The organism is Rickettsia endosymbiont of Thecocarcelia acutangulata (assembly GCF_964263195.1).
In the GTDB taxonomy this organism is placed as follows: Bacteria; Pseudomonadota; Alphaproteobacteria; order Rickettsiales; family Rickettsiaceae; genus Rickettsia; species Rickettsia felis.
In genome coordinates this window covers 633,529-690,579 of record NZ_OZ181652.1, presented here as the reverse complement: position 1 = coordinate 690,579, position 57,051 = coordinate 633,529, and the positions used below count along the sequence as shown (strand labels likewise).

Sequence of the window (57,051 nt, the reverse complement as noted above, 5' to 3'; positions counted from 1 at the left end):
CCCAAAGTTTGCACATTATGAATTCGGTCAAATAATTTTATTAATGCCGTATTGTATCTTTTCTCTTTAATTAGTAAGTTTAGGCTTTCTCCGCTACTTATCTTCCCGTAAGATTTAATTCTAGTTAGACCTTCTACGTGTTTTGCTACTTCCGATCTAAAAATTTCGGTAATTGCTTCTTCAGTTAATTCGATGTCTTCAATAGTATCATGAAGTAAAGCAGCTTGTAGCATAATAACGTTATAAAGCTTAGGTGCTTCTTCAGCTACAAATTCAGCAAGCATAATTGCTACCTCAATCGGGTGCGAATAATAAGGATCGCCTAATTGACGCATTTGAGAACCGTGATATTTACGTGCATAATAGATACCTTTTTTGATTTCGAGGATATCTATAGGATTTTCTACTTTAGTATTTAAATATTCGAGTTTATCGAGTAATTTTTTACTATAAACACAAATTTCAAACTTTTCTTTCCAAGAGCTTATATCTTCCATAAAAGTTATTTCTTATTTCATTATAATTTATGGGCTATTAATTAAAAAATTTTAATAATAAATAGCTGCAGATTAAAAATTATTGTTATATAATTTTAAATATTAATCCTAAAGTCAAAATGTAACTATGTCAAACCGTAATAGTTTAGAAGTACAAGAGTATGCACAATCTAGCTCTTTAAATAATACTAATCTAACTGCATCACAGGGTGAGTTAATACTAACTGTTGCAAATTTATTGTTCAAAGAGTCGAATATTAATAATAATAATAATCAGAATATACCAAGAGATAATAATATATCTTATGAGAATAATATTAATAATATTACCGAGTCTGAAAATCAGGATACAAGTTGCGGTATATGTAAATGTCTTGGAGTTATAGCTACTGTTTGCTGTAATGTATATGTATTTTTATTTGAATAGATATTACACTAAAAAAATATGAGCAAGGCTTAAGAAAGTTAGGAAACCTAGAGCATCGGTTATGGTTGTTAGAAATACGCCGGAGCCTGCAGCGGGATCTATATCAAAATAATGCAGTATTATAGGAATAGCAGAGCCGAATAATCCGGCTACTAAAAAATTTAAAATAACTGCAATAGCAAAAATAACGCTAAGATTTAAGTTAAGCAACATCACGAAGCTAAGTCCTGCTCCGATAATTGCAAGTACAAAACCGTTAAAAGCCGATACTGCTATTTCTTTTAATATAACTTTATTGACATTATTATAATGAATATCTTTATTAGCAAGGGCTCTAACCGTAACGGTCATGGCCTGTGTTCCGGCATTTCCGCCCATTGAAGCTACAATAGGCATAGTGGCTGCAAGCGTTACAAGTTTTGCAATAGTGTCGTTAAAATGGTTAATGATAAGTGAGGTCATGCAGGCAGTGATTAGATTAACAAAGAGCCAAGGAAAACGATGTTTAATGGTATAAAATACATTGAAGAAAGTATCTTGAGTGTGTACCCCGCTTAATGATAATATATCTTTTCCGGCTTGTTCTTCGATAATATAAATTATATTATCGATTGATACGCTACCTACTAACTTACCGCTTTTATTTACTACCGGTACAATAGTTAAAGCATATTGTCTAAAAATGAAGCTTAGTTCATTTAAGTCGGTAAAAGCATCTGCAAGCTTAAAATCTTTGCTCATCAAATCTTTTATTAATTCATTTTTTTTGCCTTTAATTAGTGTGCTAAGAGAAATAATACCGATAGGGCGTAATTTATTATCTGTAACGATTGCCGCATAAAAGTCATTCTTTACGTTTTTGATAAAATTTAATGATTCTTCTACTGTCCAATTTTCTTGAAGATTAATAAAATCTCGCTCAATTACTCTACCTACCGTATTTTCAGGATATGTACAACCTACGGTAATTTGGTGTTTTTTTTCTTTAGTAAGATTACTTAAAATAAGGTCTTTTATATCATCGTCTAGATCGATTACTACTTCAATAGCATCTTCTATAACTAGCTTATTGATTAATTCTGCAGATTTTTTTATGCCTAAAGTTTCTATTATTAAAGGCTTACTATAAGCATTTAACGATACTAACGTTTCAGGCTTAATTTCATCCTGTAATAAAGGAATAATTATTTTATATGTTTTATTGTTAAGATTATCTAAGAAATCAGCTAAATCGGCATAATGAAGCTCGGTCAGCCTGCTTGCAGCAGCATCATAATTATGATCTTCAATCAAATCATTAATTTGATCAAAAATCTCGGCAAATTGATCATGATGATCAGGTAAGATGCTTTTAAATATATTGAAATTAGGCATGGCCTATTTACCTAATAGTTTATTATAGACTTATTATAATTATTTAAAGCTGGTTAGCTAGGCTTGGCAATTTGCTAATCAATATAAATCACAGAGTACAAATAAGCAATAGTTTTTATTTCAACTCCTTTTCATTTATCAGGAGTATGCAATTAGCACAAACATTTGCTAACAAGAAGAACTTAGGAGTAAATATAAAATCTGAAGTATTAAAATAGAAAAAATTTGACTTTGTGAAAAACCGGCGAATGGTGCGGTCGAGAAGACTTGAACTTCCAATCTTTTTACAGAACAGCACCCTCAATGCTGTGCGTCTACCAATTTCGCCACGACCGCTTAAGTTTTACTCTATAGCAGATTATGAGTAAAATATCAATAGAGTTGTTGTTTATCCGTCATTGCGAGCGACTAAAAGGAGCGTGGCAATCTCAGGACTTTAGCACGAGATTGCTTCGTCAAAACTTATAGTTTTTCCTTGCAATGACGATAAAGCTATTTAAGGCAAACTCACTACAAAACTAGGCATAATCGATTGTTTAATAGCAGCTTTCGTTAAACTATCTAGTTTTTCATCAATATTATCAAAATTAATATGATATTCTCTAGAATTTCCGGTTAATACTAGGGCAGAATCTATACCGAGGCGATTTGCTGCAAGTATATCGGTGTAAAAAGTGTCACCAATCATTAACATACGATTCTTAGGAGTATTATGACATTCTTTTAAAATCTTGCTATATATATCTTCATATGGCTTACCGCTATAAATTACTTTTCCGCCAAGCTGCTTTATTTTTTCGGCATAATAACCGCTACAATATCTATAAATACCGTGTTGATTTATTCCAAGGTCAGGATTAGCACAAATATTAACCATTTTACGTTGTATAACAATTTTAAATAACTCATCGAATTCGTTTAAATCTAAATTTTCGTTTTCGTCTCTGTAAATAGTCATTAAGAAAATATTAGCTTTGTTAATATCATCGGTGATAGGACATTGAATTCCGTTTATTATATCATTTTCTAAATGTCCTAGGTGATATATTACCGGTTTTTCAATACCGAATCGTTCTTTGCTTTCTAGGATCATTTGCACAGCTATTTCACCTGAGCTAATAATCATTTCAGGTAGCACGTTTACTCCCCAAGATTTAATTGTTTGATGCAGCGAAAAAATATTTTGCGGAGCATTAGTAACAAAATATACTTTTTTCCGTTTAATAATTTTATTAATATTTTCTACGACGCCCGGGTAAGTATGTCCTCCTTCGATTATTACACCCCAAAGATCAAATAAAAACACGTCATAATCATCAATTACGTCGAAAATATTTTTTAACTTTAATGTATTCATTTGTTATCTCATTACATATATTACAAAATATATAGACGAAGTTTAATTTGGAAAAGAGCAAGGAGTCTATAAGGCGAGGAGCACAGCGTATACTTAATACGTGAGCACCGCAGTACTTGCAGGACGACGTAGCCAATTTTTCAAATTAAACGAGTATATAAAGAGTATATAAACTTTACTATTCTAATAAGTTACGTTATAGTTATTTTTATTGTTTCTAGCAACAAATAAATATTGTGTCGGATTATGTCGGAAATTGAAGAAAAATTTAATGAATCATCATATGGTGCTGATTCTATAAAGGTTTTAAAAGGTCTTGAAGCCGTAAGGAAAAGACCGGGAATGTATATTGGGGATGTTGGAGATGGATCGGGTCTACATCATATGATTTATGAGGTAGTCGACAATGCTATCGATGAATCGCTCGCCGGTTATTGTGATTTAGTCCGAGTAACGTTAAATAAAAACGGTTCGGTAACCGTGTCCGATAACGGGCGAGGTATACCTGTCGAAATTCATGAAGAGGAAGGGATATCAGCAGCTGAAGTTATTATGACGCAACTTCACGCCGGCGGTAAGTTTGATCAGAACTCTTACAAGGTTTCAGGCGGTTTACACGGTGTCGGCGTATCGGTTGTGAATGCTCTTTCAGAGTGGCTTGAATTACGTATTTGGCGTAATAATAAGGAATATTTGATTAGATTTAATAATGGTATAACAGAAGCTCCGCTTGCGGTTGTAAATGAAGATATTAATAAAAAAGGTACGGAAGTTACTTTTTTTCCGTCTGTAGAAACATTTACTAATATAGAATTTGATTTCGGCACTATAGAGCATCGTCTTCGTGAACTTGCTTTTTTAAATTCAGGTGTAAAAATTTTACTCGTCGATAATCGCTTTGAAGAAGTTAAAGAAGTAGAGTTTTATTATACAGGCGGTATAGAAGCTTATGTAAAATATATAGACAGAGCGAAGCACGCTATCCATCCATGTATAGTAGTTAATACGGAGAATGCTGACTCGGGTATAAGTCTTGAGCTTGCGATGCACTGGAACGATTCTTATCATGAGAATATTTTATGCTTTACTAATAATATTAGGCAGCGTGACGGCGGCACTCATCTTAGTGCTTTCAAATCAGCAATAACACGTGTTATTACCTCTTACCTTGATACTACGGGTCTTAATAAAAAATCTAAAAATGACTTTAGCGGTGAGGATACTAGAGAAGGCTTATGTTGCGTACTTTCCGTTAAAGTTCCTGATCCTAAATTTTCCTCTCAAACAAAAGATAAGCTAGTAAGCTCCGAAGTACGACCAGTTGTTGAAAATGCCGTTTATACAAAGGTTCTTGAGTGGTTTGAAGAGCATCCGGCGGAATCAAAGGCAATTATAGCTAAGATTATGGAAGCAGCTAATGCTCGTGAAGCTGCTAGAAAAGCGAGGGAGCTAACTCGAAGAAAATCAGCCTTAGAAGTCTCGAACTTACCCGGTAAGCTTGCCGATTGCCATGCAAAAGATCCGGCAATTTCAGAATTGTTTATTGTTGAGGGAGACTCTGCGGGCGGTACTGCAAAGCAGGGTAGGGATAGTAAAATTCAGGCTATATTGCCTCTGCGTGGTAAAATTTTGAACGTTGAGCGAGCAAGGTTTGACAAAATGCTCGGTTCGGATCAAATCGGTACGTTAATTACAGCTCTTGGAATTAGTGTTGAGCGAGAATTTTCTTTAGAAAAGCTTAGATACCATAAAGTTATTATTATGACCGATGCTGATGTTGATGGTTCGCACATTAGAACTTTATTACTCACGTTTTTCTATCGTCATATGCCTGAGCTAATAAATAAAGGTTATCTATATATAGCCCAGCCACCGCTTTATAAGGTAAAGAAAGGAGCAGCCGAGCTTTATTTAAAGAATGAGCAAGCTTTGCAGGATTATTTGATAAAATCAACTATCAATGATGCAACCTTAACTCTAGACGGTAAAGAACAGTTAGTAGGCGATAATTTAGAAGAGCTAATTAATAAAGTAGTTAAGTTTAATAGTTTGCTTGATCATGCTAGCAAAAAATTTAATCGCTCAATTACTGAAATTCTTGCAATTAATGACTTACTTAATAACAAAATATTTGAAGCTGAAAGTGATTTAAGACTTGAAAAAGCTTTAGATGTTTTAAATAGCTTAGAGGAGTCGCCTGATAAAACTAATTGGGAAATTTTAAAACATGAAAATAAAATAGAGTTCTTCCGTTTTAGTAGGGGTTTAAAAGAAAGTAAAATATTGTTGAAAGAGCAGTTAGAATCATTTGAGTTTATACAAATATCAAAGCTTGCTTTAACAATTTTTGATATATTCAGTAAGCAATTAAAGCTTATAGTGAAAAGTCAGGAATTCGGTATTTTAACAGCAAGCCAGTTGTTAAATGCTATTATAGAATGCGGAAAAAGAGGTATAAGTATTCAGCGTTTTAAGGGTCTTGGTGAGATGAATTCCGACCAATTATGGGAAACTACTCTTGACCCTGCAAAAAGGACTTTGCTTCAGGTAAGAGTTGCGGAAGTCGATGAAGCGGAGGGCATTTTCTCTACTTTAATGGGTGACGTTGTTGAACCTCGTAGATTATTTATCCAAGCTAATGCGTTAAATGTTGTGAATTTGGATGTGTAGTATAATCGGTGTCATCACGTGGCTTGTCCCACTAGTGTACGAATGTTCAGGATGTCATTCCTGCGAAAGCAGGAATCCATAAAATGAAACTAAAAAACAAAAAATGTATTGGGTATATATATTATGCTCTAATAAGCATGGTACTTTATATATTGGTATTACTAACAATATAATACGTCATGCTTATGAACATAAGCAAAAAATAATAAAAGGTTTTACCTCAAAATATAATATTATAAAGCTTGTTTATACAGAAGAATTTACTGACATTCAAGAAGCACTTACAAGAGAGAAAAACTTGAAAAGGTGGAAACGTAGTTGGAAAATAGAACTGATAGAAAAAGCTAACCCTGAATGGAAAGATTTAATTGAATAGTTCTATGGATTCCTGCTTTCGCAGGAATGACATCCTGAACGTTCGTACATTAGAGGGGCAAGCCACGGGGTGACCCTAGAAACATTTTTATAAAACATATGCAAAAATTAATTATTTGCGGCGGTAAACCTCTTAAAGGTAGTATTAATATTAGCGGTGCTAAAAATGCCGTGCTACCTATTATGGCGGCGTCTATTCTTACCGATAAACTGCATATTACTAATGTTCCAAAGTTAACGGATGTTAGTACTATGAAAGATTTGCTAAGAAGTCACGGGGCAGATATTGAAATATTAGAACATCAAGATGAATTTGAACTTATAATTAATACCGGAAATATAAATAACTTTACTGCAGATTATGAAATAGTCCGTAAAATGAGAGCATCGATTTGGGTGCTTGGTCCTTTGCTTACCAAATACGGTAAAGCAAAAGTATCGCTTCCGGGTGGTTGTGCTATTGGAGCAAGGCAAGTAGATTTGCATATTGCCGTATTAAAAGCTATGGGAGCTACGATTGAAATAGAAGACGGTTATATTAATGCTTCAAATAAAGGACGCTTAAAAGGTACTCATTTTGTTTTTGATAAAGTTTCCGTAGGTGCTACGATTAATGCAATACTTGCAGCTGTTTTAGCAGAGGGGGAAACCGTGCTTTTTAATTGCGGGCAAGAGCCGGAAATAGTTGATTTATGTAATTGCCTTATCAAAATGGGAGCCGATATTGCAGGTGTCGGCACTAGCGAAATAACAATTAAAGGTAAGGATTCTTTAAATAAAGAGAGCTATAAAGTACTTTCTGATCGTATTGAAGCTGGTACTTATATGTTTGCGGCAGCTATTACTAAAGGTGATGTAAAAATTTTTGGGATTGATTACCATATTATAGAAAATATAGCTTTAAAACTTATTGAAACGGGTATAAAAGTTGTGCAGATCAATAACGGAGTGCAAGTAACTTATGAAGGGAAGTTAAATTCAGTTGATTTAGAAACTAATCCCTATCCCGGCTTTGCTACTGATTTACAAGCACAATTTATGAGCCTTATGACGCTTAGTAGCGGTGTTTCAATGATCACCGAGAATATTTTTGAAAATCGTTTCATGCATGTCCCTGAATTATGTAGAATGGGAGCAGATATAGTAGTACGAGGTAATAAAGCGGTAGTTCGAGGTGTAGAAATGTTAAAAGGAGCAGAAGTTATGGCAAGTGATCTTAGAGCTTCAGTATCGCTAATACTCGCAGGGCTCAGTACTAATAGCAAAACCGTATTACACCGAATATATCACTTGGATCGTGGCTTTCAAGATTTAGAAAAAAAATTAAGTAATTGCGGTGCGGATATAAAAAGAGTATAATATACTCGATGAACTTCAAAAATTGGCTACGTCGTTCTACAAGAGCTTCGGTAATCACGTATTAAGTATAAGCTCCGTTCCTCGCCTTGTGAACTCCTTGCTCTTTTTGAAGTTGATCTTCGTATACTCAGTTCCTATTTATTTGTAGTATACTATTTTTAACGGAGAAAATTATGGCAAGAATTACAGCAGAAGATTGTAATAAAATTATACCGGATAGGTTTCGGCTTGTTGTACTAGCAACAAGATATGCTAAATTATTAAATTATAAAGTAGAAACTAATCAAATCAAAAAAGAAAAGCGTGATAAACCTCCTGTTATCTCATTACGTAGAATTGCTGCCGGAAAAGTATCGGTAGAACAGTTAGAACAAGACCTAATAAACAGTCTGCGTACAAAAACTATGATAGAGCCAATTGTTAATCAGGATGAATCAGAAGATATAGAAGAAAAATTTGAGTATTTACCTGAGGTTTGTATAACGGAAGATTACTCTGATTTAGATGATCAAATTTTTATTGATGAGACCGGTGATGATTTTGAAGATAAGTAAATGTTTATCGGTGTCGGTACTGATATAGTACAAATTCCTAGAATCGAAAAAATATTACATTTATATCCGGAACTTTTTGCTAAAAAAATTCTAACTTCAAAAGAGTTGGCACAGTTTAGTTTATTGGACAAAACAGGTCATGCTGTATTTTTAGCAAAGCGTTTTGCTGCTAAAGAAGCTGTAAGTAAAGCCTTTGGAGTCGGTATAGGTCAAGGTATAAATTTAAAAGATATTACTATACTAAATGATAATTTGGGCAAACCTATAGTAGAAATTAATTCAAACTATACAAAAAAACTCCCACCTTTTAATATTCACCTTTCTCTTTCTGATGATTATCCTGTATGCGTAGCATTTGCTGTAGTCGAGGGGGAGTTATAGTGTCATTCCCGCATGGATACCGAGTCGTCATTGCCGAGGGGGAGCCGTAGGCGACGCGGCAATCTCAGGAAGTAATTTAAAGCTCCTGAGATTGCTTCGTCGAAACTTACAGTTTCTTCTTGCAATGACGGTTTTGATATCCATGCAGACGCCTACGACGAAATATAAATTACGATCCGGCTTTGCTGTCTGCTTTAGGTAACATGATTTTTAAATCGGCTTTAGCTTCTAAATCAGAAATATATTTCTTTAGTACTTCTGCAGCTAATATATTATCAATAGTTACTTTTGCTTCTTCTTTTGTTGGAATAGGCACGGGTTTTTTCTCAAGCACTTTGATAATATGCCAACCGAAATCGGTTTTTACAGGAGTTGAAACTTCATTTACTTTTAAAGCAAAAGCTTTCTTCTCAAATTCCGGTACTAACTGTCCAGGTTGATTTAATAGAATGTAACCTATAACTCCGCCGTTTGAAGCTGAAGCTTTATCAAGAGAGGATTCTTCTGCAAGCTTAGTGAAATTTCCGCCTTTGCTTAATTTGGTCTTTATATCGTTAGCTTCTTTTTGGGATTTAACTAAAATATGAGCAACTTTTATTTGCTCTTTACCTTTAAGATTACCGACATATTTATTATATTCGTCATCAAACATCTTATCTGTAATATTAGATTTTATATAATTTGCCAATAATTCTTGTTGAGCTAATTGATTTTTTGCATTTTCAAGTTTTTCTTGAAATTCTTTAGAAGAAGTAATATTTGACTTAGCAACTTCTTCTTTTAACAAAAGATTATTAACATAAATTTTTATTAATTTTTCCTGATCTTGCAGTGGAAAATCATCAAAATTTTTGATTGTTTCACCTGATTGAAGATTAAGCTGAGGCTTAAATTCTTTCATAATTTGCGATTCTTTTACTTCACCGCCTTTATAGGTAGCAACTACTTTGTCTTTATCGGCAAAAGCAATACCGGAAAGCATGCTAACTGATAAAAATATAACAGATAATTTTTTCATTTATGACTCATAATTGTGTTAAATATAAGCTTAAATTTTATAAAAATAATATATAACCGTCAACAGCTATTTGAGAATATTTTATTTATTAATAATAATTTACAAAAATTATGTAGTAAATTTATATAGCACTATTAACAAAAATCGCCTATATAAAATAACATAGTACTAGACACTTCTTTATTCGATGTCATTCCTGCGTGGATCAATTTTATCTCTGTCATCCCGTGGCCCCGCCACGGGATTCAGTTAAAAATACTAAAATTATTAGTATTTTTTATTATTTTTATGGACCTAGTTAGCAAGCGAACTAGGTAACACAATAGATTCCCGCCTACGCGGGAATGACATAGATTCAGTACTATAAATTTTAAATACAAAATAATTATTTTAGGACTTTAATGCTTTCTATTTTAAAAAAACTTTTTGGTACTGCAAATGATCGTACTGTAAAAAAACTATTTTCTGAAATTACAAAAATTAACTCGCTTGAGCCTGCTATACAAAAATTATCAGATGAGGAGTTAAAGAATAAAACTGTAGAGTTTAAAGAAAAGCTTAAAAACGGAGCTACTTTAGACGATATAGTATATGAGGCGTTTGCGGTAGTTAGGGAAGCAGCTAGAAGAGTTTGCGGTATGCGTCATTTTGACGTTCAGCTTATAGGCGGTCTTATATTACACCGAGGCATGATTACCGAAATGCGTACCGGTGAGGGTAAGACCTTAGTTGCAACACTTCCTGCTTACTTAAATGCTTTAACCGGAAAAGGCGTACATGTTGTCACCGTGAATGATTATTTGGTAAGCCGTGATTCTGCTTCCATGGGTAAAATTTATAACTTTTTAGGCTTATCGGTTGGATGTATTGTTGGCGGTATGCCTGATGAGGTAAAACGAGCTGCCTATAATGCCGATATTACTCATGCAACAAATAATGAACTCGGTTTCGATTATTTAAGAGATAATATGAAGTATAGCTTGCAGGAACGAGTACTTCGTCCTTTTAATTTTGCTATTATCGATGAGGTTGATTCGATTTTGATAGATGAAGCAAGAACTCCGCTAGTTATCTCAGGTCCGGTTAATGATAATTCGGAATTATACGGTAAAATTGATAAAATTGTACGCCTGCTTAATACAAGTGATTTTGAAAAAGACGAAAAATTAAAAACTATCAATTTAACGGAAACCGGTATTACACATATAGAATCACTTTTAAGTAAAGAACATCTTATAAAGCCTGATTCCGGTTTATATGATTTTGAAAATTTAACTTTTGTGCATTATGTTAATCAAGCCTTAAGAGCTCATAATATGTTTACTATTGATGTAGATTATTTGGTGCGTGAAGGTAAAGTAATGATTATCGATGAATTTACCGGTCGTGTAATGGAGGGGCGTAGATATTCGGAAGGGTTACATCAAGCATTAGAAGCAAAAGAAAATGTGAAAATTCAAAATGAAAACCAAACCTTAGCATCTATTACTTTCCAAAATTATTTTCGTAATTATCCTAAATTATCAGGTATGACCGGTACGGCTATGACTGAAGCACCTGAATTAAAAGACATATATAATCTCGATGTGGTCGCAGTCCCAACCCATAATAAAGTTACAAGGCTTGACCTTGATGATGAGATTTACGGTAGTAAAAAAGAAAAATATGATGCTATCTTAAAGCTAATTAAGGATTGTTACGATCGTGGTCAGCCTATACTTGTCGGTACGATAAGCATAGAAAAGTCAGAAGAGCTTTCAAGCGTTTTAAATAAAGAAAAAATCCCTCATAAAGTTTTAAATGCCAAATTTCATGAGCAGGAAGCTTTTATTATTGCTCAAGCAGGTAGGTTTAAGGCAGTAACGATTGCAACCAATATGGCAGGGCGAGGTACTGATATTATGCTTGGCGGTAATCCTGAAATGTTAATAGAACAGCTGGATAAAGAACATAATTATGAAGTTAAAATAGCTGAAATAAAAGCTCAAATTGCCGAAGAAAAGAAGCAGGTTATTGAAGCGGGCGGTTTATTTGTGATAGGTACGGAAAGGCATGAAAGCCGTAGGATAGATAATCAGCTAAGAGGAAGATCGGGTAGACAAGGTGATCCAGGCAAAACTAAATTTTTCCTATCTCTTGATGATGATTTAATGCGTATTTTTGCATCAGATCGTATATCAGGAGTTCTTAGAACACTTGGATTGAAAGACGGAGAGGCTATCCACCATCCGATGATTAGTCGTTCACTTGAGAAAGCTCAGCAAAAAGTGGAAGGACATAACTACGAGATGCGTAAAAATTTATTACGTTTTGATGATGTAATGAATGACCAACGTAAGATAATATACGAGCAACGTACTGAAATTATTAACTCTAAAGATAGTCACGGTTTCTTAAATAGTACTACTGAGGAACTCGCTAAAAAGATAGTATTAACTTTTATGCCGGTAGGCTCTTATAGAGAAGATTGGGATATAGAAAATTTAAGCGTAGAATTGCATCGTGTCTTTTCTATGAAATTTGATCATAATTTAGTCAGTAAAAATGACGTAACGGAAGAAGAAATCACGAAAATCGTTATACAAACGGCTCATGATATATATAAGGCAAAAGAAGAAGCCTATAGTAGCGAGTTAATGCATAATGCCGTGAAATATATTTTACTAACCACCCTTGATCAAGTTTGGAAAGATCATTTATATAGCTTAGATCATTTAAGACAAGGCATATCGCTTAGAGCTTATGCTCAAAAAGACCCTCTTAGCGAGTATAAAAGAGAAGCATTTAATTTATTCGAGCAGATGCTCAATAATTTAAAAGAATTATTTATTCAAACAGTATATCATTTCCATATCGACTTAAAACATATTCAAAAAGAAGATGTTTCGCTTGAACATAAAAAACTTCAGAAAAATATGCGAGAAAGTCGGGAAGATCCGGCATTTAGTAAATATAATGCAGGAAGTAGCCTTGAGACTGACCTTAAACCTGTCGTATCACGCATTGACCCAAAAGATAGAAACCCTGATGATCCTACTAGCTGGGGTAGGGTATCTCGTAATGAGCTATGTCCGTGCGGTTCAGGTAAGAAATATAAATATTGTCACGGTGCAAATGAATAGATGAAAACCTATAATACCCTACGATTTTTACTCTATGTCATTTCCACGAGGTATTGCCTCCGTGGATACTCGAGCCGTCATTGCGAGGAGGCATTGTTGCGTAGATCGGTAAAGCCCACTGTGTGTCACCCCGTGGCTTGCTAACTAGGTCCATAAAAACAACAAAAAATACTAATAATTTTAGTATTTTTAACTGGATCCCGTGGTCAAGCCACGGGATGACAGAGGTAAAGTTGGTCCACGCGGGCAACGCTTTCTCGCAATGACAAAAAAAACATCCTAGCAACAATGCCACGCGAGAATGACAATAAGATATCTTTAAGAAAAACAAAATTATAAATAAATAGAATATGATAAAGGAACTATTAAAGTGTAATTTAACTCTGTTATCAAAAGATATCAAGTCTTATGTAAATCGATATGGTTTTGAAAATGTTTTAAAAGAATCTATCTTTCTTGATAGAGCAGATGTAGTAAAAGGTTTAAATAAATTACGAACAATATCTACTACTGAATTATTTTCAGCATCTTCAAATAATGCAATAAAAGTTGCTAACTGGCTAGTTAAAGCAAAAAAAGCAAATGTTAATATGTGTTGTGATGTTTTTAAGGACACTCCTTTAAATATTGCTGCACGTTATGGACATTATGAAGTGGCAGAATATCTAATAGCAAAAGGAGCTGCAGTAAACGGTTACGAGGAACTTTGCTAGGACCGCCTTTATATGAAGCGGTAAGTACTTGAATGTAGCAAAACTATTACTTGAGAAAGGAGCTGAGGTTGATCAAAGAAAATCCGGAGAAACACCTTTACATGCGGTTGCTAAAAACGTTCGATATACTTCTAAAAATATTACGGATGATGAAATATATAAACTGTTATTATCATATGGTGCTGATATTAATGCAAAAGTAGAATTTAGAGGAGTAGGGTTTAGTATATATGACGGAAAAACGGTATCAGAAATAGCAGAATTTAAAGTAGCATTAGCCGGTGAAAGTGAATAATAACGGAAGAATAATCATTTTCTGAGATATTACTAGACGGTAGTTATTGACAAGTTTAGGAAAAAGTTTTATATTCTTCACAAGTTTAAGAAAAAGTTAATAGTGTATGTCTAAAGCTAAAGCAAAAACAGCTTCCAAAAATAACCCGACTTCTAGGGAACAGGCTAAAGAATATTTTCATAACGGTCAGAAAATCAAACCGGTAAAGCTTATTGTTGCTCAAAATTCTTTTCTAGCTGCTGAATATGAATCTTCCGGGGATTTAGTCGTAGGAAGTAACGGTCAGCCATTGCCTTGGGGATTAGTTAAAAGCTTATCTTAATAATTTTTACTTCCAAAGACCTCACCAATAAATAATAGGGGATGTAGCTCAGAGGTAGAGCATCTGCTTTGCACGCAGAGGGTCAAGGGTTCGATTCCCTTCATCTCCACCAATCTCTACAAGGGTTTCCAGCCTTTTTAAATTTTCTCAAAAATTCGTATGCTCCTTTTATGTTCCAAAATGTCTAATTTTTGTATTAAATCTCTTTTAAATTCCGAATTTTAAATATTATCAAAAAAACTAACTATTGACCACAGCCTTTTGTATATTCCTTAAATTCTTCTCAGCTTATTTATTCATACTTTTAGTTAAATTTCTATTGAATTCTTAAAACTTCTTATTATTCTGTCTATAAGCTTATTTTTAATAAAATATTAAAATAAATAGAATTTAATAATAATAGAAATATGAAAGAATTAATAGAATTTTTAAAGCAAAAAGGATTTACCAAGGAAGTGACAAGTTTAACGAATGGTGCTACTAAACTTAAACTTGAATATTTATGGGATGAAGATGCAATAGAAATTGCTAAGTTTCTTAGGACAGATACCACCTTAACACATGTATGGACCTTCCTAATAATGCAAGAAAAAAATAACATTTAATAGCTAAAAAGCAAATGCAGTCATGTATCCAACTTATAATTGATAAATTACCTTACTTGTATATTTACCGTATAGCCCTGATGGAATTCGTTTGCCTACAAACTTTTACTTATCACTTCGACGGCTTCTATAGAGCCTGTGCGTTAATCAGTTTTTTCGTAGGTTAAGGTTTGTCTTATTCATCATCAATATTATCTCTCACGCATATTTCGGATTGGAATTTTTACATATATTATTATCTAATTTATTCAGTTAATATTGGCAATTCAACAATATATTATTACCTTAATTAGCTACAAACTTTAGTTTCGTTGTAATCATTGCCGGTACGTAATACTGCGAATACTATTCGTGCCAATTTATTTGCTACAGCAACGGTAGTTTTATTATGCCCGCATCGCTCCGATAAATTATACATCCACTGGGTAAATCTAGTAAAATCCTTTTTGTTTTTTTGTGCTTCAGTTGTAAACCTTAGCTTAGCATTTAATACCGCTCTTGCTCCTTGAATCAATAAAGTACGTAAATAAGTATCGCCTCTCTTGCTTATACTAAGTAACCTCTCTTTACCTCCACTCGAATGTTGTTTTGGCACTAAACCAAGACATGCTGATAATTGTCTACCATTATTAAAATATTTTGCATTACCTATTGAAGCTATCAATGCTGTAGCAGTAATTAAACCTATACCGGGTATAGATGTTAAACGTTTATATTGTTCTAACTCTGTTGCTAATATTTTTAATCGCTTTTCTAGCTCTATTATTTTTTTATCATTATCTATAAATTCTTCTTTTAACTCGATGAATGTTGTATAGCTTATTGGGCTTAAACCGCCACTATCTAAAACTTCTGTTAATTTAGCAGTAACTTTATTTATACCCTGAGGAATAGTAAAACCAAATTCATTTAGTAATCCTCTTATCTCATTGGCAAGTGCAGTACGATTTTTTACCAACCTTGCTCTTATCCTGTGAATCGACAAAATATCTCGTTGTCCTACACTTTTTATCGGTACATATCTCATATTCGGTCTTGTTACTGCTTCACAAATCGCTTCGCTATCTGCCTGATCGTTTTTATTAGTTTTAACATATGGTTTTACAAATTGTGGTGCTATTAGTTTAACCTCATGACCTAATTTTGTTATTTCTCTTGCCCAATAGTTAGCTCCGCCGCAAGCCTCCATACCTACTAAACATTTTGGTAAGTTAGCTATATAACTCAACACCTGATCTCTCATCTTATCTCAGCGTTTCATACAAAAAAGACACTTCATTACTGTTAGCACTTGAACAATATAAGCAAGAAGGACCACATGTAATATGCACAGCAACATCATGTCAGGATCTTAAAAATAATCGAGCTCCAGCAGTATTAGGTAAGATATCGCATATTAAAAGGGACGGTGACTATACCATACTATCTATAAATCCGTTAGAGCGTGTAGAAATCAAGGATTTAGTATATTATCAGGGTCTTTACTATGGTAAGGAAGAAGCTATAGTCCCCCCTATCTCAAGCACAACACAAGAAATAAATAGGTTAAGAGAATTAGTAGATCATGTTATACAACTATATTATCAACGCACAAAGTATTCTCCTAGCATACCAGTATATATAGAAGGTACAAAGAGATATGAAGAATATGCAGAAGATATAAGTTATTATATTTTGCAGAAAGAAAGTTTAGATCCTGAGGGTTTCGTTAATAAAAGTGTTAAAGAAAAGTTAGAATATCTTTTTCAGCATATGCTGCCTGTGGGGATTTCCTATATATATGAATATGAGAAGCTACATTCTAATCTTAAAATGTATGAAGCAGTAAAGCAATATTCAGGACCTATTCCTAGAGAGGAAACGGACAAAATCGCAAATATCATAGTACATAATGAAGGTTACCCTCACCATATAGATATTATGAAAATGGAAAAGATGGATAAAACAGTAGAGAAAAAACAAGTAAAAGAAATTGACCAACAATTAGCCAAAGGACCAAAAACACCTGATTATACACCTAATAAACCTGAGCCAAAAAATAAAGGGAAAGGAGAGGGTAGAGGATGATCACCATTGAATCAATAATAAAAGAGGAAAATTTATGAAATTCAACAGAAAACCACATGATAATAGTATAGATAGTTATCTTACTAAGATATATGTTAATAAAGGAAAATTTGAAAAAGTTATTAAAGAATATCAGGAAGATAGAGAAGTGCAAAGTAGTACAGAATATAGGATGATGACATCAGAAGACAAAATTGCAACAGATAAAGGTTTTGCCGCTGGTGCATGGCATTTATTTACAAACTTTATTATTGGCGAAAAAGGAGTTGATTATTATTTAGCCGAGTGTTTTTTAGATGGATTTGGCGTTACAAAAGATTCTACATTGGCTCATTTAACACTTAGCATAGGTGCTAAACTTGGAGATAATAAATCACAAGAATATCTAAATAAAAATAATATAAGTATTCCGCAACATATTAATAAATTAGCAGATAAATGTGTAACTGAAATAAAAAAATATGAATCAGATGTCAAAGGAAGAGATGTGACATGGGAAGAAATGGTGGCGATAGCTAAGAGCTTTGATTATTTTGTGAAGAAAGAGCATAATATTTCTTATTATAATAGTATTAAGGAGGATTGTGCCGGTATGAGAGAATACTGTGCATGTATTGAGCCTATAATAGAAGATAATGCAAATATACAAGTAGATATGACGGGTCAAGAAAGTAGCGGTTGCTGCTGCGTAATTATCTAACAATGACGAGCAGATGCTCAACGACTTCTACCTTCATCTTTGTGTTTATTTAGGTGCTTGGTAGAGGTAGTTTTCTTAATGTTTTGATTTTGAGAAGCGGAAGATTTAACAGAATGTTTGATATCAGAGAGCTTCTCAAGGTCTTGCTTAGAAAGTGAGGATAGTTGTTTTGGAATGTTTAGCTTTTGTTTTTGCGTGCGTGACGGTGGTCTTCTACCGATCATATCATCTATTGAGGCGTCAAGGAAGTTTGCAAGGGCAAGAGTGGTCGCGGCACCGGGCGTAGCACTGACGTTAGGATCTAGAAACATTTTTAAGGTCCTATCACTCATGCCAATTTTCAAAGAAAGTTGAATAGGACTAAGGTTGTGTTCTTTTATTGTAGTTTTTACTATAGATGTTAAGTTTTTGGTAATGGCATGGTGGCTTATAGGTAAAAAAAACTTAGGCTTAGAATTATAGTATTTTGGATCACGTCCTAAGACTTCATCAAGCGATACTTGGAAATAATCGGCTAATTTTGTTAAAGTTGCTACTCTTGGATTAGATAGAGTACCATTCAGTATTTTATTAAAAATAGGCTGATTAATCCCACATTTCATGATAAAGTCTTTTTTCTTAATTTGCATGCCTGAGATTTTGTGTGTTAGGAATTGCTGTAAATTCTTACCTACTGACATGAAATAATAAAACCAAAATGAAATTTGTATTTTCTTCTTGACAAGCAAGATGAAAGATGGTTAAGCTTTAATTAGCACTAAAAAATTGTGTGGAATTTCTTGAAAGATTTTAAGAAAGGATTTGTTAGTTCTCAGTAAGTATAGAGTCGGGAAACTTAAGTACTTACTGAGAATGAAAACATATGAAATTAATTAAATAGCCGCGAGCGGTTTTTTTAACTAACCAACCATAAAGGTATTCCTATGCTAATACGCATTTTCAAAAATATCAAGTCTTTTCAAGACAAAAATTCCAAAAACATAGAAAAAAATATCAAAAAAGTCACAAAAGAAACAAATAATGGTTATTTAGCGTCGCTATATTCAACCGGTAGTGCAGCGATAGACAACTATATCCAACTTGTTACGTATTTTGTGTAATTAATTTAACCAATCATCAGTAATCAATTAATTAAAAAAGGAGCAAAGCTAATATGAGGACTAAAGAAGTAATTAATATAATTAAAAACCAATCTAACAAACTAAAATATGCCGCAATAATTGGTACTACATTATTGATAGCCGTAGATGCGAACGCAGCATGGGATTTAAGTAAGCAAGTTGGGGATGCGATAATATCGCCTGTAGTTAAGTTATTTAAAGATTATGTTTCATTGATTATTGGTGTAGCAGCTGGAGGAGGCTTGGCTCTTGGTACGCAAGGTGATTTAAGAGAGAGAGCAAAAGTAGCGGGGAACGGCTTTTTAGGAGGATACGGAGTGATTGAAGTTATCAAAGCTATGACCGGCATTTAAAAGCAATATGACAGCACTAGGAGCAAGTAAGCTATGACAAAAGTAAGATTCAATGAATGTTTAAACAAAGAGACACGATTTTTCAATATATCGATTGGGGTAATTCTTGGTAGTTGTACGACAGGTATTACTGTTTGGGCTTTAAAGAACTTACTTTTTGGCGTAGCTGCAAGCGTTGTTGGTGCAGTTATGGGTAGTTTTCTGATGAAGGAGTATAGGCTTGGCAATATTCAAAAGAATTTATACTGGCGATGGTTTGGTTCAAGAGTTTTTCTTGGACAAGGGAAGGTATCAGAAGGGTATATAGAAGAGGTAAGTTTAATGTATTTATCGATGCTGCTTGATTTAAATAAAGATGTAGTAGGTTATAAGGAGGCATTAATAAGCAAATATATAAGCCATAGCAGTACTAAATATATGAAAGAGATCAGACAGTATTTTTCGCATGTTAAGGAGCAGTATAAGCAGTTTGGCTTATCTACATATTTTGCTGTTAAATCTTTGGAGATCAATTCATCAGATAATAGCGTGATTGCTAAAGGAGTGCTAACTACGAAGTTTGGGGATCACGGAATTGATATTAAAGAGACTTCATATTTTTTAAGTTATGATTTAGCCGGAAGCACTCTTAGATTAAAGGAGTTTTATCATATTGCAAGCGAAGAAGAGCTGAAGAAAAAAGAGACACTACTAAAAGAGGAAGAGGAAAATATGCAGAAGATAGAAAAAGCAGTGAATAAGAGAGGTATGCATCATGATTAGTAGAGTTAGATCGTTAATACTTAGCATTACCTTTATTATTTTAACAACAGGTGCTGCATTAGCAGAGCAAACATATTGCTATAAGCAAGGCAGCAGCATTAAGGCGGTAATCAGCAAAGATCATTTAAACAGAATATGGTTTTCAGGAAAATCTATTATTGAAGTAATAGGCGATAGCACAAAATACAAGATAATACAAGATGCTGTAGGTAAGAACTTATTTATCACGCCTCTTGCAGCAATTGGTGAAGATATAGAGATGTCAGTAATTGAGGCAGGAGGTCGCACAATTGATCTTAGTTTAAGAGTAGCAGGCAGCAAAGGACAGGTAATTTTTATAGAAGAGAAGCAAAGCTGTCATTCATCAAAAGATACAGATAATCAGGAAATAGCAAGATTAATGCGATATATGCATTCAAATAAACCTGATAAATACATTGTAGATACAAATAAGAGATATATTCATAAATTAGAGTTGCAGGGACTAAAAATAAGACAAGATATGTCATATAGATATGGTCCTTATGTAGGTGCAAAGCTCACTATTACTAACATTTCATCAGGTGTTTTTAAAACAGGTAAAGATATATCACTTACTGATTGTCTGTTAAAGCAGATATATTTGAAGGTGAGTATGCAATGATTAGAAAGAATTACAGCATATTACGTCCTAATCGTAATTGTTGTGTATGGATAGCCTTGAAGGAGGTGGAACGTGATTAATTTAAAAGAAATATTTAAAAATATCAGAGATAAAAGAACCAATTTAACATCATCTGAAAGTGAGTCCACAGAAAACACAAGTGTTAGCACATACCGCAGAGCACAAGAGAGAAGATGGTTATATGTATGTTTGCTAATTTTAGGTGTGCTTGGTGCCGCGATGAAGTTACAAGTCGGCAGCACTAGTCAGATTAAGCATGAGGAAAAAAGAGCAGATGAAGGGCGTAATATTGACACCTCGTACGAGGCGATGGATGGCAACAAAATATGGCAAAACCACTTTGAGGATAAACTAAGGAGTAGTCAGCATGAGTTACAAGAGAAAGTAGAAAGTTTAATGCGTGATCTGCGTGCTAAGGAAGATGAGGAGCGTAAGCATCGAGAGCAGGAGCTGCAAAAAATGGCTGAGCAGCTAAAATTTGCTCAAGATGAATTAAAAAGTGCAGCACAAGGCTCAGTAACAGAGGCAATTTACCAAAGAACATTAATGTAGATATTAGTAAATGCAGAATTCAAGGCAGCAGCTACGGGGATCTCTCTAGTGAGAGAATTATTATTAGAGCTGAGAAATTAATCTGTATTGATCCTAAAACGGAGTTAGTGACCACTAGTGACGTTATAGGTGTAGTGCATGGTGATGATGGTATGAACGGTATTAAGGGCAAAGTCATTGCCACAAGTAATAGACATATTAAAAATGCATTTATCGGCTCGATGTTAAGCGGTCTTGCCTCCAGCAGTAAAGGAGTGGAAGGTTTAACTCTAACATCACTTGGAGCAGTTAATACAAAACGCCAAGGATTTAAGGATTTAGCAGGTCAAGGACTTTTAAGCGGTGGCAGTAATGCGGGTGAGAAGATAGCTGATTATTATTTAAGACTTGCTGAGCAGATGTCGCCGGTACTTACCGTGCCGGGCGGAGTTAAGGTGGATGTGATATTTACTAAAGGCTTTTTCTTAGGCGAAGTTGGCATGCAACAAAAAATTGCCAAGGCCCGCAAGATTAATAAGCAAGTACAGGCGGAGGAGTATGATGAATATTAAGAAACTAGTGCAGAACAAAAGGCTGTGGTCAATGTTTTTGATTGCTGTAAGTATGAGCGGCTGCTCTACATATAGTAGTCATTTTGGTTGTCCTGACGCAAGGGGGCTTAATTGCACGCCAGTAAGCATCGTAAACGCACAAATAGATAGTGGCAGGATTGAAAGCGTCGCAAATAAAAAGAAGAGATGCAAGGGCGGTAAATGCTATACGCAGAATCAAGATGATATGAAGCCGGAATTGAAGTTAGAGGATTTAAGATAAAATGGTGTTTGGAAGATTAATAGAGAAAGTAGAAGATTATTGCGGGTTTGCGTCAAGCGAGATGAAGGAAACTTCAACAAAACGTTTAAACGAGCACCTTGAGAATAATTTTTTAGGAGCAGTGCCACTAAAAGATTATCTGCCCTATAAAAGCTATGTACCTGGTATTGGTATATTTTTTAATGATGACGGTATTGCTGGTTTTCTGACAGAAATTTCAATGAGAGTAGGTAGTAATGAGCTACTTGAGAAGAACTTAAATCTTTTCTTCAATAATGAAATTCCTGAAGGGATTTACATGCAGTTTTTAGTAGTAGGCAGTAATAATATTGAAGATAAGTTAAGTTTATGGAGTAGCGAAAGAACAGCTCATAATGATCCTATGTTAGATAGAATTACAAAATATCGTGAGGCTTTTTTTAAGAGAGAGAGCTAGAGATATCGGTAATAGTGATGGACGTATAGGCAGAGATTGGAAAACTTATGTTAGCTGCACTATGAAAGGTGTTGATGGCAATAACTCTAAATTAGAGTTACTTGTTAAGTTCAAAGAAAAGCTGCTTAAGAAATTTGCATCAATTAAGCTAAATACTCGTAGCTGCGATGTTGCTGATTTGCAATATCTTGTTAATGACTTGGTTAATATGCAGCTTACTCCTTTATTACTGCAAGGAGAAGTGGACAGGAAAAGTAGCAAGGCAGAAAATAGCAGTCATACAAAAATTAATTCTAATAAGCATAATTTACTTGAGCGTATATCGGATCAGATATTTGAGGGGCTGCATGAGGCAAATATTACTGAAGAAGAGATCAAGCATTTAAAAACTGATTTAGTTACTAGAGGATATTATCTCAAGAAATTACCTGAGAGTTTTGGGATTAACGATATGGTGTCACTTCTTGGACCTGATCTTGAAGGGGGCTTCCCTGCAAGATTAATAATAAGTTACACCATAGCTAATAACACAAGCAAGGTAGATGAGGGAAAAATAATTGCAGAAGGTCTGCGTAGTATTCACGCATAGGAGAAATGGTACACAAGACATGACATTAGTTTGCAGAATGAAGCGAAGTGGTGGAAAATCTTAATTGATCGCAATAAGAATGGTGAAAAATTTTTAACTGAGAATTTGCAAGTATTTATTACAACTACAAAAAATGCTATGGAAATAGCAGAAGAGAAACTGCTTAGCCATTATAATAGTTTAGATTTTCAATTAGCACGAAATGATAAGTTGCATCTTGTTGGTTTGTTATCAATACTGCCAATGCAGCAAGCAGCTTTTTGGAAATCTTTAAAATTCTTTCAACTAGTAAAAAACGTTCCTGCAAGTGAGGTAGTTGCTAAATTACCTATTCATGGTGAATGGAAAGGTATTAATAAAAGCGGCGTATTATTACTTGGTCGCAAAGGTGAGATGTTTAACTGGAATCCATTTTATAGGGTGGGAGGAGCTGGTAACTATAATGTGTGCGTGATGGTACCATCAGGTAGTGGTAAGTCATTTTTCTTGCAGGAACTTGCTACTAGTTTAGTGTCTCAAAATGTACAAGTATTTGTGCTAGATATTGGCTCGTCTTATCAAAATATTGTGGAAGGCTTGAATAATAGAGAGTTCTTAAGATTTAATGCATTAAATGATCTATCACTTAATCCGTTTCACGGAATTATAGGTAGCGGAGCTGTTTATTTAGAAGCTCAGAAGCTAAAGCGAGAAGGTAGAAGCAAAGAAGAGATTATGCATCGTACAGGTCTTACCACTGAAGGATTAGAAATATTATTTTCAGAAAATAATAATACAAAAGAGGTTGCCGAGAATGAGACTATTGAGGTTTTAAAAATTGGAGAGCATTTTGTTACCAAGGATGCAATTATTTACGCAAAAACTACTATAGCTACAATGTGCGGTGTGAGCGGAGATAACACAAAAGAAGCTATCATTGAAAAGGGATTAAATGAAGGAATAAAGCAATACGGCGACACATTAAACTTAGATAAATATGCGGGTGTTTTAGAAGGGATGGAAAATGGTATGGGAAGAGATCTTGCAATATCTCTATATCCATATACATCAAACGGGGTGCATGGTAGGTATTTCAGGCAAGGCAAGAATGCTAAATTCAATTCACCTTTAACTGTATTTGAATTTGAAGAAGTTAAAGGTGATGAGGTGTTCTTATCGGTCATTTTGGGTATAATATTAATGCAAATCACGATGCAATTTTTATGTGGGGATAGAAGTAAGAGATTTGTATTAATTGTTGATGAGGCATGGAGAATTATTGACCATAGTGTAGGTTTTTTAGAAGCATTTGCAAGAACTGTCAGAAAATACGGTGGGAGTTTAATCACCTGCGTACAAGAGTACAAAGATTTAAATAACGGTCCGAAGCATCAGGCCATTTTAAATAATAGTAGCTGGACGGCAGTGCTGCGTCAAGAGCCAGCTGGGATTGGTCAGATGAGGCATTCTGAGAAGTTCAAGAACTGCGTATCATTAATAGAGACTATTACCAAAGATCCGGAGAATAAATATTCTGAAATTATGATTATGGGCAGTAACTTACGTGTTGTAGGGCGGTTAGTGGTAGATCCGTATAGTGAGTGCTTGTATTCGACGGAGAGTGAGGATTATGGCTTTTTGCATCAATGCAAGAATAATGGCATAGATAAGGATACGGCAATTAGGGAGCTTATCAAAAGAAAAGGCAAGAAACTACCGGCATTTAAGGTGGTTCATAAAAGTATAGAGCCAAAAAGCGGTAGAGAGGAGATAATTCTAACATGAGTCAGAATCAGATATCAAATAATGAGTCTAAGACATCACTTCAGGTGGAAGTGTTAAATAATATTAAAGTCAATAAGCATCAAGTGAATGTAACAATGATATCTATAGTATTGTTAATATTCTTAATAGGATGTTGTTGTGGACATCTTGGCTCTCAAATGCTTTCTAATTACCAAGATAAAATGCAAATATTATATGTATCACGCAGTGAGATAATGGATTTAGAAAAAGCAAGACTTGAGCAGCACCAAGACCCTGCGGGCAGGATGTTTTTTGGAGAGATTAATAAGGCAATCAGTTTAATTAGAAGAGAAGCTATTAATTACGAGGATAAATATCAACGTGTGATATTTGTAGGGGATAATTATGTAGAAGGCAGAAACACTAAATCTATTAGTAAAATAGTATATGAAAAAGTAATACAGCAATTAAATGGCACAGAGTAGTAGTATATAGTGATGAAATTAACATTAAAAATACTCATAATTTGTAAAGTAATATTTATTATTGATGCCCATGCTATGGATTTTGGGAAGCAAGGTGCAACATACGAGGTAGTATAGGAAGGGTTTGTTGCTATGCTCAAGAGTCGTCTAGAGGCTCTTGATTTGCAGCAACATCAAGAAGAGATGCTACAAGCAGCAAGACGTCAGGTATTAGAACCAGCACCTGTTGTGGGATTAAGAGCTACAGGTGAGCCAAGGGAGTTTTGGTATGATCCAAGTTTTACATTAACAAAGGATATTAAACTACCTGACGGCAAGATATTACATAAGGCAGGTACAAAAGTGAATCCGCTAGATCACATGGTATTTGATCGTGAGCTAATATTCATTGATGGAAGAAGTCAGGAGCAAGTAGAGTGGCTTAAAGCACGATTAGATGGTGCAGAGCAAAAAAATAAAGAGAAGAATAACACCGAAAACAATAGTTTAGAAATTCGGATAATTCTTGTAGGCGGAAAAATCTTAGAGTTACAAGAAGATATAGGCAGAACATTATATTTTGATCAGGCAGGGGAGTTAACGAATAAATTTGGTATAGAGCAAGTACCGGCAATAGTGGTACAAGAAGGAAAAAGATTGAAAATACAAGAAATAAAGATTTAAAAACTGTATAATGGCTTAAAGTATATAGGATCGATAATTATGGTAGTAAAAGATATAGGAATACAACAAGTTAAAAGGGAATTAAATTCTAGGCAGGAAGAACAAAAGATAGAAGAGTTATACCAAAAAGCTGTTAGTCATATTGACTATGCACGTGAATTCGTACGTAGAGTAGTAGATTCAGAAATGGTTAAAGCTTACTTTAATATTGGTAGAGATATTGTAGAAGAAGAACAGCAGGGGCAGAAACGTGCTGAATATGGAAGTCTTTTATTAACAGAACTTTCAAAACGACTTACAGGAAAATACGGGCGTGGTTTCAGTATCAGTACATTGCGCGATATTAGGCAGTTCTACTTAGTATATTCAAGTAATATGCAAATTCACCACGCAGTGCGTGGTGAATTTGATTTTAAGCTTGGATGGATTCATTATAGAGTATTGATGAGAGTAAAAAGACAAGAAGCACGTCAGTTTTATGAGATAGAAGCAATCAACAATAATTGGTCAGGTCGCGAACTGGAAAGACAGGTGAATAGTTTATTATTTGATAGACTTTTAAAGAGTAAGGATAAACAGGGATTATTATAGTTAAGCCGCAAAGGTCAGGAAATTCAAAAATTTGAAGATACCATAAAAGAGCCGTTAATATTAGAGTTTTTAGGTTTACCGGAAACTCATCAATTAGTGGAATCAAAGTTAGAAGAAGCATTAATTAATAATTTACAGCATTTTTTACTTGAGCTTGGCAAAGGATTTGCATTTATTGGACGGCGAAGCGATTAACATTAGATGGCAATCATTTTTATGCTGATTTAGTGTTTTATCATGTGATTCTAAAATGTTATGTAATTATTGATCTTAAGACGCAAAAATTAACGCATGGTGATCTAGGGCAAATGTTATTGTATGTAAACTATTTTGATCAAGAAGTAATTTCTGAAGGAGATAATCCGACTATTGGACTAGTGCTTTGTACTGAAAAGAGTGATGCAATGGTAAAATATACATTGGGTGATAAGGCTAAACAAATTTTTGCAAGTAAGTATCAATTCCATTTGCCGAGTGAAGAGGAGCTAGAAATAGAACTGATGCGTGAAATTAAGGAGATTAAGAGGCGTTCTAAAACTAAATAGTAAAAAGTAATAAAAGATATCTGAAAAATAAAGAGTCTAAAATTGGTCAGGCAATGCCTGACCAATTAACCACTTATGTCTATAATTGATATTGGTCAACTACCTGTTGACCAATATCCTTTATGACTATTATAAAGTAAAATACAAAAGTACAAGATCCAAGAGGGCATTATGGGAAACAAAGAGAATTCAAATAAGGTGGTTAACCATTCACAAAAGGCTAGCAGTAGCGTGAAAAAATATTTTTGGCGAGTATGGGCATTAGATAAGATGATAACAAATGCACTAATCATAAGTTTATCCATGCTTCTGTTGCCTAATGCACGTGATGTAATAATTCTATTTATTATTATCATGCTAGGTTTTGGATTCTATATGCTAGTTGCAAGTCTATTTGATTATGGCGGGGAAAAGGTCTTAGGGTATTTCAGGAAGACGAAGTCGGAAGTGGCAAATGTGGGGCAGAATAATCCTGTGATATTTGGAGATAGCCTAGATGATCTCACCAGTAATTTATATGCATTAGGCTTTAAGCTAAACGCAAGAATTGGAGAATATTATTTATATAAGAATAGAAATTTTATTCTGCCCAGTGGAGATTTTTTAGTTAAAGAAGTAGGTGGTGTTTGTAGGATATATTCTACTCGTTTTGATCTTATTTTGAGATTAGCAAAATATATTAATCTGCAATTTTTAAATAATTATAAAGATATAGAGCAAGAAAACAATGCTGCCAACTGTAGAAAATAAAGTAGGGATAATAATGTTGTAGTGATGTTTCGTAGCAGAGCTGCGTATAGATTCAGCTATAAAGCACATAATACTCCAAAGTATTATACACTATAACCAAAGTGCGATGAGAGTAGATTTGATTGTGCCACTAAGGTCAAAGTTAGCATAGCAATTAGTATTAATTGAGCATAATAAGATCAATACGCAGTATTTCAAGCACGTGGTAAAATATTTAGTAACCATAATGATTAACCGACAAATACAACTGAAAGAGCAATAGTTTAAAATAAAAATGAAGTATAATACGAGAAGTTCGATTCTCTGCACGATGCTTGGCGGCTACGCAGAGAATCGGATGATAACACAAAAGATCATCATACTGATAATGGCAATTTGCATGCCTTTTTCAGTATCTGCAAATATTACATGTCAGGGGCGATTTGTCAATCCCATAACGGATATATGTTGGTCTTGCATATTACCTATTTCTATTGGAAGCATAAATATTGGTAAGGGGATAGCTCCTAAAAAGAGAGATACTAAGAATCCAAGTAGTCCTATTTGTATGTGCACTAAAGCAAATATTCCAACACCTGGAATATCGATAGGTTTTTGGGAGCCCGTGCGTTTAGTAGATGTGACAAGGACGCCATATTGCATGACTAATTTAGGCGGTGTATCTCTTGGTAGCGATAATAAGAAAATAAGTAGTTTTAATAGGAGTTATGCAGATAGCAGCTATAGACATGATAGCTTTATCACGTGCATTATTACGCTTATCCGCTCATTTACTGGTTAGAGTTAATCACCGATTTCATGTGCTTAGAAAAAGGTAGTTTTGATGTTGCTTATATGTCGTAGTTTGATGTTACTTGGAACGATCCAAAACTACAGAGTTTATTAAACCCTGAAAGCATATTATTTGGTAATCCCATAGCACAAGCAGCATGCAGTATGGACTGCTCTGCTGCAACTCTTAAATTACCGATAGATAGAATGTTTTGGTGCGGAGGTTGTCTTGGCAATCTATATCCTTTTAGCGGAGCAAATGCGGATCATGAGGGCGGGGTAGGGTCTAGTAGTTTACTGACTTTAAGAGTTCTTGCAAAGCAGCATAGACTAGGTTTTGCAGATGTAACTTCAACAAGTAGTTCTAAGGTAAATGGACCGTTATGCCGCAAGTCTAAAAATCTGAAGATTAAAAAGAGCCAGTACAAGTTACAGATGGTCAATCCAAGAGCTACAACCGGTGGTAAGGATATTGGTTGCTGGCCCGTTGGTCTTACTGATACTGCCTATAGTAGCTTTCGTGAGTATTCGTATAAGTGGCAAGATTTTGGTTATTTAATTTGGAGGAAAAAAAATTGTTGTGCACTCTAATTTTAATGATTTTATCGGTTTATTACACGCCCAGTTTAGGGAGTGTTTTGGAGGTATCTAAGGAAGATATGGAATTCGCTAAAAAGCTCCAGGTACAAGTACAAAACACGTTAAATAAAGGTCTTAAGGAAAAATATCAAGAATTTGAGCAAGTATCTAAAAATACAGCAACTGCTCAAAATGACAAAACCTTAGATGTAGAAGATATACCTACAGTTTTAGGTGATGATAACACAAGACTTAGAATTTTTGTAAGCAGCTCTATGAGTTTAAATTTACTACGTAGCTATTACAAGGAGTCACAACGCTATGGTGGTCATTTAGTGTTTAACGGTCTACCTAATGGCAGTTTTAAGGAATTATTAAGGCTTGTACAAGAAATAGTTGAGGGTAATGACATAGGCGGTCTTGAGATTGATGATGAAGCATTTAAAGCTTTTAAAGCGGGGCAAGTGCCAGTGATAGTACTTAGTAGAGAAGTAGATAGTTTATTTGATGCGGAAGGTGCTGTGACTCAGTACGATTCTATACAAGGAGCTGTATCAATCAAATACGCTCTAGAGGAATTTGCTACTCGTGGAGATTTAAAAGAAGAAGCAAAGCAGAGGCTAGCACAATGAGAGTAAAAACTATTGCTGTATTAATGCTGTTATGTCTCGCATTGCAAATACTGACGAATGCCGCTTTTGCTCAGTATTTGGATGAGCAGTTAGAGACTAATATCAATAAAGTTGATCCATTATTTGAGCGAAGCGTGCCAAATCTAGAAGAGTTTAAAGCAGCAGTAGAGCAAGATAAAGGGCTAATCGTTGAACAAATTGGTCAGAATAAGATGCCTCCTATAGCTGATTCAGGAAAGATCGCACATGAGAGGGCAAAACTAGAAAGCTTAGATGCACTAGAAATAGATAGCATTGCAAGAAGGGAAATGGCAAAAGACCCATTTCACAATGAAATGTTTGTGGATTTAAGTAAACCCGGAATGCAAGCACATTTAGAGGATGCGAAGAAAATAGCAAAAGGCAGCTCTAAGATGATAGGGAGTATTATAGCAAATCTCAAAGATATAGGAGTGGATTGCAAGACAGTTAAAGGAAATATCGAGAGAGATCCTAAGTATTTTATGGAATTTAAGCAAGAAGTAGATAGCAAGGAAAAGGATACTATTTATGACCAGCATTTTTGTGAGAGATTAAGAAATCAATATTCTTGCTCGAGTACTCTTAGCATGAAATGTACGTCGGAGGGTAAGCAATGGGGAGAGTGGCAAGATAGAACTATTGATATAGCAGGGGAAGAAATATGGCGACCTAGTGGTGCTCTTCGTATTGCTACTTTTGTCGTAGCCTATATCACCTCGCCCGATAATATTGCGGTGCGACAGCAAGTAAGGGGCATGATTGTACAAAAATTAGGAGTAGATTTTGAACAAATTAATGAAAATATCAGGATCAATCATATACCTAATGAAGAAGCTTACTGGCTTTATAACATACAGGGGGATAGATACCATGTGCAATACCAGTACCGAGATTGGAAAAAGATTTGTACTGCGTGGAGTGAAGTTTGGCATGAGCATTGCAGGTTAAAGAATTAAATAATGATGAAATATAGCATAATGATCAAACAATTACTTTTTATTATTCTTGCGGGATTTTTTGTTACATCTATGGCAATTGCTGATGAAAGATTTAAATCAAATTATCCATGCACCGATATACAACGAGAATGCATATCAAGTGGTGTACGGATGGATTGACGGATTTGAAGTATACAGAGATTGCTGGGAGTATAACGTAGAAAAGGTTTGTAATTATCCAAGTAAAAATGATTGCGGCAAATATTCACATTGTTATTTCGTGTCGACTTTAGAGTGTTTACTTACTGACTGCCTTGGTAATTGCGTAAATAGGAAAGAGGAATATTCCTACAAAAGATGGGTACCTATAGTTAAAGAAAGCACAAAAGCAAGAGTAAGACTTCAGGAGAAAGAAGGGCAAGAAGGTATAATTTGCGAAGGGATTCCATGTATAGACGGTAACTGCGTAGATCATAGGTTTTTAACTAATGGCGAGATGATGGATTCTATCTCTAAATTATACGCCGTAAGTCAGATGAAAGCAGGGGACGGGGTAAATATTAGTCTTTTTAAAGGCAGTAGTGATCATTGCAGTAAAAAAGCTACAAGCTATACCAATTGCTGCACTTCTAGTGTAAAAGGTTGGGGAAGTAATGTTGGTGCAAAATGCAGTAAAAATGAGCAGTTACTTATAGAGAAGAGAAAAAATAATTTATGTGTTTATGTAGGCAAGGAAAGCAATAAAAAGGTCGGCGTTACAACTCTTGTAAAACATCATTATTGTTGCTTTGGCAATCTACTTGATAAGGTAGTGCAAGTGCAAGCAAGAAAGCAGTTAGGTCTTAATTTTGGAAGCGGGAAAAATCCGGATTGCAGGGGATTAACGCTTGAAGAGATAGAAAGAATTAACTGGGATGAGATTGATTTTACGGAATTCATTGAGGATTTAAAGGTAAAATTCTTTAGCAAATATAAAATGCCGGGAGGCGATGATTTAAAAGAGAGAATTAATAATAGTTTACCTGATATCAGGGAATTTGATGGTAACACACAAAATCAAGATAACAATGCAAGCGGGTGGAGAGTAGGAGAAGAGCAATGAAATACAGAATTATCAAGAGTTTAGTAGTTGTTTTTCTCATTTGCACGCAAGCGAGCGTTGCTACAGCTAATGAATTCTTCCATCAAAGATATAGAGGTTGGTTATGGTTCGAGGAACGTGAGCAACAAAAAATCAAAGAAGAAATGCAGCAAGAATTAGAAAAAGTACAAAAACAAGAGCAAGAAAGAGCCAAAGCAAGAGCAGAGGTAGAGGCATTTAGCAAAGAGTTAGATGACTTAAAATATATGATGATTAGATATCCTAAAAATCTTGATCATGTATATGCATATCAAAAGAAAACATCAGAAATGTTAAATATGGCACTACAATTAGATCATTCGTATAGGTTAGCACATTTTTTACATCCCAATGAAGTAGATTACAAAGAGAATCCAGTAAATTTATATGGTCGCAAAATCCATCAGCAAGAAGAGCAAAAGGCAAAAGAAGAAAAAATAGCTGAGCTTGCACACCATATAGAATTGTTTTTTGTATTTAGTAGTGATTGTCCTTATAGCATGCAGGCAGCACCTGTTGTTTACGGGTTTGCACAAAAATACAAAATAGAGACAGAGGCACTTAGTACTAATGCCCAAGAATCACAATATTTTAAAACACATTTTAATCAGGAGCTAATAAATATGCTTGGAATAGAGTCAGTACCTAGTTTGATTTTGGTAACCAAAGACGGCAAGACTAGATTTGAGATAGCAAGAGGAGCGGTATCTTTTAGTGAGCTTGAAGAAAAAATGCTTCTTGCTCATGAAATATTAAAAGATCAAGAGCTAAAGTCGCAGCGTGCAGCAAAGCAAGAAGAAAATAGTAGCGTGAGGTTTAAGCATGATTAGCAATAATTCATACAAAATAAATCTAATACGTAAAACAGTAAGGAAAGCCAATATCTTACTACGTGCTTTACTGATTCTTGCACTGCTGCAGTCAACTACAGCTATGGCTGGCATTGAAACCTTAATGAAAAGCGTAATGCCATCAGGGACATTATCAAATAATAGTAGAGCGGCTCTAATTAAGGATCAATTGGGAGAGCATCTAGTAGGCGGCTCTATGATTGTAAAAACGCCCGGTATTGATGATGTATCGCTAGGGGCTTTTACTCCGCCCACTTGCAAATTAGGAGGCCTTCCTTGTAATGCTCATTTTGACTTAAGAATGGGAGCATTCTCATATATCAGTAGCAAGGAGATGATGGAGAGTATGAAGCAAATGGCACAGAATGCTTCAGTATATGGCGGTATAATGCTCGTTAAGACTATGTGTTCGCAATGTGAGAATTTAATGACATGGATGGAAGGAGTAGGACGCAATGTTAGCGACATATTAAATGTAAATTGCGAGCGTATGATGGTGCCAATCACCGGAACAATGGATAAGCTTGCTAAATCTGCTGAGGCAAAGCGTCAAGCAGATTTATACTTAAGCGGCAACTCTAAAGATTCTGCAGAAATAGTACAAAGAGCCAAAAAAGATAGCGATACTGACCCAGCAGAGAATAATCCGGAGCTTAAGACCCAATTAGGCGAGAATTTTAATTTAGTTTGGAAGGCTCTGAGCAAAACAACATCTCAAACTGGTACTACTGAGCTTAAAGAGTTACTGATGAGTATATCCGGAACAATCATTATCCAAAAAGGTTTGCCGCCCAAAGTATATAGCTCTCTTGCCGAGCAAGAACTGATAGAGCAATATATGGGAGTAAGTAACAAGAGCTCAGGTCAGATTACATTATACGCTTGTGATGAGACAAAATACTGCTTAAATCCAAGTAAGCAGCAAAAAACCTTTGCAAGTAGTGATACGCTGCATTCCAAATTATCCAAACTAATCGAATCAATTACAACAAAAATCGAGCAAGACAAAGAAAATCCGGGTCTTACTGAAGAAGAAATGGATTTAATAGATCTCTCGAGTTTGCCGCTGATCTCTAAAATAGAGATGGATCTTGCAATCTATAAGTCTAGTCAGAATATCAGTGTTAAGAGTCACGATTTCATAACGCATTTATGCTACGACGTTGTGACCTCACATCTTGCTAAATTACTTAAAAAAACCTCGGACGCAGTAGAGGAATTATCATATGTGCAGATATCTGATACGGGGATATTTGAGCAATTTTCAAATAATACAAGGGAAATTATGCGAAGCATTTTGCGTGCCAAATCAGATGCTTTTAAGCGATATGATTTAATTGGCCAAATGAAAGCACGACTTCGTCAAGATGAGAGTTATTTTCAAACTCAGTTTGAAGAATACGATCAAGATAGCAAATTAGCGGAATAATAAATAAGAAAAAATAAACACAGATTAATTATTGAGATAAGAGGCAGTCATGAATTTAACAATCCATACATACGGCTATATTGATGCGATGTATAACACATTACAAGCGATTGCAATGTTTCATCAAAGTGATGCTTACCTATATTTAGTACAAGGCGTGTGGTTTTGCATGGGATGTTTTTATGCTGTGCAGCTTGCAGGAAGTACGCATCTTGGGCAATTCAAGTCTCATATTTATAGAGTGCTTGGTATTTGCATCATTGTTAACGGATTGTTACTTCCATCAACTCATATGGTTATTAAAGATCATATTTCCAAAGATACCGCAAAAGTAGATCATATACCTCTTGCTTTTGCTGTGCCTGTTGGAATTCTATAGGAGTTTGGCTACATCATAACAAGAGGCTTTGGGCAAGCTTTTAGACCATTTAGTAATCAAAAATTCGATTATTTTAATTATGGTTTGCTTTTTGGGCAAAGATTAAAGCAGGAAGTCAAAAATGTACGCATCAAAGATCCAGTAAACGTCAATAATATGAAGCAGTTTGTTAAAAGATGCGTAGTGCTACCTGCAATGATTGGCTACAGCTTCACTAAAGAAGAATTATTTGCAACCGATAATATTTGGAAGTTAGTCAAAGATAATGCTGGGGGCTTTAGAAGGGTCGAGTTATTTGAACCAAAAACTCGTCAATATGAATCGATGACCTGCAAAGAAGCGGTAGCATATCTTGAGAGACATTTATTCCCGCAGGAAGAGGAAAGAATATTAGTTAAATTTGCAAATAGAAGCTTCAATCAGGCAAATGACAGTGGAACGTATTTTACATATCTCGAAAAAGGCATACCAAGAAATCCTGATTTAGGTGCAAGTTTACACATGAAGCATTATTTCAAAAATAACATTAAGAAAGCTTATGAGGTCGGTAGTGCTGAAGATGTGTTAAAGCAGCAAATGATGATTAATGCAATATCAAACTTCAGAAGCGGTTCATATGCAGTTGCAAGAGCACGTATGCAGCATGAAAGTAGCAGCTTAATCGGAAGTGACATGGCAAGTATTTATCTGCCATTAATGCTTGTAGTATTTAAATGCATTGTCTATGGAGCATTCATCTTTGTTGTACCGATGATTTTAATGAGCGGCGGATTTACTAAATATATGACATATCTAGTAATTATTGTCTCGCTGCAGCTATGGCCGGCGTTAAACACAATCCTTAATATGATCATGGAAACTTATAGCGATTTTGCTGAAGGGTCAAGACAAGTCATGAGTTACGCAGCAGTCTACAATGTACAAAAAAATAGATACGATAGTAACTATCGCAGCGTCACTGCAGATGTTAGTACCATTTTTATCTTTTTGGTTAACTAAGCTTGGAGGTGACGGCATCATGCATTTAGCAGGTAATATAGTTGGTGGCGTGCAATCTGTATCAGGAGCTGTTGGATCGGAAGTGCTACCAACAATAAAAGCTTTGATAATTACAGTAGCGGCAATCAGCAATACGGCAATACAAACGCCAATAAAGTAGATACTAGTATGCAGTATTTTGATGGGACTAATAGAGGTCAATATGCAGATGGTACTGGAGAGCTCATTACGCAATCAGGTGAGCAAGTATTCTCAGGTGGTAGTGGTCAAACTTCTTCTACTGGTGAAGCACGTTATATTGCAGGTGAAGGCATAATTGCAAGTCATGAGGCAGGCATCAGAAAAGAGCAGCAATTAATGTCAGGAGAGCAAGCCAGTTTGTCGACGGTAAAAGAACAATTGGTTGCTCAAGAAGCTTCGGCATTACACTCTATTATGCAAAATACCAAAACTGGTACTGGTTATAACATTGATACTTCTACTGATTATGGTAAGGAATTACAGAAAACATTACAAGAGATCGATAAGTTAGACAGCTCTAATAATTATGGTTGGGAGCAGAATGCTAAAGCCTATACACAAGCACAAGAAAGTGCTGGAATACCAAGTGCATTAACGGCGGATATATTTTCTGCTCAAGCAACAGCTGGGGGTGAATTATCGGCTATTAATAACAGCAGGCAGTCTGAAGATAGTTCTAAAACTATCTCAGGTGATACCTCTGCTATTGCAAAACAAGGTACATCTGAGCGTACTAATAATACCGAGAGCTTCTTAGAAAGTTTAGGAGTTGATAAAAATACACAAGATTCAATAAGAGAATCTTATCAACAAGCACAAAGACTAGAAAATTCCATAAGCACGCATAAAAACAACATAGATAGTCATAATCAAGGAATTAGTCATACACGTAGTAACTCAGCTAACTTTGATAAAGATATGTATCAAGATGTATTAAATGCTTATCAAAATAGGTATGGAGGAGCAGCAATAGATGCACAAAGAGAAGTAGCAGCAGGAACGTATAGGGCAAGAGAGATCTTTAGAGACATCAGCGGTGCTGCAGCACAAAGAAATTTACAAGAGATTCAAGGAGCGGGCAGTAATATAGCAAGTTCTAATAATGTAGATAATTTCGTTCAAAATCACCAGCTAGATAATAATATTGGCAGCAAAAGAGATGAATTTGCAAGAGATCATGGTATTAAAACAGATGCAGAAGTGATAAGCGGAGAAATAACAACTCAAGGAGATAATCTTAAAGCCCAGCATGATACAAGATACCATGGTAACCTTAGTCAATATGATGATTCTCATCAATACATAAGTGATCAACAATATACAAAACAGCTGCAAATTAATCAATATGAAGAGGATAGAATTGGTAAAGGAGCAGGAACTGTTCTTGTAAATGGAGTAGGTAGACCATCCAGTCATAATCTAGATAGTCGCAATACAAAGCAATATGAGTCTAAAGAGCAATAAGTAGTTGCTCAATATACGGACCCACACAAACCTTTCGATAAAGTTGAAGCACAGGCTTTGATGGATTCCGTTAGTAAAAACGAGGATAAAGGGTGATGATAATATGCAAGAGCAACATTAACGATGACGGTTATAAATATTACCTGCATAAAGATTGCAAGATGGATCAGTTTGCCAATTAGAACTAGAGAAGTTACTAGAGCTAGTAGTCTGAGAAGTAGCATTATGAAAGTGATTAAAGTTATTAAGTCTTCTATTTACTTTTGCCATGACAGACCAAACTTTACGATTGAATAAAATAGAAATAGGACAGTTTTTAAATATGAAAAATAAAGTAGGAATACCGAATAATAATGGAATCATAATAAAAGGAACTATAAAGTGGGATACCTTATACTTATAGAGCAAAAGCCCAGCTAAAATCATTGAGCCAACTGTACCAACAATAACAAAAAAAGCCATAGGAAGATCTTTTGGTACTTTTAACTCCCGACCTTCGCTATTTACAAAAATATTTTCCTTAACAAAGGTAACCTTGGAAAATGATCGTACTAATATCGGAACTCCAATTAATGTGCTTAAGAACACTGCAAGTGCCAAGTATGAAAAACCTTGTTCTGAGTTAGCTTTAGGAGCAAGAAAGAACGATACTACAGTTCCAGCAGACATACCAACCCAAAAAACAAGATTCCAAAAATTATCCTTTTTCATATCATACCTAAAAGTTAAATTTCATACATATATCTTACCTTATTTCATACGTACGTGCAAATTAATATGGTACTTTTTAGTGTATTTTTTGATTACTTTAGGCACTCAGGTTTGTTTTGCATCTGATATGCCACAGCTAATACAAAAAATAGAAAAGGAGTATAAAATTCCAAGCGGTTTACTTGCTGCTATTGCAAGCGTTGAGTCAGGTTTAAAACCTTATGCAATTGGTGTGTCCGGTAAATCTATTAAAGCAAGTTCTAAAGAAGAAGCAAAACAAATTATCAGGGCGTATTTAGCCAAAGGCATCACTAATATTGATATAGGGGTAATGCAGATTAACTGGCGATGGCATTCTAAGGAGTTTGATCAAGATTTAGATCATATGCTCAATCCCTTGCAAAATATCATGTACGCAGAGCACAGCTACTTAAATCATTACACGTCAAACATCAAAGTTGGCAGAAGGCAGTGAGGTACTATCATTCTGCAAAGGATGAACATCACCGTAAATACTCAAAAGCTGTATTAGTATCATGGTTAAAACAAAATTAAAATGGATAGTAATATATACATTGCTTTTCTTATGAAAAAGTATAATAAATATATTACACTTAAAGTAAGGTTGATATGAAATGGAAATGGTCATTTAGGAAATTAATGTGTGAACAACTAAAACAGCAATTAAAGCCTTTTGATAATATAACTATACCGGCAGAAGGGTGGATTAAAACAATAAGGCAAGCAATGGGGATGACAGCGTTACAATTAGCAAAAAGAAGTAATCTGAGCAGACCAAGAATTTTGCGTATAGAAAAAGATGAAACGTTAAAACACGTGACATTAAGCACTTTAGAGAAGGTAGCAGAGGGGCTAGGTTGTAGAGTGGTATATGCCTTAGTCCCGCAACAAGACTTGTTAACTGCAATAGATGAGCAAGCAGAACAATATATTACAAATCAATTACATTCTATATCTCATTCCATGTTACTCGAAGATCAGAAAGTAGTTGATGATATGCAGAAAAAGCAAAAAGAAATGCTTAAAGAAGAAGTACTAAAAAATAATATAAAAGACATTTGGCAATGAGATTTGATTATGCAGAAGGGGCGACTCCTTTAAATGCTGATGAGGTGAATAATCTAATACCTAGACATTTAACAACTCAACATGAATTAAATGAATGGGAGCAATTTAATATTGTACAGGCGGAACAGTGGCTTTTTAGACGAAAACAGCAGGATATATATTCATTAGAATTTGCTCAAAAGCTTCATCACAAGATGTTTGATCAAACTTGGAAATGGGCTGGTGAATTCAGGAAAACACAGACGAATATAGGTGTACATAGTGTATATATCGGACAGGAATTAAAAAAGCTGTTTGGAGATGTGTGTTATTGGAACAATCACAATGTGTATTCCATACGAGAGATCTCTGTAATATTACATCATAGGTTAGTGTTCATTCATCCTTTTCCCAATGGTAACGGAAGGTTCTCGAGATTATTTGCAGATTTTGTAGCAATTAGTAATAATCAACCACGATTTAGTTGGGGTAAGGGTTCACTAACGCAAGATGGTATAGTTAGAAAACTATATATAGAGGCACTAAAAGAAGCTGATAATTTCAATTATCAAAAGCTTATAGAATTTGCAGATAGTTAGAAAATAGGTACAAAAATGTTAGATGATTACACCAGAGGCGGACAAATATTCATCCATAAAGTAAGGATGTTTAGGCAGGTTATTGGGGTGTCATCATTTTGGTCTTTTGTTCTCGCAGCTTTGTTAGTTATTTTTTTAAGCTCGCCGCAATACAGAGTAATTAATATGTTTGCAGCAAAAACATATATGCGAGCATCTTTTGTAGAGTTCATTTGGGATATTACACCTAAAATATCTGAAGATTCACAGAAGCGTGAGCCAAGAATAGATATATATGATCTATCTGTAGATAGAGCGTTGCGTAATGTTAAATTCACAACTATACTTAATACGCCAAAATACAAGCAATCATATATGATGCTTAAAGATTATATAGCAAGCACCCTTTCACTTGCAGCAGGTGGTACAGTCTTGCTGGTGCTTCTAGTGTTTATGATATGGAGCAAGTTTGGAAAAACTGCAAGAGCAACAAAGCATATCAGCGGTAGCACCATTAAAACCGTCTCAGAAGTCAGAAAATATCTTAAAAAACATAATTTAATAGGTAAGTTTCGCATAGGCGACATGCCTTTAATCAAGAACACGGAAACTAGACATTTCTTAGTTACAGGTAGCACTGGTAGCGGTAAAACTAATCTAATTAATACATTGCTGCCTCAAGTCAGGACGGCAAAACATCCAGCTATCATAGTAGATCAGACCGGAGAGATGATAGAGCGATATTATGATCCAAATAGAGGCGATATCATATTCAATCCATTAGATGCCCGTTCTCATTCATGGGACTTTTGGCAAGATGCCACGTCTAATGTAGCAATAGGTGAGGTAGATCCAAGACTTGAGAAATTTGCTAAAGTTCTTTTTTCTTTTGATAGACGAAGTACAGGAGGCGGCAATGATCAGTTTTGGCAAAATAGTATTGAGATACTATTTACCTCATGTGTTGAGAGTTTAATCAAAAAAGATTGCCGCACTATTGCTGCACTTAAAACGATACTTACTTACAATAATTGAGATTTAATCTTACATTTAGTAAAATAAGATAAATATTAAATGGAGGATTAGAGATGAATCTAAATCAAAAAATAATAAAGCCAAAAATAGGATTACTAGAATTAGCTAAGAGTCTTGGTAGTATATCGTCCGCCTGTAAAGCAATGGGATACAGCAGTGACAGTTATTATAGGTTCAAAGAGCTATATGAAACTGGTGGAGAAGAGGCGTTATATGAGATTAGCAGGAAGAAGCCAATTATAGCAAATAGAGTTGAACCAGCAGTAGAGAGAGCAGTATTAGATATGGCAATAGAATACCCAGCTTATGGTCAGATGAGAGTATCAAATAAGCTTAAAAAGACTGGTATTCTTGTATCACCTGGAGGAGTTAGATCGATTTGGCTACGTAAATGATTTAAATAATATCAATAAAAGACTTAAAGCATTAGAAGCAAAGATGGCTCAAGATGGTATTGTTCTTACCGAAGCTCAGTTACAAGTATTAGAGAAACGGCGTAGCGAAAAAGAAGCCCATGGTGAGATTGATACACAGCATCCAGGTTATCTAGGATGCCAAGATACATATTATGTAGGTAATTTTAAAGGTATAGGCAAGGTATATTCTCAGGTATTTATTGATAGCTATACTAGGGTCGCAGATGCTAAATTATATACTGATAAAACAGCTCTTACCGCTGCTGACATGCTTAATGATAGAGTACTGCCGTGGTATGAGAGTCAGCAAATACCAGTGCTTCGTATTCTAACTGATAGAGGTGGTGAATATAAAGGAAATATAGAACATCATGCTTTTGAATTGTTCTTAAGCATTGAGGGCATTGAACATAACACTACTAAAGCATATTCTCCTCAAACAAATGGTATGTGTGAACGTTTTAATAAAACTATGAAGCAAGAATTATTTGATATGGCTATGCGTAAAAAGATTTATACTGATCTTGATGATCTACAACTTGACCTTGATATTTGGTTAGAACATTATAATAATTAAAGACCTCATTCTGGGAAATATTGTTATGGTAAAAATCCTATGCAGACCTTCAAGGATAGTAAGAAGTTAGCTGTTGAAAAGAATAATGAAATCTTATATCTTAAATACTCATCTGACAGTCATAACTTATCAGACATTCAGATATAATTTTTATAGTGCTTGTAAGATTAAATCTTGACCTCTACACTTAAAGCATGTATGGACCTCCCTAATAATGCAAAAAAAAAATAACATTTAATAGCTAAAAAGCAAATGCAGTCATGTATCCAACTTATAATTGATAAATTACCTTACTTGTATATTTACCGTATAGCCCTGATGGAATTCGTTTGCCTACAAACTTTTACTTATCACTTCGACGGCTTCTATAGAGCCTGTGCGTTAATCAGTTTTTTCGTAGGTTAAGGTTTGTCTTATTCACCATCAATATTATCTCTCACGCATATTTCGGATTGGAATTTTTACATATATTATTATCTAATTTATTCAGTTAATATTGGCAATTCAACAATATATTATTACCTTAATTAACTACAAACTTTAGTTTCGTTGTAATCATTGCCGGTACATAATACTGCGAATACTATTCGTGCCAATTTATTTGCTACAGCAACGGTAGTTTTATTATGCCCGCATCGCTCCGATAAATTATACATCCACTGGGTAAATCTAGTAAAATCCTTTTTGTTTTTTTGTGCTTCAGTTGTAAACCTTAGCTTAGCATTTAATACCGCTCTTGCTCCTTGAATCAATAAAGTACGTAAATAAGTATCGCCTCTCTTGCTTATACTAAGTAACCTCTCTTTACCTCCACTCGAATGTTGTTTTGGCACTAAACCAAGCCATGCTGATAATTGTCTACCATTATTAAAATATTTTGCATTACCTATTGAAGCTATCAATGCTGTAGCAGTAATTAAACCTATACCGGGTATAGATGTTAAACGTTTATATTGTTCTAACTCTGTTGCTAATATTTTTAATCGCTTTTCTAGCTCTATTATTTTTTTATCATTATCTATAAATTCTTCTTTTAACTCGATGAATGTTGTATAGCTTATTGGGCTTAAACCGCCACTATCTAAAACTTCTGTTAATTTAGCAGTAACTTTATTTATACCCTGAGGAATAGTAAAACCAAATTCATTTAGTAATCCTCTTATCTCATTGGCAAGTGCAGTACGATTTTTTACCAACCTTGCTCTTATCCTGTGAATCGACAAAATATCTTGTTGTCCTACACTTTTTATCGGTACATATCTCATATTCGGTCTTGTTACTGCTTCACAAATTGCTTCGCTATCTGCCTGATCGTTTTTATTAGTTTTAACATATGGTTTTACAAATTGTGGTGCTATTAGTTTAACCTCATGACCTAATTTTGTTATTTCTCTTGCCCAATAGTTAGCTCCGCCGCAAGCCTCCATACCTACTAAACATTTTGGTAAGTTAGCTATATAACTCAACACCTGATCTCTCATCAATTTTTTCTTTAATATTGCTTTGCCATTTTTATCTAATCCATGAATTTGAAAAATTCTTTTTGCAATATCTATGCCAATTGTGGTAACTTCCATTTGGACCTCCTTGTTGTTGCCTAGGATTAATTTCCTATTCTAGAACAATAATACATTATTATTGATTCCGTATATAGGGAGGTCCATACCATTCTTCTCCACCAGTTTCATATAGCTCTTTGAACCTATAATAACTGTCCCTGCTGTATCCCATTGCTTTACAGGCGGACGATATACTACCAAGACTCTTAGCTAATTCTAGTAATCCTATTTTTGGCTTTATTATTTTTTGATTTAGATTCATCTCTAATCCTCCATTTAATATTTATCTTATTTTACTAAATGTAAGATTAAATCTCAATTATTGCACATTATTGATAAATTGCCTGAAATAGTAAAAATGATGCCAAGTTTAACGACAGAAGCCTTTTTTATTTCTAAAGAGATGTTTATGACCAGCGATGATGATTTTTTTATATCTCTCGTTATTGACAATATGGTAAATATAGTAAAAATAAATTTTAACATACTAGGAAAAGTACTCAAGATATTAAAAGAAATACTTACTAGTCTTGAATATGGTCTTGAGACTAATTATTGTGCTGCTCAAGGCTTAATTGAAATATTAGATACATTCCCGCTTAATAAAAAGTATGTGTATATTAACGAATTATTAAATATAATTTACTTATCTAAAATCGATGCCCCTTATGAAACACTACACACAGACACAACCCTCACTCTACACAAAATAACCCACCACCTTACTCAAGAATATGAGAAAGGTAAAAATCCTGAAGTAATAGAATGGTTTAATCGATGCTTTAACGAATTACCGAATATAAGCGAAACACGAATATTTTTAAAAAAAATATGTCAAAGCATATTAAAAGGTTGAGTTATAAACGAATCGGAAAGTAAGTTTATTTTGAGCTGTATAAAGAAATATAATTTTACTTTTACGGTATCGGTTAGTAAAGAGCCAGAAATAGAAGGTAAGATAATATTTGAAGATAGAAACTATAAAATATTTAAAACCGATAATTCAGCAAGCAAGATAGTAAGTTTAGAAGAGTTTGCAACTAAATTACTTACGGAAACAGATGATCCGTTAGCAGAACAATATAAAACGCATAAACCTTTATTCCTGAACAAAGGTTTAGCTCTTAAAATAGCGGCAAGTGATATTAATTACATAAGTAGTATTACAAATGAAAATACCAAACTTTCTACTGAAAAATATCTTTTATCTTATGCGGGTGATAATAAAGATAAGTTCGTAATGTTGTTAGAAAAGAGAAGTATTTTCGGTGAACATCTAATATATAAATTTGGCGAGGATAATTTAAAGAAAATGGCCACTATTTATCCAGCAGAAATTAACAAAGAACTAAGAGGGCAACTATTTAACGAATTAGAATCCCAAGAACAATTTAGTTGCTTTATTAAGAATGAAAAGCTTAAGCCTGAAGAAGAAAAACAAATATTTAAACATATTAGTAAGCTAAAGTTTGCAACCGAAATAATTCAAGGTGCAAAAATAAGGTTGAAAACCAGTAATTTTAAATTACTAGATGTCGGTGCAAATAAAAGATTAGAGGCCCATGAAATTAAGATAGATAGCCATAATAAAATACTAAAAGACAGTAGAACAATACAAAAAGCAGAAATTTTCAGAGAAGTTGAAAAACTAAAACAGGAAAACATCTTGTTTTACAATTATTATTACACTTTTTATTGTACCACAAGAAATATTATACTAGATTTTCAAATTGCTGAGGCTAAGATGTTTAAAAAAAATACTATAGAGGAGGAAGCTATAATTAAATTATTTGCAAAAAGTTTGGATTTAACAATAAAAAGTTTCTTAGAGGGTGTTTGCAGTATATTAGCAGCAAGGCGTAAGAGAAAAGAGGAAAATAGAGTAATTAGTATAAACGATATTATTCGCAATACAATTGGAATGGAAGATTTAGACGATAACTTAAAGAAAATAGCTATTAATAAAACCCAAGAACGTAAAAACGAAATAATAAATCCCCAAAAAATGCAAGAAATACATATATCAAATTCTTATTCCTCGCAATTTCGAGCTTATGTACAAAAAACATTTAATAAGGTTAAAGAACTTGTAAGTCCTAAAGCTTTAAAAAGACATGACATGGATAATTTAGCCGTGCAACTAGCTTTAAAGGACTCTACTTTATTTATCGAATCTTTATATACAAACCGTGATGATATATTGAATAAAAAAAATGATCTTTACGTGCAGGATGAAAAGGGTGAATATAGTAATATTGTGTAATGTTAATCTCTTCTGATACCCAATAAATGCAAAATCAGGTAAGCAGCAATTGTCCATCTCCTAAGAATCGTGCATAAGGATCAAATATCTTTATCATGATTATCAGAAAGGAATTACTCTCACAAGATTTTCCCTATGCTTAACGGTATTTCATCACATTGTCAGGGTAGCTCTTTTTCGTACCCTTAGATTCATCTCTTTGATACAACCTCGTGTCACACACTATTATATGGCTTTTCGGTTATTTAGGTATATGTTAAATATTTATGAATATCATATAAAAGTAATAAAAAACAAAAAATTTCCTTTCATATATCCTTTAGTGTTTTATAATGGCATACAAAATAGAGTTAATTTTATTCTACACTTTGACCAAATTTGGTCAAAATGATATAATAGAAATAGAAAAAATACTTAAATCATAATTAATATAGCCAAAAATTTAATCAAAGCCTGTGCAAGAACTGACTTAATAGCTAACCTCAACCGGATTAAAGAAGGAAGAGGGTGAGAAACTTAAATAAATTACTTATACATGTATTTATTATCATTTATATTAGGAGGATTAAATGCCTTACTCCGTCAATTACGTTTATCAATTAGCTCTATAGAGTTTTATAAAGACGTATATAAAAACTATCAAGGGTATGGAATAAGATATTTATTTACCTTATCTTTTATCCCATCAATAATTTATTGTATTTTTATATTAAATTACATAATAACTTTAAAAGATTATTTTAACGGAATACAATCATCAAAAGTTACAGACAATATTGAATATATTATCAATCAATTACCGGAAATTAAATATAATAATTCAAAAATTTCAGTTGAAGAAGTAGAGCCTATATATTTATATAGCAAGAATAACAATAAAATAGTTGTCATTGATACAAAAAATCAAGTTTCTAACAAAGAAAAAAGCAAAATACCGTTTGTACTTGAAGAGAATAAGCTGAAGATAAATTCAATTGTAGCCAATACTAAGAAAAATTTCCCAAGTACCGTTAACTATTCTGAGATATTCAAACAAAATGAAGTAATTTTAACTCCTGAAATAATAAAAAAATATTTTGCTGATAATTTATTATATGCACCAAATTTATTTATTTATTTCGGTATGCCGGCTATTATATTATTTTGGTTTGTAACATTCTTATTAGAGAGAAGTATTATAGTTTTGTTAGTATATAGCTTAGCTAATTTACTTACTACTAAAACTTCAATACAAACTTCTATAAGGTTAGTAATGTTTTCAAGCGGAGTCCCAATAATATTACAACCGGTTATTATTATATTAATACCGGAATTAAGCATATTATTACAGCTACTACAAATGTTTACAACTTGTTTAGTATTTGTCACTATTTGGCAAATTAACAAGAGCCTGTCGAGTTATATATAAGAAAAATCGGTTATTATATAATAAACGAACCTGCACCTAACATACCAAGGCTATAGTGGTTGTTTCTTAATGATGAAGCTGCATCATATATTGGTTTTGGTTCGTTATTATAACTAAGACTATTCTTATCTATTACAAAATATAAAGACCATGAGCTTTTGCTATTTTGCTTATTGCTTCTAATCCTTCAAGATAATCTTTTTTAGTAAGCAGTATGTGTGTCAAATCATAATTACCGTCAATAACTACCCTATACTCTGGTAAAACAATTTCTAAAAATAGTTGTTCTCTAATGCTTAACAAAACATGTGATAAATATTCTTGCTCTGTATCAAAAGTAACAAATCCGCCTCTTGATCTATTACAATATAACCGACCATATACTATTGTGTTATTATATAAATATGAGTAAAAATTCAAAAACAACTGTTCATAGTTTGTATATTGCTTTTCTACATTTATATCTCTAAATTTTTCTGAATAATTCATAATAGCATTAAGATATTCTTCATCATTAAGCCAGTGATCAAAAACTGAAATACGTTTTATGTCATATTTTTTTTTGAGAGTTTTAATATCTTCTTCCTCATCTTGAAAAAAATCCATCCTGCCGAATAACTTATATATTTTATTCTTATCTCTTTGTAAAACTGCTTTAACCATTCTATATTATCATTTCTTGTATGTAGGGGAATATTTATAAAACTTTCCTTCTTTAGTCATTGTTCCTATTAGTTTTTCTCCTTTATCATATAGTTTCCAATGACTAGGACTGTGTACTCCTTCACCACTATTTAATGCTCTATCTGGTTCTAAATATTGTTCACTTTTAGGATCAATAAGTTTACGATTTTTACCTTTCTGAGTAAATCTCTTAATACCAATATCATCACCTTTTTTATAATTTTGTGATTTTAAATCCTCAATTTACTAAAAAAATATCCTATTATTAAAAAAATAAAAGTTTTTATTGTTAAAATGAAACCTAAAATTATTTGTTTATAAATTTAGGTAATTTAAATGGGTAAAGAAAAAAAGAAAGTAAGGTTTGCAGAAGAGGCGCAAGTTAAGGAATTTTCGCAAGATAAAGAAGCAACAGAAGTAGATCTTATAAGAGGAAGAGTAATTAATATTTATGATAAAGGCGGCTACTTAAAGCCGGATCAATTGGTAATTCATGAAAGAGAAGCTACTGGAGTAAAAAATGTTGAAGTAAAGAGAAATCTAAATTTCTTTCAACAAATTTTCGTTGCAGTAGGTCTTATAAAGGATACAAAAACAATCAAAGAAGAATTTACTTATACTACCGGTGATATACAAGGAATATTAAAGGATAACGGTCAATTTATTAATAATCCCGAAGAAATTAGAAAATTTGTTGATAAAAATAGAGATATTCAAATTGCCGATATTGATGGTATCGGTATTGGTAATTTAAATCATCAAGGAAAATACAAATTAATTCAAAGCTTGGATTAAATAATGAAAAAATTATCCTTTATAAGGATGGTCAATTAGCAGCTATTGAAAGAAAAGGTCAACTTATAAATCAAGAAGGAGAGCCTTTATACAAAGACAACTTAGTCCAAAAAGATAATAAAGTTTATTTAGTCGGAGACGCCGGAAGAAATATTAATACACCTTTTAGAGATCCAAAAACTAGAGCTAGAGATAATTGGAATAGATTAATAAATAAATTTAGGGCTGCTTTAATACCGGAACATGAGTTAGGAAAATTAAACGATACTATAGTAGATTCTGTAAGAGTTAAAGTAGTTCATCCAAATCCAAAACTTGCGGAACATCATCTTCAAGAAATAGCTCAAGGTAAACAAATATGGGATGGGCATGAATTTGAAATATTGCGTATGGGATCTGAGGAACAAAAAAATCATCGACTATTCTATGATACTTCCTCTCAGAAATTACTTGATTCTAACGGTAAAGTAGCTTCTACTATTGGTAAAGAAAGTAAAAGCATGAATAATGTTCAAGCATTTGTAATGGGAAAGGATGAAGTAATTTATATGGGTACTCATAAAAATCAATATTTGCCAAATACTAAAAATCTTGTTCATGGTTCATTTTTAAGCGGAAAGCCTGCGGAAGCAGCAGGAGTTATAGGTATAAATGATAGAGGAAAAATTGATTATCTTAGTAATAATAGCGGTCATTATCAACCTGAAGCTTTAGATATGTACCGTGCTGTAAAAAAAATACAAGAAACTATGCCCGGTGCTTTAGATAAAAATTGTCAAATCGATATTCAAGGACATCCACGAATATTTGTTACTGATTTTATAAAAGATATGGAAACCAAAGTAGGTTTTGGAAAAAGTGCTAAAACCAAGCATGAAAAACTAAGAGAAAATAGAGTAGAAAAAATTAAAAATTATCAAGCTAATTTAAAAAATATTGCTGCTTCTTCAAAACCTAAAGCTAGAAATAGAATAACAAATAGAGGGCGTGGGTAAATAATGATGTCATTCCCGCGAGGCATTGTTGCGTAGACCGGTAAAACCTACTGTGTCACCTAGTTCGCTTGCTAACTAGGTCCATAAAAACAATAAAAAATACTAATAATTTTAGTATTTTTAACTGGATCCCGCTACAAGTGAGCTTAGGATGACAATAGAAAACCGAACCATGCAACAGTATCCCTAGTTAATGCTGTATTAATCGCTTATTTATAATATTCTCTCTTTCTTTCTCACTTCTAACAGATTCTACGCAATTAAATTTTAGTTTATATTAACAAGCTAATTTTTTATTAAATGATATAATTATATACTTGACTAAATTACTTGGGTATTGTAGATATAAAACAATTTTAAGTTTTAATAGGTTGGTTATATGATGCTGACGACGAAAGGAAGATATGCCGTAATGGCAATACTTGAAATGGCTGCAAAATCAAGTGCTGAACCGGTCACTTTGAATGAAATTTCCGTAAACCAAAATATATCGCTTAACTATTTAGAGCAGATATTTTCTAAACTTAAAAAAGCTGATCTAGTTAAGGCTATTAGAGGCTCAAAAGGTGGATATGTTTTAATAGGTAACCTAGAAGAAATAAAAATTTCCGATATTATGGATGCTGTTAACGAAAATTTTATAATGACTACTTGCTATAAGAAGTCAGTTAAAACTTGTGTACCTGATACAATAAAATGTAATTCGCATAAATTATGGAAAGGTCTTGGTAAGCATATTAGAGATTATTTTGAAAATATCTCAATTAAAGATGCTTTTGAGCTAAGTATTATTTAAATATATGATATATTTAGACCACAGTGCTACTACTTCTATCAATCCTAGAGTTAAGGAATTCATAATAAGTTTGATGGACAAGGAGCTTAACCCTTCATCAATACATAGATCAGGTGTATTTGCTAGGAATGTTATAGAAGAAGCACGTTTTCAATTAGCTGCAGCTCTTGAGGCGTCCTCTAGGGAATATAATATTACTTTTACTTCATCCGGAACGGAGAGTAATAATTTAATAATGAAAAATTTTTATGACGGTGATATTTTCATATCGGCTATTGAACATTTATCGATCTATAACCATATAAAGCATGCTCCAAATATTAAAGTTATAAAAGTTGATAATCAAGGTTTGCTTGATCTAGAGCATCTAGAAGAATTATTGTCACAAAGTAGTGCTACAAAAAAATTAGTATCTATAATGATGGCTAATAATGAAAGCGGGGTACTGCAAAATATATTTGAAATAAGTAAAATAGCTAAAAAATATAATACAAAATTTCATAGTGATTTAGTGCAAGCTTTTAGTAAAATACCAACATATATCAAAGATTTAGGATTAGATTTTGCTACAATCTCAGGACATAAAATAGGAGGTGGACAGGGAGGAGCTGCTTTAATTTCTACTTCTCACTTTCAGCTTACTCCGATAATTATAGGTGGTGGGCAAGAAAAAAATGTGCGTTCAGGTACGGAGAATGTTATAGCAATTGCAGGTTTTGGTTTAGCGGCTGAATTAATGAGAAAAAATATAATAGAGAATTATATAAAGATCAAAAGCTTACAGGAAATATTAGAGAAAAAATTAAAAGAATATCCAAACGTAAATATTGTTAGTAATAACGTAGCTAGGTTACCTAATACTACTTTATTTACTGTACAAAATACAGATGCACAAGTGAAATTAATAGGTTTTGATTTACGTAATATTTGCGTAAGCTCTGGCTCTGCTTGCTCATCAGGAAAAATATCTAAATCGCATGTATTAACCAATATGGGTATGAGTGAAAAAGAGGCCAAATCTTCGATTAGGATATCTTTAAGCCATACTAATACGGTAAGTGATATAAAGGCTTTTATAGAGGCTTTTGAGGAGGTTTATGATACATGAACTTTCCAACTCGTCATTGCGAACGGGCATTGTTGCGTGGATACCCAAAACGTCATTGCGAGCAGCCGTAGGCTGCGTGGCAATCTCATGAAATAATACTACTGAGATTGCTTCGTCGAATTACTACGTAATTCTTCTCGCAATGACGAAAAACAAACTATTTAACATTTATAACCATATGAACCCACAATTAAACAATCCAAACCTACCTATATATATGGATTATCAGGCAACAACGCCGCTTGATCCAAGAGTAATGGAGGCAATGTTGCCATATTTTACTACCAAGTTCGGGAATCCTCATTCACGTAGCCATTCTTTCGGCTGGGAAGCAGAAAACGCCGTTGAAGAGGCAAGGAGTAGAGTAGCAAGGTTAATAGGGGCAGATACTAAAGAAATTATTTTTACCTCTGGTGCAACCGAATCCAATAACCTTGCAATAAAGGGAATAGCAAAATTTTACGGCAATAAAAAGAATCACATTATTACTATAGTCAGTGAACATAAATGTGTACTTGATGCTTGCAGGTATTTAGAGCAAGAAGGTATAAAAATCACATACTTACCAATTAAACCAAATGGAATAATCGATTTAGAAACTCTAAAAAATGCCATTACTGATCAGACTATGTTAGTTTCAGTTATGGCGGTTAATAATGAAATAGGTGTTGTTCAGCCTTTAAAGGAAATCGGGAAAATTTGCCGTGAAAGAGGTGTTTTTTTTCATTCCGATATTGCTCAAGGATTCGGTAAAATTCCAATTGATGTTAACGAGTTTAATATTGATCTTGCTAGTATCTCAGGGCATAAAATTTACGGTCCGAAAGGAATAGGGGCGTTATATGTAAGGAAAAAACCTCGTGTGCGTGTTAAGCCACTCATAAACGGTGGTGGACAGGAGAGAGGTATGCGTTCGGGTACGCTACCGACTCCTTTAATCGTAGGGCTTGGCATGGCTGCTGAAATAGCGTATAGTGAGATGGAAAAAGATACTAAGCATGTAAATTACTTATTCGACAGATTTTTAAATAATATACATAGTCAAATTTCGGAAGTTTATTTAAACGGTGATAAAGATCAAAGATATAAAGGCAATCTAAATCTAAGCTTTGCCGGAGTAGAGGGAGAATCAATTATCCTTGCCATTAAAGATTTAGCGGTTTCTTCCGGTTCTGCTTGTACTTCTGCCTCTTTAGAGCCGTCATATGTTTTACGTTCCATGGGAATAGGTGAAGAGCTTGCCCATACTTCGATTAGGTTCGGCATAGGTAGATTTACTACCGAGCAGGAAGTTGATTACGCAGTAGATTTAATATGCTCAAAAATCGATAAATTAAGGGAATTAAGTCCTCTTTGGGAAATGATGCAAGAGGGAATTGATTTAAAAAAGATTAAATGGGCTACCCACTAAAAATCGTCATTGCGAGGAGGCACATAGTGCCGACGCGGCAATCTCATTAAGTAGTATAAAATTCCTGAGATTGCTGCGTCGCTTAGCTCCTCGCAATGACGTTGAAACAAATAAAACCAAATTTTAGAGAATAACAATGTCTTATAGCAAAAAAGTGATAGATCATTATGAGAATCCTCGTAATGTTGGATCGCTTAATAAAGAAAGTGAAAATGTCGGGACGGGACTCGTTGGAGCTCCCGCTTGCGGTGACGTGATGAAATTACAAATCGAAGTTGATGATGACGGGATTATTACAGATGCTAAATTTAAAACATTCGGCTGTGGTTCTGCTATTGCTTCAAGTTCTTTAGTAACAGAGTGGGTTAAAGGCAGATCAATAAACGATGCCGAAGAGATTAAAAATACTGAAATAGCAAAAGAATTATCGCTCCCGCCGGTAAAATTACATTGCTCACTACTTGCTGAAGATGCAATAAAAGCAGCTATTGCCGATTACAAACAGAAAAAAGAAAGCAAAAAAGACTCTTAAAACATGAAAAATGTTATTTCATTAACCGATTCTGCTGCAAAGCAAGTAAAATTGCTAATAGAAAAACGAGCCAAGCCTACCTTTGGTATTAGGGTAGGGGTTAAAGCCGGCGGTTGTGCCGGTCAGACTTATTACGTTGAATATGCCGACAGTAAAAATCAATTCGATGAAGTAGTAGAAGAAAAGGGCGTACGGATACTAATCGACCCAAAAGCATTAATGTATATTCTAGGTTCTGAAATGGACTATGTAGAGACTAAATTCAAATCCCAATTCACCTTCACCAATCCTAACGAAAAAGCTAATTGCGGCTGCGGCAAATCTTTTAACGTGTAATAATGTTAATTCCACTTATTAAAGATTCTGCTAAAGGACAAGTTAAATTTATAGAAACTGATATCGTCATTGCGAGGAGCGAAGCGACGCGGCAATCTAGAAAAATAATAAAAAATTCTGTAAATCAGAATTTTTAACTGGATTGCTTCGTCGAATTACTTCGTAATTTTCCTCGCAATGACGTTAATTTATTAACTAATCTGTACACTAGCATATTTACAAATGAATCCTCGTCATCCTAGTTTAAATACCCATAAATATAAATCTGTTAAAAGAAATAACGGAGAAGAAATATTAAGCTTATGCTGAAAATAATACTCCTGCTGCTTATAGAATTTTTTGGCATTACGGACCAAACAAAGATAACATCACTATTCTAGCAATTACGGCACATCCATAAAAAGCAGGCTGTGGCTGCGGCAAATCCTTTAGTGTATAGGTAGTTATAATTTATAAATTTGCATTATTAATATGTTCAAAAAATTCACTGCTAAAGATATGGTCCTGGTCCCATTTTTCTTTTATTTGTAACCAATATACAAGAATACCAGTCTTTTTAAGCTTATTTGATACTCTCATCTGACCATAAGGCTGGGTATTCTATTGCCATATCTAATACTGCTCTCTCTACTGCTGGTTCAACTCTATTCGCTATAATTGGCTTCTTCCTGCTAATCTCATATAACGCCTCTTCTCCACCAGTTTCATATAGCTCTTTGAACCTATAATAACTGTCCCTGCTGTATCCCATTGCTTTACAGGCGGACGATATACTACCAAGACTCTTAGCTAATTCTAGTAATCCTATTTTTGGCTTTATTATTTTTTGATTTAGATTCATCTCTAATCCTCCATTTAATATTTATCTTATTTTACTAAATGTAAGATTAAATCTCAATTATTGCAATTTAAAATTCAGCACATATTTTTTAAAGATTTCTATAAATTTGCTCAATTGTTCCTTAGGTATAAAATATTCTTGTAAAATATCTTTATCAGTTCCATAAAGAGGCCATAAAATATGTATATCGGTGTTCATAGCACTATTTCTAGAAATAGGAGATTTAATACTCATTTTTTGTGCATATAATTTCTCTGTATTCCATCTTATCTTTTTACCTAAATCAAAATATTGAGATATTCTAAAAATTCCTCTTTTTAAAGCTATTAAAGATTCAGGTTGTATTTTTGTAAGGTTCTCTTTGTTAGTTCTTTCATACCAAAACAAACCTGCCTCTTCAAATAGGTGATTTTTCCCTACTGATAAACGCCCATAAGCAAGTTCAGCATTAGAATTTTCAGTTATATAAATTTTAAAGTTATTTACGAAATCCTTATAATTCATAAATTTTGCATGAAAAATAACTTGTGGATTTTCTACTGTTATGAGCTCTGCTTCAACTATAACACCAAATAAACCATAACCTCCTAAAACAGCTCGAAAAAGTTCCGGTTCAGTATGTTTATTTATATCTCTTATTATCCCATCAGCAGTTATTACTTTTAAAGATAATACTATTGAAGAGATAGGCGGAGCGTTAACCTGCCACCCATGAGCATTAACACTAAGTGTACCGCCGAGGGTAAAAATATTATCTGACTGCATTACTTTTATAGAACGGTTATACTGATCAAGTACATTTTGAACTTTCTTCCAGGTAGCACCGGCACCTATAGTAATTGTTTGTGTTACAGGGTTATAAACTACTTTATTAATTTCCATCATATCTAAATGAATCGAATCATTTAAAATAGATTGCCCACCCATAGAGTGCTTACGTCCGGCAATAGTAATTTTTTTATTGTTTAATTTTGCTTTTTTAATTGCTTCTATAATATTATATATGTTTTTAGCATGAATTATTAAACTTGGTTTGCTAATGGTACCACCCGCATCGTAAATAATAAAAGGTCTAGATTCTTGCGTTTTAATTAGGTCTAACGGTTTATTAGTTTGAATGGATTTAACTCCTAAGTTAAAAAAAATCTTCGGCAATTTGTTTATCATCTACAGTCCATATCATAATTGGATAACCATGATCTATTAATGGTTTAATTAATTTTAAGGGAGTATTAAATCTAATCCCTAGCATATCAGGTCTTATTATTCTTCTGATTTGTTTTTGAAAAAAAGGTTGTTTTAATATCCAAGGAATTTGATCTAATTGCGTTTGTATTTCTTCCCCACCTGCTTGTGAATTTGTTATATAGTTATATACCATTCTTCTGATTTGTTTTTGAAAAAAAGGTTGTTTTAATATCCAAGGAATTTGATCTAATTGCGTTTGTATTTCTTCCCCACCTGCTTGTGAATTTGTTATATAGTTATATACCAACAAAATATTTCGGGAATTGAGACGCATTAATGCTAAAAAGAAAGGGTTAAATGATTCTACAATAACTCTTTCTTCAAGGTGGTATTTATTTATTAATTCAGTAATTTTAGAACAAAACTCATGATCAAATATTTTATCACTTTTTATATCTAAAAAAATGAATTTTTGTGATCCGACCAAATTAAAAAGGTCAGTTAATGCTAATAATTTTTGATTGTTGCTTTTATATGATAACTGTTTAAGTTGCTCCCATTTATAATCTTTCGGTTTACCATATCCGTTTGTAGCTTCTTCTAAGGTTTTAGCCTGATATAAAAAAGGAATTCCATCTTTTTATAATCTCACATCTACTTCTATTCCGTCTAAGTAGCTCATTAAAGCATTTTGTACTGCTTCTACACTATTACCTTGAAATTTTTCAGAAGTTAAGGATTTATGAGCAATATATTTAGGAAAGTAAGTAAGGGTAGGAGAAGTAACTAAAACAGTAGGTGTATAAAGAGGTTCAATATTAAGATAAATAGCTAAAATAATACCGCCCAAAAATATTATATATTTTATTATTTTTTTTACTTTCATAATATAAAAATAATTAAAAAGGAAATTGTATTTTTTAATAAGTTGCATAAAATCGTTTTTATAGCTATATTAAAAGCCGTTTCTATAATTAAATCAATAACAAAATTATGTCGAAAAAATTAGGTTTCTGGACGGTTTTTGCCTTAGTAACCGGCAGTCAAATCGGTACTAGCGTTTTTATATTACCGCTAAGTTTAGCACCGTTCGGTATATATAGCATTTGGGGCTGGGTACTTTCATTATTCGGTGCTATGAGTATAGCCCTTGTATTTTCATCCTTATGTGCAAAATTTCCTAAAACAGGCGGTCCGCACGTTTATGTACGAGAGAGTTTCGGGGATAAAATAGCTTTCTTCACCGGCTTCACTTACTGGGTTATATCCTTTGTTAGTACAAGTATAGTTGTCATTTCGGCAATAGGTTACCTAACGCCTTTTTTTCAATCACAAGCGATTTTGGATTTAATATTACAGATAATATTATTAGCTGCTATTACGGTTTTAAATTTAAAAGGTCCTGAAGTAGCAGGAAAAGCAGAGTTTTATTTGACTCTCTTAAAATTCGTTCCGTTGCTTGTAGTGGGCTTATGTGCATTATCTCATTTTAATATAGATAATATAACTATAGCTGAAGAAGTAGAAAGTTTAAGCATTCCAACCATTATGGGAAGAGTCGCACTTCTTACTTTTTGGGGATTTATCGGCGTAGAATGTGCAACTACCACGGCAGGAGCGGTAAAAGATCCGGCAAAAACCATTCCAAAAGCCATAATAGT

Annotated in this window: 62 protein-coding genes, 2 tRNA genes and 9 pseudogenes (2 of these 73 cut by a window edge); 58 read left to right on the top strand and 15 right to left on the bottom strand. The window is 33.8% G+C overall.

Annotation, left to right across the window (positions count from 1 at the left end):
* On the bottom strand, positions 1-497 hold the 5' portion of the coding sequence (locus ACE38Q_RS03760) for an HD domain-containing protein (RefSeq protein WP_500190157.1). The gene continues 193 nt to the left of window position 1, outside the view; 497 of the gene's 690 nt are visible here — the first part of the coding sequence; its start codon is at positions 495-497; its stop codon lies off the left edge, out of view.
* A gap of 127 nt (positions 498-624) precedes the next feature.
* Here ACE38Q_RS03760 and ACE38Q_RS03755 point away from each other — a divergent pair, with 127 nt between their 5' ends.
* Positions 625-924: a hypothetical protein gene (locus tag ACE38Q_RS03755; protein WP_500190156.1), complete on the top strand. Its 300-nt coding sequence runs from the start codon at positions 625-627 to the stop codon at positions 922-924.
* A gap of 3 nt (positions 925-927) precedes the next feature.
* On the opposite strand, the gene mgtE is transcribed toward ACE38Q_RS03755, so the two are convergent.
* The 3 genes from mgtE to ACE38Q_RS03740 all read right to left on the bottom strand — a co-directional run bounded on the left by mgtE (position 928) and on the right by ACE38Q_RS03740 (position 3,655).
* On the bottom strand, positions 928-2,298 hold the full coding sequence (gene mgtE, locus ACE38Q_RS03750) for a magnesium transporter (protein WP_500190155.1): 1,371 nt from the start codon (positions 2,296-2,298) through the stop codon (positions 928-930).
* Positions 2,299-2,547: 249 nt separating this feature from the next.
* Positions 2,548-2,634, bottom strand: a tRNA-Leu gene (locus ACE38Q_RS03745).
* 160 nt (positions 2,635-2,794) lie between these two features.
* On the bottom strand, positions 2,795-3,655 hold the full coding sequence (locus tag ACE38Q_RS03740; RefSeq protein WP_500190154.1) for a TIGR01459 family HAD-type hydrolase: 861 nt from the start codon (positions 3,653-3,655) through the stop codon (positions 2,795-2,797).
* Positions 3,656-3,901: 246 nt separating this feature from the next.
* On the opposite strand from ACE38Q_RS03740, the gene gyrB reads away from it, so the two are divergent.
* From gyrB to acpS, 5 genes are all read left to right on the top strand, one after another.
* The gene (gene gyrB, locus ACE38Q_RS03735; protein WP_500190153.1) at positions 3,902-6,325 is read left to right on the top strand and encodes a DNA topoisomerase (ATP-hydrolyzing) subunit B; all 2,424 of its coding nucleotides are present in this window, start codon (positions 3,902-3,904) and stop codon (positions 6,323-6,325) included.
* A gap of 103 nt (positions 6,326-6,428) precedes the next feature.
* The gene (locus ACE38Q_RS03730; RefSeq protein WP_500190152.1) at positions 6,429-6,701 is read left to right on the top strand and encodes a GIY-YIG nuclease family protein; all 273 of its coding nucleotides are present in this window, start codon (positions 6,429-6,431) and stop codon (positions 6,699-6,701) included.
* A gap of 98 nt (positions 6,702-6,799) precedes the next feature.
* Positions 6,800-8,059, top strand: a complete 1,260-nt coding sequence (gene murA / locus ACE38Q_RS03725; RefSeq protein ID WP_500190151.1) for a UDP-N-acetylglucosamine 1-carboxyvinyltransferase — start codon at positions 6,800-6,802, stop codon at positions 8,057-8,059.
* Positions 8,060-8,232: 173 nt separating this feature from the next.
* Positions 8,233-8,613, top strand: a complete 381-nt coding sequence (gene rpoZ / locus ACE38Q_RS03720) for a DNA-directed RNA polymerase subunit omega (RefSeq protein ID WP_011271267.1) — start codon at positions 8,233-8,235, stop codon at positions 8,611-8,613.
* Positions 8,614-8,994: a holo-ACP synthase gene (gene acpS, locus ACE38Q_RS03715; protein ID WP_500190150.1), complete on the top strand. Its 381-nt coding sequence runs from the start codon at positions 8,614-8,616 to the stop codon at positions 8,992-8,994.
* 169 nt (positions 8,995-9,163) lie between these two features.
* Here acpS and ACE38Q_RS03710 read toward each other — a convergent pair whose 3' ends face one another.
* The gene (locus ACE38Q_RS03710) at positions 9,164-10,012 is read right to left on the bottom strand and encodes a foldase protein PrsA (RefSeq protein ID WP_500190149.1); all 849 of its coding nucleotides are present in this window, start codon (positions 10,010-10,012) and stop codon (positions 9,164-9,166) included.
* A gap of 401 nt (positions 10,013-10,413) precedes the next feature.
* Here ACE38Q_RS03710 and secA point away from each other — a divergent pair, with 401 nt between their 5' ends.
* From secA to ACE38Q_RS03675, 7 genes and pseudogenes are all read left to right on the top strand, one after another.
* Positions 10,414-13,134, top strand: a complete 2,721-nt coding sequence (secA, locus tag ACE38Q_RS03705) for a preprotein translocase subunit SecA (protein WP_500190148.1) — start codon at positions 10,414-10,416, stop codon at positions 13,132-13,134.
* A 39-nt stretch (positions 13,135-13,173) separates the two neighbouring features.
* Positions 13,174-13,379 (top strand): annotated as a pseudogene (locus tag ACE38Q_RS03700) (MFS transporter); the annotation flags it as partial.
* Between the two features lie 105 nt (positions 13,380-13,484).
* Complete coding sequence (locus ACE38Q_RS03695) at positions 13,485-13,847, top strand: ankyrin repeat domain-containing protein (RefSeq protein ID WP_500190147.1); 363 nt, start codon at positions 13,485-13,487, stop codon at positions 13,845-13,847.
* A gap of 28 nt (positions 13,848-13,875) precedes the next feature.
* Positions 13,876-14,142: an ankyrin repeat domain-containing protein gene (locus tag ACE38Q_RS03690; RefSeq protein ID WP_500190146.1), complete on the top strand. Its 267-nt coding sequence runs from the start codon at positions 13,876-13,878 to the stop codon at positions 14,140-14,142.
* A gap of 106 nt (positions 14,143-14,248) precedes the next feature.
* The gene (locus ACE38Q_RS03685; protein WP_500190145.1) at positions 14,249-14,464 is read left to right on the top strand and encodes a hypothetical protein; all 216 of its coding nucleotides are present in this window, start codon (positions 14,249-14,251) and stop codon (positions 14,462-14,464) included.
* A gap of 37 nt (positions 14,465-14,501) precedes the next feature.
* Positions 14,502-14,576: transfer RNA gene (locus tag ACE38Q_RS03680), tRNA-Ala, on the top strand.
* 295 nt (positions 14,577-14,871) lie between these two features.
* Positions 14,872-15,069 (top strand): hypothetical protein, encoded by a 198-nt coding sequence (locus tag ACE38Q_RS03675; RefSeq protein WP_500190144.1) that lies wholly within the window; start codon positions 14,872-14,874, stop codon positions 15,067-15,069.
* Between the two features lie 289 nt (positions 15,070-15,358).
* On the opposite strand, the pseudogene ACE38Q_RS03670 reads toward ACE38Q_RS03675, so the two are convergent.
* Positions 15,359-16,309 (bottom strand): annotated as a pseudogene (locus ACE38Q_RS03670) (IS110 family RNA-guided transposase); the annotation flags it as partial.
* Between the two features lie 434 nt (positions 16,310-16,743).
* Here ACE38Q_RS03670 and ACE38Q_RS03665 point away from each other — a divergent pair.
* Positions 16,744-17,136 carry a hypothetical protein gene (locus ACE38Q_RS03665; RefSeq protein WP_500190143.1) on the top strand — a complete coding sequence of 131 codons (393 nt, stop codon included), beginning with the start codon at positions 16,744-16,746 and terminating at the stop codon, positions 17,134-17,136.
* A gap of 34 nt (positions 17,137-17,170) precedes the next feature.
* Positions 17,171-17,836, top strand: coding sequence for a hypothetical protein (locus ACE38Q_RS03660; RefSeq protein ID WP_500190142.1), 666 nt, complete (start codon positions 17,171-17,173; stop codon positions 17,834-17,836).
* Between the two features lie 17 nt (positions 17,837-17,853).
* Here ACE38Q_RS03660 and ACE38Q_RS03655 read toward each other — a convergent pair whose 3' ends face one another.
* Entirely contained in the window at positions 17,854-18,516 is a 663-nt protein-coding gene (locus tag ACE38Q_RS03655) for a helix-turn-helix domain-containing protein (protein WP_500190141.1), read from the bottom strand.
* A 473-nt stretch (positions 18,517-18,989) separates the two neighbouring features.
* Here ACE38Q_RS03655 and ACE38Q_RS03650 point away from each other — a divergent pair, with 473 nt between their 5' ends.
* The 24 genes and pseudogenes from ACE38Q_RS03650 (at position 18,990) to ACE38Q_RS03535 (ending at position 37,089) form a co-directional block, all read left to right on the top strand.
* A complete protein-coding gene (locus tag ACE38Q_RS03650; protein ID WP_500190140.1) occupies positions 18,990-19,310 on the top strand; it encodes a hypothetical protein in 321 nt (106 codons plus the stop codon).
* A 33-nt stretch (positions 19,311-19,343) separates the two neighbouring features.
* On the top strand, positions 19,344-20,072 hold the full coding sequence (locus ACE38Q_RS03645) for a TraE/TraK family type IV conjugative transfer system protein (protein ID WP_500190139.1): 729 nt from the start codon (positions 19,344-19,346) through the stop codon (positions 20,070-20,072).
* On the top strand, positions 20,065-20,715 hold the full coding sequence (locus tag ACE38Q_RS03640) for a TraK domain-containing protein (protein WP_500190138.1): 651 nt from the start codon (positions 20,065-20,067) through the stop codon (positions 20,713-20,715). The genes ACE38Q_RS03645 and ACE38Q_RS03640 overlap by 8 nt, the downstream gene beginning before the upstream one ends.
* Before the next feature lie 72 nt (positions 20,716-20,787).
* On the top strand, positions 20,788-21,288 hold the full coding sequence (locus ACE38Q_RS03635; protein WP_500190137.1) for a hypothetical protein: 501 nt from the start codon (positions 20,788-20,790) through the stop codon (positions 21,286-21,288).
* A complete protein-coding gene (locus tag ACE38Q_RS03630) occupies positions 21,228-21,839 on the top strand; it encodes a TraB/VirB10 family protein (protein ID WP_500191251.1) in 612 nt (203 codons plus the stop codon). Before ACE38Q_RS03635 ends, ACE38Q_RS03630 begins: the two co-directional genes overlap by 61 nt.
* Entirely contained in the window at positions 21,826-22,101 is a 276-nt protein-coding gene (locus ACE38Q_RS03625) for a hypothetical protein (protein WP_500190136.1), read from the top strand. The genes ACE38Q_RS03630 and ACE38Q_RS03625 overlap by 14 nt, the downstream gene beginning before the upstream one ends.
* Before the next feature lies 1 nt (position 22,102).
* On the top strand, positions 22,103-22,537 hold the full coding sequence (locus ACE38Q_RS03620) for a TraC family protein (RefSeq protein ID WP_500190135.1): 435 nt from the start codon (positions 22,103-22,105) through the stop codon (positions 22,535-22,537).
* Positions 22,509-23,126: a hypothetical protein gene (locus tag ACE38Q_RS03615; RefSeq protein ID WP_500190134.1), complete on the top strand. Its 618-nt coding sequence runs from the start codon at positions 22,509-22,511 to the stop codon at positions 23,124-23,126. The genes ACE38Q_RS03620 and ACE38Q_RS03615 overlap by 29 nt, the downstream gene beginning before the upstream one ends.
* A gap of 30 nt (positions 23,127-23,156) precedes the next feature.
* Positions 23,157-24,890: a TraG/VirB4 family ATPase gene (locus ACE38Q_RS03610; RefSeq protein WP_500190133.1), complete on the top strand. Its 1,734-nt coding sequence runs from the start codon at positions 23,157-23,159 to the stop codon at positions 24,888-24,890.
* Complete coding sequence (locus tag ACE38Q_RS03605; RefSeq protein ID WP_500190132.1) at positions 24,887-25,336, top strand: hypothetical protein; 450 nt, start codon at positions 24,887-24,889, stop codon at positions 25,334-25,336. Before ACE38Q_RS03610 ends, ACE38Q_RS03605 begins: the two co-directional genes overlap by 4 nt.
* A 132-nt stretch (positions 25,337-25,468) precedes the next feature.
* A complete protein-coding gene (locus tag ACE38Q_RS03600) occupies positions 25,469-25,999 on the top strand; it encodes a conjugal transfer protein TraW (RefSeq protein WP_500190131.1) in 531 nt (176 codons plus the stop codon).
* Between the two features lie 39 nt (positions 26,000-26,038).
* A complete protein-coding gene (locus ACE38Q_RS03595; protein ID WP_500190130.1) occupies positions 26,039-26,590 on the top strand; it encodes a DUF1016 N-terminal domain-containing protein in 552 nt (183 codons plus the stop codon).
* A gap of 96 nt (positions 26,591-26,686) precedes the next feature.
* Positions 26,687-27,135: pseudogene (locus tag ACE38Q_RS03590) on the top strand (PDDEXK nuclease domain-containing protein).
* Positions 27,136-27,306: 171 nt separating this feature from the next.
* On the top strand, positions 27,307-27,885 hold the full coding sequence (locus ACE38Q_RS03585; protein ID WP_500190129.1) for a hypothetical protein: 579 nt from the start codon (positions 27,307-27,309) through the stop codon (positions 27,883-27,885).
* A gap of 274 nt (positions 27,886-28,159) precedes the next feature.
* Complete coding sequence (locus tag ACE38Q_RS03580; protein WP_500190128.1) at positions 28,160-28,666, top strand: TraU family protein; 507 nt, start codon at positions 28,160-28,162, stop codon at positions 28,664-28,666.
* A gap of 17 nt (positions 28,667-28,683) precedes the next feature.
* Positions 28,684-29,247: pseudogene (locus ACE38Q_RS03575) on the top strand (TraU family protein).
* Positions 29,248-29,315: 68 nt separating this feature from the next.
* On the top strand, positions 29,316-29,867 hold the full coding sequence (trbC, locus tag ACE38Q_RS03570; RefSeq protein ID WP_500190127.1) for a type-F conjugative transfer system pilin assembly protein TrbC: 552 nt from the start codon (positions 29,316-29,318) through the stop codon (positions 29,865-29,867).
* The gene (locus ACE38Q_RS03565; RefSeq protein WP_500190126.1) at positions 29,864-30,844 is read left to right on the top strand and encodes a hypothetical protein; all 981 of its coding nucleotides are present in this window, start codon (positions 29,864-29,866) and stop codon (positions 30,842-30,844) included. The genes trbC and ACE38Q_RS03565 overlap by 4 nt, the downstream gene beginning before the upstream one ends.
* An 85-nt stretch (positions 30,845-30,929) precedes the next feature.
* Positions 30,930-31,928, top strand: coding sequence for a conjugal transfer protein TraN (gene traN, locus ACE38Q_RS03560; protein WP_500190125.1), 999 nt, complete (start codon positions 30,930-30,932; stop codon positions 31,926-31,928).
* Positions 31,925-32,776 carry a conjugal transfer protein TraF gene (traF, locus tag ACE38Q_RS03555; RefSeq protein ID WP_500190124.1) on the top strand — a complete coding sequence of 284 codons (852 nt, stop codon included), beginning with the start codon at positions 31,925-31,927 and terminating at the stop codon, positions 32,774-32,776. The genes traN and traF overlap by 4 nt, the downstream gene beginning before the upstream one ends.
* Entirely contained in the window at positions 32,769-34,226 is a 1,458-nt protein-coding gene (locus tag ACE38Q_RS03550; protein ID WP_500190123.1) for a conjugal transfer protein TraH, read from the top strand. The genes traF and ACE38Q_RS03550 overlap by 8 nt, the downstream gene beginning before the upstream one ends.
* 49 nt (positions 34,227-34,275) lie before the next feature.
* Positions 34,276-35,604: pseudogene (locus ACE38Q_RS03545) on the top strand (conjugal transfer protein TraG N-terminal domain-containing protein).
* Positions 35,570-35,764: a hypothetical protein gene (locus tag ACE38Q_RS03540; protein ID WP_500190122.1), complete on the top strand. Its 195-nt coding sequence runs from the start codon at positions 35,570-35,572 to the stop codon at positions 35,762-35,764. Before ACE38Q_RS03545 ends, ACE38Q_RS03540 begins: the two are co-directional and overlap by 35 nt.
* A gap of 8 nt (positions 35,765-35,772) precedes the next feature.
* On the top strand, positions 35,773-37,089 hold the full coding sequence (locus ACE38Q_RS03535; RefSeq protein ID WP_500190121.1) for a hypothetical protein: 1,317 nt from the start codon (positions 35,773-35,775) through the stop codon (positions 37,087-37,089).
* 117 nt (positions 37,090-37,206) lie between these two features.
* Here ACE38Q_RS03535 and ACE38Q_RS03530 read toward each other — a convergent pair whose 3' ends face one another.
* Positions 37,207-37,800, bottom strand: a complete 594-nt coding sequence (locus ACE38Q_RS03530) for a hypothetical protein (RefSeq protein WP_500190120.1) — start codon at positions 37,798-37,800, stop codon at positions 37,207-37,209.
* A gap of 88 nt (positions 37,801-37,888) precedes the next feature.
* Here ACE38Q_RS03530 and ACE38Q_RS03525 point away from each other — a divergent pair, with 88 nt between their 5' ends.
* The 5 genes and pseudogenes from ACE38Q_RS03525 to ACE38Q_RS03505 all read left to right on the top strand — a co-directional run bounded on the left by ACE38Q_RS03525 (position 37,889) and on the right by ACE38Q_RS03505 (position 41,621).
* The gene (locus ACE38Q_RS03525) at positions 37,889-38,275 is read left to right on the top strand and encodes a transglycosylase SLT domain-containing protein (RefSeq protein WP_500190119.1); all 387 of its coding nucleotides are present in this window, start codon (positions 37,889-37,891) and stop codon (positions 38,273-38,275) included.
* Between the two features lie 155 nt (positions 38,276-38,430).
* Positions 38,431-38,889, top strand: a complete 459-nt coding sequence (locus ACE38Q_RS03520) for a mobile mystery protein A (protein ID WP_500190118.1) — start codon at positions 38,431-38,433, stop codon at positions 38,887-38,889.
* Positions 38,886-39,467, top strand: coding sequence for a mobile mystery protein B (locus ACE38Q_RS03515; protein ID WP_500190117.1), 582 nt, complete (start codon positions 38,886-38,888; stop codon positions 39,465-39,467). The genes ACE38Q_RS03520 and ACE38Q_RS03515 overlap by 4 nt, the downstream gene beginning before the upstream one ends.
* 15 nt (positions 39,468-39,482) lie before the next feature.
* Positions 39,483-40,481: a type IV secretion system DNA-binding domain-containing protein gene (locus ACE38Q_RS03510; RefSeq protein WP_500190116.1), complete on the top strand. Its 999-nt coding sequence runs from the start codon at positions 39,483-39,485 to the stop codon at positions 40,479-40,481.
* 53 nt (positions 40,482-40,534) lie between these two features.
* A pseudogene (locus ACE38Q_RS03505) lies at positions 40,535-41,621 on the top strand (IS481 family transposase).
* A 380-nt stretch (positions 41,622-42,001) separates the two neighbouring features.
* Here the strand turns inward: ACE38Q_RS03505 and ACE38Q_RS03500 are convergent.
* Both ACE38Q_RS03500 and ACE38Q_RS03495 read right to left on the bottom strand, forming a co-directional pair.
* On the bottom strand, positions 42,002-43,051 hold the full coding sequence (locus ACE38Q_RS03500; protein WP_500190115.1) for an IS110 family RNA-guided transposase: 1,050 nt from the start codon (positions 43,049-43,051) through the stop codon (positions 42,002-42,004).
* A gap of 91 nt (positions 43,052-43,142) precedes the next feature.
* A pseudogene (locus tag ACE38Q_RS03495) lies at positions 43,143-43,295 on the bottom strand (helix-turn-helix domain-containing protein); the annotation flags it as partial.
* A 96-nt stretch (positions 43,296-43,391) separates the two neighbouring features.
* On the opposite strand from ACE38Q_RS03495, the gene ACE38Q_RS03490 reads away from it, so the two are divergent.
* From ACE38Q_RS03490 to ACE38Q_RS03475, 4 genes are all read left to right on the top strand, one after another.
* Positions 43,392-43,889: a hypothetical protein gene (locus tag ACE38Q_RS03490; protein ID WP_500190114.1), complete on the top strand. Its 498-nt coding sequence runs from the start codon at positions 43,392-43,394 to the stop codon at positions 43,887-43,889.
* A 30-nt stretch (positions 43,890-43,919) separates the two neighbouring features.
* Entirely contained in the window at positions 43,920-45,296 is a 1,377-nt protein-coding gene (locus ACE38Q_RS03485; RefSeq protein ID WP_500190113.1) for a hypothetical protein, read from the top strand.
* A 229-nt stretch (positions 45,297-45,525) separates the two neighbouring features.
* Positions 45,526-45,687 (top strand): Rpn family recombination-promoting nuclease/putative transposase, encoded by a 162-nt coding sequence (locus tag ACE38Q_RS03480; protein WP_371920387.1) that lies wholly within the window; start codon positions 45,526-45,528, stop codon positions 45,685-45,687.
* Between the two features lie 144 nt (positions 45,688-45,831).
* Positions 45,832-46,704: a DUF1189 family protein gene (locus ACE38Q_RS03475; RefSeq protein ID WP_500190112.1), complete on the top strand. Its 873-nt coding sequence runs from the start codon at positions 45,832-45,834 to the stop codon at positions 46,702-46,704.
* A 132-nt stretch (positions 46,705-46,836) separates the two neighbouring features.
* On the opposite strand, the gene ACE38Q_RS03470 is transcribed toward ACE38Q_RS03475, so the two are convergent.
* Positions 46,837-47,367 (bottom strand): hypothetical protein, encoded by a 531-nt coding sequence (locus ACE38Q_RS03470; protein WP_500190111.1) that lies wholly within the window; start codon positions 47,365-47,367, stop codon positions 46,837-46,839.
* Positions 47,368-47,724: 357 nt separating this feature from the next.
* Here ACE38Q_RS03470 and ACE38Q_RS03465 point away from each other — a divergent pair, with 357 nt between their 5' ends.
* The 9 genes and pseudogenes from ACE38Q_RS03465 to ACE38Q_RS03425 all read left to right on the top strand — a co-directional run bounded on the left by ACE38Q_RS03465 (position 47,725) and on the right by ACE38Q_RS03425 (position 53,498).
* Complete coding sequence (locus ACE38Q_RS03465) at positions 47,725-48,183, top strand: hypothetical protein (protein ID WP_500190110.1); 459 nt, start codon at positions 47,725-47,727, stop codon at positions 48,181-48,183.
* 389 nt (positions 48,184-48,572) lie between these two features.
* Positions 48,573-48,830 (top strand): annotated as a pseudogene (locus ACE38Q_RS03460) (hypothetical protein); the annotation flags it as partial.
* 102 nt (positions 48,831-48,932) lie between these two features.
* Positions 48,933-49,178, top strand: a complete 246-nt coding sequence (locus ACE38Q_RS03455; protein ID WP_500191247.1) for a hypothetical protein — start codon at positions 48,933-48,935, stop codon at positions 49,176-49,178.
* Between the two features lie 379 nt (positions 49,179-49,557).
* Positions 49,558-49,974 (top strand): Rrf2 family transcriptional regulator, encoded by a 417-nt coding sequence (locus ACE38Q_RS03450; RefSeq protein ID WP_500190109.1) that lies wholly within the window; start codon positions 49,558-49,560, stop codon positions 49,972-49,974.
* A gap of 4 nt (positions 49,975-49,978) precedes the next feature.
* Entirely contained in the window at positions 49,979-51,082 is a 1,104-nt protein-coding gene (locus tag ACE38Q_RS03445; RefSeq protein ID WP_500190108.1) for a cysteine desulfurase family protein, read from the top strand.
* A gap of 178 nt (positions 51,083-51,260) precedes the next feature.
* Positions 51,261-52,493 carry an IscS subfamily cysteine desulfurase gene (locus tag ACE38Q_RS03440; protein WP_500190107.1) on the top strand — a complete coding sequence of 411 codons (1,233 nt, stop codon included), beginning with the start codon at positions 51,261-51,263 and terminating at the stop codon, positions 52,491-52,493.
* A gap of 136 nt (positions 52,494-52,629) precedes the next feature.
* Positions 52,630-53,025, top strand: coding sequence for a Fe-S cluster assembly scaffold IscU (gene iscU / locus ACE38Q_RS03435; protein WP_500190106.1), 396 nt, complete (start codon positions 52,630-52,632; stop codon positions 53,023-53,025).
* A gap of 3 nt (positions 53,026-53,028) precedes the next feature.
* Positions 53,029-53,361: an iron-sulfur cluster assembly accessory protein gene (locus ACE38Q_RS03430; RefSeq protein WP_011271171.1), complete on the top strand. Its 333-nt coding sequence runs from the start codon at positions 53,029-53,031 to the stop codon at positions 53,359-53,361.
* Positions 53,362-53,363: 2 nt separating this feature from the next.
* Entirely contained in the window at positions 53,364-53,498 is a 135-nt protein-coding gene (locus ACE38Q_RS03425; protein WP_500190105.1) for a hypothetical protein, read from the top strand.
* Positions 53,499-53,871: 373 nt separating this feature from the next.
* Here the strand turns inward: ACE38Q_RS03425 and ACE38Q_RS03420 are convergent.
* The 4 genes and pseudogenes from ACE38Q_RS03420 to ACE38Q_RS03405 all read right to left on the bottom strand — a co-directional run.
* Positions 53,872-54,202, bottom strand: a pseudogene (locus tag ACE38Q_RS03420) (helix-turn-helix domain-containing protein); the annotation flags it as partial.
* A gap of 57 nt (positions 54,203-54,259) precedes the next feature.
* Positions 54,260-55,357 carry an FAD-binding oxidoreductase gene (locus tag ACE38Q_RS03415; RefSeq protein ID WP_500190104.1) on the bottom strand — a complete coding sequence of 366 codons (1,098 nt, stop codon included), beginning with the start codon at positions 55,355-55,357 and terminating at the stop codon, positions 54,260-54,262.
* The gene (locus ACE38Q_RS03410; protein WP_500190103.1) at positions 55,338-55,877 is read right to left on the bottom strand and encodes a hypothetical protein; all 540 of its coding nucleotides are present in this window, start codon (positions 55,875-55,877) and stop codon (positions 55,338-55,340) included. Before ACE38Q_RS03410 ends, ACE38Q_RS03415 begins: the two co-directional genes overlap by 20 nt.
* Positions 55,878-56,030: 153 nt before the next feature.
* Positions 56,031-56,276, bottom strand: a complete 246-nt coding sequence (locus ACE38Q_RS03405) for a hypothetical protein (protein ID WP_500190102.1) — start codon at positions 56,274-56,276, stop codon at positions 56,031-56,033.
* Positions 56,277-56,383: 107 nt separating this feature from the next.
* On the opposite strand from ACE38Q_RS03405, the gene ACE38Q_RS03400 reads away from it, so the two are divergent.
* A protein-coding gene (locus ACE38Q_RS03400) for an APC family permease (protein WP_500190101.1) crosses the window boundary here: on the top strand, positions 56,384-57,051 show its 5' portion. 604 nt of this gene lie beyond the right edge of the window; the window shows 668 of its 1,272 coding nt (coding positions 1-668); the start codon lies at positions 56,384-56,386; the stop codon falls past the right edge of the window.

Bases quoted from the DNA above. Each gene is read 5' to 3' on its own strand.
- ACE38Q_RS03755 (WP_500190156.1), top strand. From the start codon at position 625: ATGTCAAACCGTAATAGTTTAGAAGTACAAGAGTATGCACAATCTAGC.
- mgtE (WP_500190155.1), bottom strand. From the start codon at position 2,298: ATGCCTAATTTCAATATATTTAAAAGCATCTTACCTGATCATCATGAT.
- ACE38Q_RS03740 (WP_500190154.1), bottom strand. From the start codon at position 3,655: ATGAATACATTAAAGTTAAAAAATATTTTCGACGTAATTGATGATTAT.
- gyrB (WP_500190153.1), top strand. From the start codon at position 3,902: ATGTCGGAAATTGAAGAAAAATTTAATGAATCATCATATGGTGCTGAT.
- ACE38Q_RS03730 (WP_500190152.1), top strand. From the start codon at position 6,429: ATGTATTGGGTATATATATTATGCTCTAATAAGCATGGTACTTTATAT.
- murA (WP_500190151.1), top strand. From the start codon at position 6,800: ATGCAAAAATTAATTATTTGCGGCGGTAAACCTCTTAAAGGTAGTATT.
- rpoZ (WP_011271267.1), top strand. From the start codon at position 8,233: ATGGCAAGAATTACAGCAGAAGATTGTAATAAAATTATACCGGATAGG.
- acpS (WP_500190150.1), top strand. From the start codon at position 8,614: ATGTTTATCGGTGTCGGTACTGATATAGTACAAATTCCTAGAATCGAA.
- ACE38Q_RS03710 (WP_500190149.1), bottom strand. From the start codon at position 10,012: ATGAAAAAATTATCTGTTATATTTTTATCAGTTAGCATGCTTTCCGGT.
- secA (WP_500190148.1), top strand. From the start codon at position 10,414: ATGCTTTCTATTTTAAAAAAACTTTTTGGTACTGCAAATGATCGTACT.
- ACE38Q_RS03695 (WP_500190147.1), top strand. From the start codon at position 13,485: ATGATAAAGGAACTATTAAAGTGTAATTTAACTCTGTTATCAAAAGAT.
- ACE38Q_RS03685 (WP_500190145.1), top strand. From the start codon at position 14,249: ATGTCTAAAGCTAAAGCAAAAACAGCTTCCAAAAATAACCCGACTTCT.
- ACE38Q_RS03675 (WP_500190144.1), top strand. From the start codon at position 14,872: ATGAAAGAATTAATAGAATTTTTAAAGCAAAAAGGATTTACCAAGGAA.
- ACE38Q_RS03660 (WP_500190142.1), top strand. From the start codon at position 17,171: ATGAAATTCAACAGAAAACCACATGATAATAGTATAGATAGTTATCTT.
- ACE38Q_RS03655 (WP_500190141.1), bottom strand. From the start codon at position 18,516: ATGTCAGTAGGTAAGAATTTACAGCAATTCCTAACACACAAAATCTCA.
- ACE38Q_RS03650 (WP_500190140.1), top strand. From the start codon at position 18,990: ATGAGGACTAAAGAAGTAATTAATATAATTAAAAACCAATCTAACAAA.
- ACE38Q_RS03645 (WP_500190139.1), top strand. From the start codon at position 19,344: ATGACAAAAGTAAGATTCAATGAATGTTTAAACAAAGAGACACGATTT.
- ACE38Q_RS03640 (WP_500190138.1), top strand. From the start codon at position 20,065: ATGATTAGTAGAGTTAGATCGTTAATACTTAGCATTACCTTTATTATT.
- ACE38Q_RS03625 (WP_500190136.1), top strand. From the start codon at position 21,826: ATGATGAATATTAAGAAACTAGTGCAGAACAAAAGGCTGTGGTCAATG.
- ACE38Q_RS03620 (WP_500190135.1), top strand. From the start codon at position 22,103: ATGGTGTTTGGAAGATTAATAGAGAAAGTAGAAGATTATTGCGGGTTT.
- ACE38Q_RS03605 (WP_500190132.1), top strand. From the start codon at position 24,887: ATGAGTCAGAATCAGATATCAAATAATGAGTCTAAGACATCACTTCAG.
- ACE38Q_RS03600 (WP_500190131.1), top strand. From the start codon at position 25,469: ATGCTCAAGAGTCGTCTAGAGGCTCTTGATTTGCAGCAACATCAAGAA.
- ACE38Q_RS03595 (WP_500190130.1), top strand. From the start codon at position 26,039: ATGGTAGTAAAAGATATAGGAATACAACAAGTTAAAAGGGAATTAAAT.
- ACE38Q_RS03585 (WP_500190129.1), top strand. From the start codon at position 27,307: ATGGGAAACAAAGAGAATTCAAATAAGGTGGTTAACCATTCACAAAAG.
- ACE38Q_RS03580 (WP_500190128.1), top strand. From the start codon at position 28,160: ATGAAGTATAATACGAGAAGTTCGATTCTCTGCACGATGCTTGGCGGC.
- trbC (WP_500190127.1), top strand. From the start codon at position 29,316: ATGGAATTCGCTAAAAAGCTCCAGGTACAAGTACAAAACACGTTAAAT.
- ACE38Q_RS03565 (WP_500190126.1), top strand. From the start codon at position 29,864: ATGAGAGTAAAAACTATTGCTGTATTAATGCTGTTATGTCTCGCATTG.
- traN (WP_500190125.1), top strand. From the start codon at position 30,930: ATGAAAGATTTAAATCAAATTATCCATGCACCGATATACAACGAGAAT.
- traF (WP_500190124.1), top strand. From the start codon at position 31,925: ATGAAATACAGAATTATCAAGAGTTTAGTAGTTGTTTTTCTCATTTGC.
- ACE38Q_RS03550 (WP_500190123.1), top strand. From the start codon at position 32,769: ATGATTAGCAATAATTCATACAAAATAAATCTAATACGTAAAACAGTA.
- ACE38Q_RS03540 (WP_500190122.1), top strand. From the start codon at position 35,570: ATGTTAGTACCATTTTTATCTTTTTGGTTAACTAAGCTTGGAGGTGAC.
- ACE38Q_RS03535 (WP_500190121.1), top strand. From the start codon at position 35,773: ATGCAGTATTTTGATGGGACTAATAGAGGTCAATATGCAGATGGTACT.
- ACE38Q_RS03530 (WP_500190120.1), bottom strand. From the start codon at position 37,800: ATGAAAAAGGATAATTTTTGGAATCTTGTTTTTTGGGTTGGTATGTCT.
- ACE38Q_RS03520 (WP_500190118.1), top strand. From the start codon at position 38,431: ATGAAATGGAAATGGTCATTTAGGAAATTAATGTGTGAACAACTAAAA.
- ACE38Q_RS03515 (WP_500190117.1), top strand. From the start codon at position 38,886: ATGAGATTTGATTATGCAGAAGGGGCGACTCCTTTAAATGCTGATGAG.
- ACE38Q_RS03510 (WP_500190116.1), top strand. From the start codon at position 39,483: ATGTTAGATGATTACACCAGAGGCGGACAAATATTCATCCATAAAGTA.
- ACE38Q_RS03500 (WP_500190115.1), bottom strand. From the start codon at position 43,051: ATGGAAGTTACCACAATTGGCATAGATATTGCAAAAAGAATTTTTCAA.
- ACE38Q_RS03490 (WP_500190114.1), top strand. From the start codon at position 43,392: ATGATGCCAAGTTTAACGACAGAAGCCTTTTTTATTTCTAAAGAGATG.
- ACE38Q_RS03480 (WP_371920387.1), top strand. From the start codon at position 45,526: ATGGCTTTTCGGTTATTTAGGTATATGTTAAATATTTATGAATATCAT.
- ACE38Q_RS03475 (WP_500190112.1), top strand. From the start codon at position 45,832: ATGTATTTATTATCATTTATATTAGGAGGATTAAATGCCTTACTCCGT.
- ACE38Q_RS03470 (WP_500190111.1), bottom strand. From the start codon at position 47,367: ATGGTTAAAGCAGTTTTACAAAGAGATAAGAATAAAATATATAAGTTA.
- ACE38Q_RS03465 (WP_500190110.1), top strand. From the start codon at position 47,725: ATGGGTAAAGAAAAAAAGAAAGTAAGGTTTGCAGAAGAGGCGCAAGTT.
- ACE38Q_RS03455 (WP_500191247.1), top strand. From the start codon at position 48,933: ATGCCCGGTGCTTTAGATAAAAATTGTCAAATCGATATTCAAGGACAT.
- ACE38Q_RS03450 (WP_500190109.1), top strand. From the start codon at position 49,558: ATGATGCTGACGACGAAAGGAAGATATGCCGTAATGGCAATACTTGAA.
- ACE38Q_RS03445 (WP_500190108.1), top strand. From the start codon at position 49,979: ATGATATATTTAGACCACAGTGCTACTACTTCTATCAATCCTAGAGTT.
- ACE38Q_RS03440 (WP_500190107.1), top strand. From the start codon at position 51,261: ATGAACCCACAATTAAACAATCCAAACCTACCTATATATATGGATTAT.
- iscU (WP_500190106.1), top strand. From the start codon at position 52,630: ATGTCTTATAGCAAAAAAGTGATAGATCATTATGAGAATCCTCGTAAT.
- ACE38Q_RS03430 (WP_011271171.1), top strand. From the start codon at position 53,029: ATGAAAAATGTTATTTCATTAACCGATTCTGCTGCAAAGCAAGTAAAA.
- ACE38Q_RS03425 (WP_500190105.1), top strand. From the start codon at position 53,364: ATGTTAATTCCACTTATTAAAGATTCTGCTAAAGGACAAGTTAAATTT.
- ACE38Q_RS03405 (WP_500190102.1), bottom strand. From the start codon at position 56,276: ATGAAAGTAAAAAAAATAATAAAATATATAATATTTTTGGGCGGTATT.